Origin of the sequence: Lactobacillus sp. W8093 (assembly GCF_016100925.1) — a bacterium.
GTDB classification, from domain to species: domain Bacteria; phylum Bacillota; class Bacilli; order Lactobacillales; family Lactobacillaceae; genus Lactobacillus; species Lactobacillus helsingborgensis.
The window spans coordinates 60261-117858 of the sequence record NZ_JACFRL010000008.1 but is presented as its reverse complement, the minus strand read 5'-3'; the positions used below and the strand labels follow the sequence as shown (position 1 = coordinate 117858).

The 57598-nt window shown below is 36.2% G+C and carries 53 protein-coding genes, 1 tRNA gene, 1 pseudogene and 1 other annotated feature (1 of these 56 running past the window's edge); of the genes and pseudogenes, 49 read left to right on the top strand and 6 right to left on the bottom strand.

Annotation, left to right across the window (positions count from 1 at the left end; genetic code table 11):
• Positions 1–99: 99 nt before the first annotated feature.
• Positions 100–492, bottom strand: coding sequence for a type II toxin-antitoxin system HicB family antitoxin (locus H3T47_RS07025; protein ID WP_046327284.1), 393 nt, complete (start codon positions 490–492; stop codon positions 100–102).
• Positions 493–539: 47 nt separating this feature from the next.
• Entirely contained in the window at positions 540–719 is a 180-nt protein-coding gene (locus H3T47_RS07020) for a type II toxin-antitoxin system HicA family toxin (protein ID WP_046327283.1), read from the bottom strand.
• Positions 720–1276: 557 nt separating this feature from the next.
• Between H3T47_RS07020 and H3T47_RS07015 the strand changes: the two genes are divergently transcribed.
• Entirely contained in the window at positions 1277–1432 is a 156-nt protein-coding gene (locus tag H3T47_RS07015) for a hypothetical protein (protein ID WP_233335871.1), read from the top strand.
• Positions 1433–1535: 103 nt separating this feature from the next.
• Here the strand turns inward: H3T47_RS07015 and H3T47_RS07010 are convergent.
• A tRNA-Arg gene (locus H3T47_RS07010) sits at positions 1536–1609 on the bottom strand.
• 203 nt (positions 1610–1812) lie between these two features.
• On the opposite strand from H3T47_RS07010, the gene H3T47_RS07005 reads away from it, so the two are divergent.
• From H3T47_RS07005 to H3T47_RS06930, 16 genes are all read left to right on the top strand, one after another.
• Positions 1813–3576, top strand: coding sequence for a DUF2207 domain-containing protein (locus H3T47_RS07005; RefSeq protein WP_199282994.1), 1764 nt, complete (start codon positions 1813–1815; stop codon positions 3574–3576).
• A gap of 89 nt (positions 3577–3665) precedes the next feature.
• Positions 3666–4994 (top strand): DUF2325 domain-containing protein, encoded by a 1329-nt coding sequence (locus H3T47_RS07000; protein WP_199282993.1) that lies wholly within the window; start codon positions 3666–3668, stop codon positions 4992–4994.
• A gap of 169 nt (positions 4995–5163) precedes the next feature.
• Entirely contained in the window at positions 5164–6003 is an 840-nt protein-coding gene (locus H3T47_RS06995; RefSeq protein ID WP_199282992.1) for a YitT family protein, read from the top strand.
• An 88-nt stretch (positions 6004–6091) separates the two neighbouring features.
• Positions 6092–6164, top strand: a sequence feature (ribosomal protein L21 leader region).
• Positions 6165–6177: 13 nt separating this feature from the next.
• A complete protein-coding gene (gene rplU / locus H3T47_RS06990) occupies positions 6178–6492 on the top strand; it encodes a 50S ribosomal protein L21 (RefSeq protein ID WP_038523174.1) in 315 nt (104 codons plus the stop codon).
• Positions 6493–6499: 7 nt separating this feature from the next.
• Positions 6500–6799: a 50S ribosomal protein L27 gene (gene rpmA, locus H3T47_RS06985; RefSeq protein ID WP_276308982.1), complete on the top strand. Its 300-nt coding sequence runs from the start codon at positions 6500–6502 to the stop codon at positions 6797–6799.
• Positions 6800–6947: 148 nt separating this feature from the next.
• Entirely contained in the window at positions 6948–8057 is a 1110-nt protein-coding gene (locus H3T47_RS06980) for a Xaa-Pro peptidase family protein (RefSeq protein ID WP_199282991.1), read from the top strand.
• A gap of 72 nt (positions 8058–8129) precedes the next feature.
• A complete protein-coding gene (gene efp, locus H3T47_RS06975) occupies positions 8130–8699 on the top strand; it encodes an elongation factor P (RefSeq protein WP_038523166.1) in 570 nt (189 codons plus the stop codon).
• Positions 8700–8718: 19 nt separating this feature from the next.
• Positions 8719–9177 (top strand): Asp23/Gls24 family envelope stress response protein, encoded by a 459-nt coding sequence (locus H3T47_RS06970; RefSeq protein ID WP_199282990.1) that lies wholly within the window; start codon positions 8719–8721, stop codon positions 9175–9177.
• Positions 9155–9553 (top strand): transcription antitermination factor NusB, encoded by a 399-nt coding sequence (gene nusB, locus H3T47_RS06965; protein ID WP_038523160.1) that lies wholly within the window; start codon positions 9155–9157, stop codon positions 9551–9553. Before H3T47_RS06970 ends, nusB begins: the two co-directional genes overlap by 23 nt.
• Before the next feature lie 50 nt (positions 9554–9603).
• The gene (locus H3T47_RS06960; RefSeq protein ID WP_199282989.1) at positions 9604–10452 is read left to right on the top strand and encodes a tetrahydrofolate dehydrogenase/cyclohydrolase catalytic domain-containing protein; all 849 of its coding nucleotides are present in this window, start codon (positions 9604–9606) and stop codon (positions 10450–10452) included.
• On the top strand, positions 10442–11809 hold the full coding sequence (xseA, locus tag H3T47_RS06955) for an exodeoxyribonuclease VII large subunit (RefSeq protein WP_199282988.1): 1368 nt from the start codon (positions 10442–10444) through the stop codon (positions 11807–11809). The genes H3T47_RS06960 and xseA overlap by 11 nt, the downstream gene beginning before the upstream one ends.
• Complete coding sequence (locus H3T47_RS06950) at positions 11790–12032, top strand: exodeoxyribonuclease VII small subunit (protein ID WP_038523150.1); 243 nt, start codon at positions 11790–11792, stop codon at positions 12030–12032. The genes xseA and H3T47_RS06950 overlap by 20 nt, the downstream gene beginning before the upstream one ends.
• Before the next feature lie 12 nt (positions 12033–12044).
• Positions 12045–12911 (top strand): polyprenyl synthetase family protein, encoded by an 867-nt coding sequence (locus tag H3T47_RS06945; protein WP_199282987.1) that lies wholly within the window; start codon positions 12045–12047, stop codon positions 12909–12911.
• Complete coding sequence (locus H3T47_RS06940; protein ID WP_199282986.1) at positions 12911–13723, top strand: TlyA family RNA methyltransferase; 813 nt, start codon at positions 12911–12913, stop codon at positions 13721–13723. Before H3T47_RS06945 ends, H3T47_RS06940 begins: the two co-directional genes overlap by 1 nt.
• A gap of 9 nt (positions 13724–13732) precedes the next feature.
• Positions 13733–15421, top strand: a complete 1689-nt coding sequence (recN, locus tag H3T47_RS06935) for a DNA repair protein RecN (protein ID WP_199282985.1) — start codon at positions 13733–13735, stop codon at positions 15419–15421.
• Positions 15422–15441: 20 nt separating this feature from the next.
• Positions 15442–16326: a GNAT family N-acetyltransferase gene (locus H3T47_RS06930; protein WP_199282984.1), complete on the top strand. Its 885-nt coding sequence runs from the start codon at positions 15442–15444 to the stop codon at positions 16324–16326.
• 37 nt (positions 16327–16363) lie between these two features.
• On the opposite strand, the gene H3T47_RS06925 is transcribed toward H3T47_RS06930, so the two are convergent.
• On the bottom strand, positions 16364–16639 hold the full coding sequence (locus tag H3T47_RS06925) for a hypothetical protein (protein ID WP_038523135.1): 276 nt from the start codon (positions 16637–16639) through the stop codon (positions 16364–16366).
• 204 nt (positions 16640–16843) lie between these two features.
• Between H3T47_RS06925 and gmk the strand changes: the two genes are divergently transcribed.
• From gmk to H3T47_RS06875, 10 genes are all read left to right on the top strand, one after another.
• The gene (gmk, locus tag H3T47_RS06920) at positions 16844–17458 is read left to right on the top strand and encodes a guanylate kinase (RefSeq protein ID WP_038523133.1); all 615 of its coding nucleotides are present in this window, start codon (positions 16844–16846) and stop codon (positions 17456–17458) included.
• 1 nt (position 17459) lies between these two features.
• Complete coding sequence (gene rpoZ, locus H3T47_RS06915) at positions 17460–17678, top strand: DNA-directed RNA polymerase subunit omega (protein ID WP_038523130.1); 219 nt, start codon at positions 17460–17462, stop codon at positions 17676–17678.
• Positions 17679–17740: 62 nt separating this feature from the next.
• Entirely contained in the window at positions 17741–20140 is a 2400-nt protein-coding gene (gene priA / locus H3T47_RS06910; RefSeq protein ID WP_199282983.1) for a primosomal protein N', read from the top strand.
• A 14-nt stretch (positions 20141–20154) separates the two neighbouring features.
• Positions 20155–21099, top strand: a complete 945-nt coding sequence (gene fmt, locus H3T47_RS06905; protein WP_199282982.1) for a methionyl-tRNA formyltransferase — start codon at positions 20155–20157, stop codon at positions 21097–21099.
• Positions 21086–22411 (top strand): 16S rRNA (cytosine(967)-C(5))-methyltransferase RsmB, encoded by a 1326-nt coding sequence (rsmB, locus tag H3T47_RS06900; protein WP_199282981.1) that lies wholly within the window; start codon positions 21086–21088, stop codon positions 22409–22411. The genes fmt and rsmB overlap by 14 nt, the downstream gene beginning before the upstream one ends.
• A gap of 4 nt (positions 22412–22415) precedes the next feature.
• Entirely contained in the window at positions 22416–23165 is a 750-nt protein-coding gene (locus tag H3T47_RS06895) for a Stp1/IreP family PP2C-type Ser/Thr phosphatase (RefSeq protein ID WP_199282980.1), read from the top strand.
• Positions 23162–25147, top strand: coding sequence for a Stk1 family PASTA domain-containing Ser/Thr kinase (gene pknB, locus H3T47_RS06890; RefSeq protein WP_046327265.1), 1986 nt, complete (start codon positions 23162–23164; stop codon positions 25145–25147). Before H3T47_RS06895 ends, pknB begins: the two co-directional genes overlap by 4 nt.
• Positions 25140–26033, top strand: coding sequence for a ribosome small subunit-dependent GTPase A (rsgA, locus tag H3T47_RS06885; RefSeq protein ID WP_199282979.1), 894 nt, complete (start codon positions 25140–25142; stop codon positions 26031–26033). Before pknB ends, rsgA begins: the two co-directional genes overlap by 8 nt.
• 11 nt (positions 26034–26044) lie before the next feature.
• The gene (gene rpe, locus H3T47_RS06880; protein WP_046327263.1) at positions 26045–26692 is read left to right on the top strand and encodes a ribulose-phosphate 3-epimerase; all 648 of its coding nucleotides are present in this window, start codon (positions 26045–26047) and stop codon (positions 26690–26692) included.
• Entirely contained in the window at positions 26689–27375 is a 687-nt protein-coding gene (locus H3T47_RS06875) for a thiamine diphosphokinase (protein ID WP_199282978.1), read from the top strand. The genes rpe and H3T47_RS06875 overlap by 4 nt, the downstream gene beginning before the upstream one ends.
• Positions 27376–27423: 48 nt before the next feature.
• On the opposite strand, the gene rpmB is transcribed toward H3T47_RS06875, so the two are convergent.
• Entirely contained in the window at positions 27424–27609 is a 186-nt protein-coding gene (rpmB, locus tag H3T47_RS06870; protein ID WP_038523104.1) for a 50S ribosomal protein L28, read from the bottom strand.
• Positions 27610–27773: 164 nt separating this feature from the next.
• Between rpmB and H3T47_RS06865 the strand changes: the two genes are divergently transcribed.
• The 20 genes and pseudogenes from H3T47_RS06865 to H3T47_RS06770 all read left to right on the top strand — a co-directional run bounded on the left by H3T47_RS06865 (position 27774) and on the right by H3T47_RS06770 (position 54901).
• The gene (locus H3T47_RS06865; RefSeq protein ID WP_034981534.1) at positions 27774–28136 is read left to right on the top strand and encodes an Asp23/Gls24 family envelope stress response protein; all 363 of its coding nucleotides are present in this window, start codon (positions 27774–27776) and stop codon (positions 28134–28136) included.
• Positions 28137–28157: 21 nt separating this feature from the next.
• On the top strand, positions 28158–29816 hold the full coding sequence (locus tag H3T47_RS06860) for a DAK2 domain-containing protein (RefSeq protein WP_199282977.1): 1659 nt from the start codon (positions 28158–28160) through the stop codon (positions 29814–29816).
• Positions 29817–29818: 2 nt separating this feature from the next.
• On the top strand, positions 29819–31855 hold the full coding sequence (recG, locus tag H3T47_RS06855) for an ATP-dependent DNA helicase RecG (RefSeq protein WP_199282976.1): 2037 nt from the start codon (positions 29819–29821) through the stop codon (positions 31853–31855).
• A gap of 17 nt (positions 31856–31872) precedes the next feature.
• Positions 31873–32871: a phosphate acyltransferase PlsX gene (plsX, locus tag H3T47_RS06850; RefSeq protein WP_199282975.1), complete on the top strand. Its 999-nt coding sequence runs from the start codon at positions 31873–31875 to the stop codon at positions 32869–32871.
• Positions 32872–32891: 20 nt separating this feature from the next.
• Positions 32892–33134 (top strand): acyl carrier protein, encoded by a 243-nt coding sequence (gene acpP, locus H3T47_RS06845; protein WP_038523089.1) that lies wholly within the window; start codon positions 32892–32894, stop codon positions 33132–33134.
• Positions 33135–33252: 118 nt separating this feature from the next.
• Positions 33253–34263: an ABC transporter ATP-binding protein gene (locus H3T47_RS06840; protein WP_038523088.1), complete on the top strand. Its 1011-nt coding sequence runs from the start codon at positions 33253–33255 to the stop codon at positions 34261–34263.
• A 2-nt stretch (positions 34264–34265) separates the two neighbouring features.
• Positions 34266–35243 carry an ATP-binding cassette domain-containing protein gene (locus H3T47_RS06835; protein WP_199282974.1) on the top strand — a complete coding sequence of 326 codons (978 nt, stop codon included), beginning with the start codon at positions 34266–34268 and terminating at the stop codon, positions 35241–35243.
• 2 nt (positions 35244–35245) lie between these two features.
• Positions 35246–36205 carry an oligopeptide ABC transporter permease gene (opp4B, locus tag H3T47_RS06830; RefSeq protein ID WP_187158875.1) on the top strand — a complete coding sequence of 320 codons (960 nt, stop codon included), beginning with the start codon at positions 35246–35248 and terminating at the stop codon, positions 36203–36205.
• Positions 36206–36219: 14 nt separating this feature from the next.
• Positions 36220–37137 carry an ABC transporter permease gene (locus H3T47_RS06825; protein WP_046327256.1) on the top strand — a complete coding sequence of 306 codons (918 nt, stop codon included), beginning with the start codon at positions 36220–36222 and terminating at the stop codon, positions 37135–37137.
• Positions 37138–37253: 116 nt separating this feature from the next.
• Positions 37254–37418 (top strand): hypothetical protein, encoded by a 165-nt coding sequence (locus tag H3T47_RS06820; RefSeq protein ID WP_199282973.1) that lies wholly within the window; start codon positions 37254–37256, stop codon positions 37416–37418.
• 315 nt (positions 37419–37733) lie between these two features.
• Positions 37734–39494 (top strand): annotated as a pseudogene (locus tag H3T47_RS06815) (oligopeptide ABC transporter substrate-binding protein).
• A gap of 193 nt (positions 39495–39687) precedes the next feature.
• Complete coding sequence (locus H3T47_RS06810; RefSeq protein ID WP_046327255.1) at positions 39688–41454, top strand: oligopeptide ABC transporter substrate-binding protein; 1767 nt, start codon at positions 39688–39690, stop codon at positions 41452–41454.
• A 269-nt stretch (positions 41455–41723) separates the two neighbouring features.
• A complete protein-coding gene (locus tag H3T47_RS06805; protein WP_199282972.1) occupies positions 41724–43493 on the top strand; it encodes an oligopeptide ABC transporter substrate-binding protein in 1770 nt (589 codons plus the stop codon).
• 107 nt (positions 43494–43600) lie between these two features.
• Entirely contained in the window at positions 43601–44287 is a 687-nt protein-coding gene (gene rnc / locus H3T47_RS06800) for a ribonuclease III (protein ID WP_199282971.1), read from the top strand.
• Between the two features lie 12 nt (positions 44288–44299).
• Positions 44300–47863, top strand: coding sequence for a chromosome segregation protein SMC (gene smc / locus H3T47_RS06795; RefSeq protein WP_199282970.1), 3564 nt, complete (start codon positions 44300–44302; stop codon positions 47861–47863).
• A 2-nt stretch (positions 47864–47865) separates the two neighbouring features.
• Positions 47866–49080, top strand: a complete 1215-nt coding sequence (gene ftsY / locus H3T47_RS06790) for a signal recognition particle-docking protein FtsY (RefSeq protein WP_038523060.1) — start codon at positions 47866–47868, stop codon at positions 49078–49080.
• A 28-nt stretch (positions 49081–49108) separates the two neighbouring features.
• Entirely contained in the window at positions 49109–50533 is a 1425-nt protein-coding gene (locus H3T47_RS06785) for a C69 family dipeptidase (RefSeq protein WP_199282969.1), read from the top strand.
• 144 nt (positions 50534–50677) lie between these two features.
• Complete coding sequence (locus H3T47_RS06780) at positions 50678–51550, top strand: PRD domain-containing protein (protein WP_199282968.1); 873 nt, start codon at positions 50678–50680, stop codon at positions 51548–51550.
• Positions 51528–53411, top strand: a complete 1884-nt coding sequence (locus tag H3T47_RS06775; protein WP_199282967.1) for a beta-glucoside-specific PTS transporter subunit IIABC — start codon at positions 51528–51530, stop codon at positions 53409–53411. The genes H3T47_RS06780 and H3T47_RS06775 overlap by 23 nt, the downstream gene beginning before the upstream one ends.
• 8 nt (positions 53412–53419) lie before the next feature.
• Positions 53420–54901, top strand: coding sequence for a glycoside hydrolase family 1 protein (locus tag H3T47_RS06770; protein WP_199282966.1), 1482 nt, complete (start codon positions 53420–53422; stop codon positions 54899–54901).
• Positions 54902–54947: 46 nt separating this feature from the next.
• Here H3T47_RS06770 and H3T47_RS06765 read toward each other — a convergent pair whose 3' ends face one another.
• Positions 54948–56381, bottom strand: coding sequence for an amino acid permease (locus tag H3T47_RS06765; RefSeq protein ID WP_199282965.1), 1434 nt, complete (start codon positions 56379–56381; stop codon positions 54948–54950).
• A 378-nt stretch (positions 56382–56759) separates the two neighbouring features.
• On the opposite strand from H3T47_RS06765, the gene ylxM reads away from it, so the two are divergent.
• Together ylxM and ffh are read left to right on the top strand one after the other, a co-directional pair.
• The gene (ylxM, locus tag H3T47_RS06760; protein ID WP_199282964.1) at positions 56760–57101 is read left to right on the top strand and encodes a YlxM family DNA-binding protein; all 342 of its coding nucleotides are present in this window, start codon (positions 56760–56762) and stop codon (positions 57099–57101) included.
• A 4-nt stretch (positions 57102–57105) separates the two neighbouring features.
• A protein-coding gene (gene ffh, locus H3T47_RS06755; RefSeq protein ID WP_199282963.1) for a signal recognition particle protein crosses the window boundary here: on the top strand, positions 57106–57598 show its 5' portion. It continues 935 nt past the right edge of the window; the window shows 493 of its 1428 coding nt (coding positions 1–493); it begins with the start codon at positions 57106–57108; its stop codon lies off the right edge, out of view.

The window sequence follows — 57598 nt, the reverse complement described above, 5'->3', positions numbered from 1 at the left end:
GTCAATAAAACGTTGATTTGTCGGTCTTTTTAAATTGTAAATTTTTTAATTTAACTTCAAAGAGCACTTTTTTCCCAGACACTACTTGGACTTTTCAAATTATTCAATACCTATTTTTGCTTTGATACCCTCAGAAAGAATAGCTGAAAAATTAAGACCAGCAGCTTTTCCCTCTTCATTTAAGTAATTTGGAATAGTTACAGTCTTTTTAACTACACGTTCATCGTTTTTCCGTTTATATGCTGAAATATTGACGGTAACTAAAGTAGCAATTTCATCATCTTTAGTTTTAGGAATTTTAGTATTTGATTTTGGCAAATCTTCTACTAATGACATAGTACCAATTAAGTCTTTTCCCATATCAATAGCTTCTACAATTGATTTTCCTTGAGTATCACGGTCAAGGTCTGGGACATTTACAGTGTACTTAATTTTAGAATCATTAGTTGGTTTTATAATAATTGGGAAAACAACAATTTTATCTTTTTTCATAATAGTAATTTAAGATGGTACACGAATAAAGGGTAGCCCCCTTAATTTTATCCTTTAAGATTATTTCGTTTCATAATCTTTTGCCATGTAATTTTGTTTAAATCACCGTGACGAGGAATTGGCTCTGACTGGTAACCATTGGTATAAACATCATGATTAGTTCCATGACGATTAAGCCACCAGCCATTTTTCTTTAAAATTTTAAGGGCGTCTCGTCTTTTAACCATCTAATTCTCCTTTCAGATATTATTTTACACGTGTATAGCACGTGTGTAAATAAAAATGATAAAAATCTTATTACGCTTGTAGTTTTTATGAAAATAAATACAAGAGTTATTTAAATATTATAGAATTTAATATAAACAAAAGTTAAGCATAAATAGCTTATATTGAGCATATAAACTATGGAGAATAAGATTGTGAATAATACTTCTAGGCGTATGGCTAACAAGTTTGATAAAAGCTTTTAAGCTTGGATGTTAGTGACACAGTTAGTGGTTGCAGTTTGAGCATACCTAGTTTCAACAGGTTTCTTTATAACTTTACCATTTTAAATTAAGCATAAGTAGATCATACATAACATATGAGTGCAGTATAATTAAAGGAGAGGAAGAAATGAAGATTATCACTTTTACAGTTATCAAGAATGGGTTTGATAGAGCTCCATCTGCATAAAATTATTGTGAATGGCTGGCAAACCAAGGATCAAGAGTCTTATTTATTGATTTAGACCACCAAGCTAAATTACCTTAAACATATTAAATTTATGATAATAAATATATAAATGGAAATTACATTAGAAAAACGAGGTTATTCCCAAGGTTTCAGACTTTCTAAATCATTATTCAGAGATCTTGGAATTACTACTGAAAATGCCACGTTTGAGGTAAAAGTAAAGGATAAAGAATTAATTTTGAGAGAAAAAAAGAAAGCAAAATAGCACAACGCTTTGAAAGCTTTGGTTATGAAGCATATTGGATGTCTTTTATATACTTAGAAAATGCAAAAAGCCTGTAAGACCAATTCTTACAGGCTTGATTTTATGATCCGGGTGAGATTCGAACTCACGACCCACGGTTTAGAAGACCGTTGCTCTATCCAGCTGAGCTACCAGACCGTTAGTTTTGCGTATTCCCGCGCAAGAACATTAACTATTATAGAGAAAAGTTTTTGCAATTGCAACCGGAAATTTCTTTTTTGTTCAACTTATTTTTAAAGCTAATATTGATGATAAAAAAGAAAGGAGGAAAATTGATTTGTTAATTGTGATTTATAATCTGTATAATAAAGAAAAGTGAAGAGAGAAAGATAGGAAAAAGCATGAAACATAAAATTCTAAAACTGATATCTCTTATAGGAATTCTTTTATTTTGTTTTGTTTCTGGACAAGAAGTAAAAGCAGATGTTGATTATGATATTGCTAAAAACATTACTACTGCAAAAGTGAATTCTGATGGTTCATTGTCGATGAAAAGGGCAATCACCTATAAATTTAACAGCTCTGCCAATGGTGTTTATTATCGTCAGAATCTGCAATCAAATCAGAAGATTGACGATATCAAAGTGATAGTCAAGGACGGTCAAAAGAAGGCACACAAAACTGATAATTATGACCTGATAAATAGTAAAAAGGGCTACCGTTTTAAGGTATTTCATAAAATAAAAAGTAACCGCCTTTTCACCGTTACTTATTTTTATCGCATCACTAACGCTATTACCAATTATCGTGATGTTGCTGAACTTAACTTTAAGATTATCGGCAATGGCTGGGATAGGGATTTGGACTATGTCAGAGCCAGTGTTATTTTTCCAGGGCCTGTAAAAGGTCTAAAAGCATGGGCCCACGGACCACTCGATGGTCATCTGCAAGTTAATCCTCAAAAAGGAAAAATTGTCATGACAGCTGAAAATCTCGCTGGTGACATGGGTATTGAAGTTCATACTATTTTCCCTCCTAAAATTACTGCCAACAATAAAAATGTCAAAGATAAGAATCACCGGCAAGCAGTGATAAAGCAGGAGAAAGAGTTAGCACGAAATACGGAATTAAAGCAAAAAAGAGGGGTAAGAAGAAGTCTCTGGCTAATTGCTGTGAGTCTAATTGCAGGACTTTTAGGTATCATTAAGGGTTTTAGGACCAAAAAGATTGGTTTTATGCCCCGCAAAATTCGCGAACTAGCCCATAACTATGAAATACCTGATGTAAATCCAATATTAGCGCAAATTTTGGATACTGCAAAGCAGCCGGATAATCGCGCGTTTACCGCTTATTTGATGGAACTGGCAGCACAGAAAAAAATTAGGATTGAAGATTATAAAGCCCATCTTAAAACTTATTATCGGATAACCGCGATAGACGAAAGTATTGTCGAAGAAAGCAGGTTAATGAAAACACTCTTTAACAAGATTGGGGATGGAACTAGTTTTACCACTCAAGCCTTGAAAAAATATCATGGTAAGAGATTAGGCAATGATTTTGACTTTTGGGCAGGAGATTATTTTGATAGTAAAGAAAAGCAAATATATTTGCCCGATTCATTAATAAATCGTAAAAATAAAAATATAGCTATCATAATTTTAATGATGGTCATCAGTTTCGCTGCTTCGGTAGTAGCTCTCATGAGCTCACTTAAATTTATCTTAGTGATAGTTTTTGGCGAGGCTTTGATTCTGATTTTGAGTTTGCTGGCGCTGATTTTCAATATCAGGCAGACTGGTATTTATTCAGAAAAAGGAAAAATTGAAACAGAAAAGATACGTGGTTTCAAGAAGATGCTAAAAGATATCGGTAAGTTTAAGATGAGGGATGTTGGTGATCTCATTTTGTGGGAGGATATCATGCCTTATGCCGTTGCTTTTGGCTTAGCCAATAAAGTAATGAAAGAACTGAAAATAGAATTCACTCAAGAAGAACTGGCACGTAGTGATTACTTTTACTATGGTTTTGTTTCTAATACCGGCAAAGATAGCTTTTCTGCTAACTTTGATTCTTGCTTTAACGATAGTATATCTACCGGGTCAAGCAGCTTTTCCAGTGGTACGTCCGGTGGCTTCGGTGGAGGTTCCGGTGGTGGAGCTTTCTAGTAAAAATTTTTGACTTTAAGCCTAGCACCACGCTAGGCTTTTTTGCATTTGCTATACTAAAGTAAATTACAAAAGAGATAGGTATAAACATGTTCGATTATCGTAATAATTTAAAAAGAATTCTTAATCAGACGGCTGGAGATGAGAAAAGCTTAAAAAACGGACTGGCTGCAATTAAACTAATCTTGGGTATGACTGCTGACACAGCTACAAATAATAGCCCAGAAAGTGCTAAAAACAACGTGGAGGTCGATTTCCAACAACTTAATTTGCTGTTAAAAAGTCTGACGCGTTTTATCAGCAATACTGCAGATCTTTCTGCCAAAAATTCAGCCCTTTCCGCTATTCAGCAACTAACTCTTGCTCCCAGCATTAATAAAGAGTATAGACAAAATTTAATTGATTTAAAAAAAGCTCTCAACTCAGCCCCGGCTACGAAAGACCTGATTGATAAAAAAGTTTTTGAGCAAGCACTAGCGCCCATAAAAAAGCCTCAAAGGGACTACCGTAAAGGCAAGAGATATACAGTAATTCGTTTACTAACGGGTTGTGACTTAATTAATGATAGTAACCGTACGGTTTTTACTTTAACAGAATCACAAATACATTCCTTGAATTTAAAAAGCGGCGACATTGTCGAAGCGATTCCAGAAGATAAAAATTCGCACTATGATGCGACTATTTTACGAGTTGTTGGGTTTCGTGATCTACCCAGTATGGAAGTCGATGTCATTTCTACTTTTAAATACGCTGTGGTGCAGGGAAGGTCTGGACACTTGGCAATTACTCGCAATGCACAAGGTAAAAAATTGCGGGTTCACGGTAAGCAAATTCTTTTACCCGTTGATTCAAGTAAGTATTGGGATGAAAATATTCGCCTAACTGATGGCTCTATCGTAGATTTAGCTTGGTATGATGGTGATGTGCGCTTGAAGAAAAATCCTGCAGAAGCAATTCAGATACGCTGGGTGTATCAACTTGAACAGCCCAAAGATCCGCAAATTAGAAAGAAAAAAACTAAGAAAGAAGCAAAAGATACTAAAATACCGCGACTTGAAATGGACCTTCATTATCAACGTGTTGGAATTGCTGTTGGTGATAATCAAAACGAGGCCATACTTGAAAGTGTAGTTAATCGCTATCATGGTATACCAATTCCAATTGATGCTTTTCAGGGTAAGAAAAAAGTAATTGAAAACCAAATAAAAGATTTAGATATTGTCATATTGGTAACTGCTTTTGCGGCACATGACAGTACCTGGAATATCAGTGAATTTGCCAATAAATATCATATTAAGTTTGCAGTTAGTTCAAGTAAAGGTTACCAAGCATTTGAACGTGCGTTATATCGAGCTGAAAATGGTCTTCCCGCTTATGAAGGTAACCAGACAATTAATTATCGCTTAGCAGATAAGTAGAAAAAAATTTTCTTTATAATTTCTTAATAATTTAAGAAAATGTTTTAACTATTATGTTTTTGACAGATAACAAGTATAGCCTTAACCAATCAAAAAGCCCACATTTCTTGCATAATTTGGCGTTTTTCCTGTACAATATTAAATAACAATTTTATGGAAGGAAGATGAGATGAAAGCTAAAAAACAGGCACACACATGGCAATACTGGTTATTCTTTCTAGCTGGATTAGAAATAATTACAATATCAGTTAACTTTTTTTATGCGCCAATTAATGTTGCTGCAGGTGGTTCTACAGGTATTTCAATCTTAATTGAAGCTGTTTGGGGAATTAACCGTTCCGTTTCGGTTTTTGTTGTTAACTTAATAATGCTGATACTTGCTGCTGTGTTTTTAGGTAAGGAAACTTTAAAGAAGGTAGCATTAGGAAGCTTTTTGATTCCGATTTTAATGGCGATTACACCTAGTTTTAAATTAACTTCAAATAATATGATGGCTGTAATTTATGGTGGCGTTTTAATGGGCGTTGGTGTTTCAATGCTTTACCGGATTAATGCCTCATCGGGAGGGACAACAATTCCACCATTAATCATCAAAAAATATTTCTTTGTTGATCCCGCATTGTCCTTAATGGTTATTGATATGTCAGTCATTTTCTTGAATATTTTCGTAGATGGTGTTGAAGCTTTTCTATTGGCAGCCTTTTCTCAAATAATTACGACTATTACTATGCGCTACACTGAAACTGGTTTTGATAAAAAATATCAAGTGCGCATTATGAGTAATAGTAAGTTGGAAGAAATTCGCCAAATGTTACAGCACGATTATGATGGACTGACCGTATATAACGTAGTTGGCGGCTATAGCGACCAGGATAAACAGCAATTGGTTATTGTGGTTGACACTAATGAATATGGGCAACTGGTGGCTAAAGCACGAGCGATTGATAGTGAAGCATTTATTGTTACGGAAAATATTGCTAAAGTGCATGGCGGTAAATGGCAAATATAATTGTAATTTTATTTAACAATGAAGGTATTTTTTATTGCCAACAATTAGTCAGAGTAGTATTATAAAGTAGTTGTATTTGTGGTTTCCTCCACATCTGCAACCGCACATTTCGGGGCAATAAGTCTTTTTAAGCACCTCGATTGGCGAGTCTAAGTAATTTTTGGAGGGTAGTAAATGTACGCAATTATTAAAACCGGTGGTAAGCAATATAAAGTTGCTGAAGGCGATAGTGTTTTTGTTGAAAAGCTAGAAGCTGCTGAAGGTAATGAAGTAACTTTTGACGAAGTAGTTCTTACTTCTGATGGCAAAGACGTTAAAGTTGGTACACCTTTAGTTAAAGGTGCTAAAGTTGTTGCTAAAGTTGAAAAGCAGGGCAAGGAAAAGAAAGTAGTTACTTTTAAGTACAAGCCAAAGAAGCACTCACATTCAAAATATGGTCACCGTCAACCTTATACTAAGGTTACAGTTGAAAAAATTGAATTAAACTAGAGGTGAAATAATGATGAATATTTTAAATCTTAAATTATTTGCCCACCACAAAGGTGGAGGTTCTACTGCTAACGGCCGTAATTCAGCTGGTCGTCGTTTAGGCGCCAAAGCTGCAGATGGTCAAACTATTCACGCCGGCTCAATCATCTATCGTCAACGTGGTACTAAGATTCACCCAGGTAAAAATGTTGGCCAAGGTGGAGACGATACTTTATTTGCATTGGTTAACGGTGTAGTTAAGTTTGAACGGAAAGATAAATACAGAAAGCAAGTTTCTGTTATTCCCGTTGAAGAAGAAGCTAAGTAATTTAGTTCTTAAATAAGAAGACGAAAAGCATATGCTTCTCGTCTTTTTTCTGCTTTATTTTACAAAAGAATGGATAGTAATCTGAATATCTTTAGGGTTAAAATTTAGATAAAACCGAAACACGAGAGATTAACAGGAGAATATAATTATGGCTGAAGAAGATAAATTATTAACTTTAATTAATAGGCGAATAAGCAAAGTAATTGATTTGATAAAAGAGCAAAATGCTGATGGCTTACTAATTTTTAATCAGGCTAATTATCGTTATCTTACGAACTTTACTGGTGAAGAAGCTCAGTTAATTTTAACCACTCAAGGAGATCGTATTCTTCTTTCTGATTCACGCTTTGATGATCAGATTAAGGCGCAGGCTCCGGGCGAAATTAGTGTAATAATGAAAAAAGAAGACCAAGACGTTGAGATTGCAAAGCAGTTGCAGAAAGCAAAACTCAAAAAGGTCTTGGTTGAAGGTGAATTTGTTTCAGCAGTTGAATTTAACAAGTTGCAAAAGTTAAATCCGCAGGTTGACTTTGAGATTTGTGAAGAATTAGTCGAAAAAGTACGCAACGTTAAAGATTCGCTTGAGTTAGAAACTTTACGCAAAGCAATTGATATTTCAATGGATAGCTTTAACGAAATATTGCCGCTAATCAAACCGGGAGCGGTAGAACGGAAAATCGGAGCTAAATTAGATTACTATTTTAAAATTAACGGCGGAGATGGGCCTAGTTTTGACACCATTATTGCTTCAGGAGTTAGATCTGCTTGGGCCCATGGAGTTGCAAGTGACAAAGTGATTGAAGATGGTGATATGGTAGTGATCGACTTTGGTGCCTTCTACCATGGTTATGCTGCTGATATTACCAGAACAGTGGCCGTTGGCAAAGTCGATCAGGAAATGCATAAAATATATCAGATTGTTCACGAAGCTCAGCGTCGTGGCATTGCCGCTGCGGTTAAAGGTAATCATGGTAGTGATGTTGACCAGGCTGCAAGAAGTTATATCACTGAACAAGGATACGGACAATATTTTGGGCACGGTATCGGTCATGGCATCGGCTTAGAAATTCACGAATTATGCCAACCAGCTCTACCATTTGGCAAACAAGAATTGCTTAACAATATGGTGCATACAGTTGAACCAGGAATATATCTGCCTAATAAAGGTGGCGTAAGGATTGAGGACGATATTTTGGTTCATGATCAAACTCCTGAAACACTGTCAACCTTGCCTAAAGACAACTTAATTTCTTTGTAAAAGTTAAATAATAATTATAGTAAAATCGCTTACTAATTGGTAAGATAATATTATGGAGATGAGGTACTCAATATGACAATGATATCAGTTAACGAATTTAAGAATGGCTTGACCATTAAGTATAACAATGACTTATGGCGTATAGTTGAATTTCAACACGTTAAGCCTGGTAAGGGTAGTGCATTTGTGCGTTCAAAGCTGAAGAGCTTAAATACAGGTGCTGTGCAGGAATATACTTTCCGTTCTACCGCTAAGGTTGAGACTGCTGAAATTGAAACAAAAACTATGCAGTATCTATATAATGATGGTTCAAGTTATGTCTTTATGGATAATAAAACTTATGACCAGCTAGCAATTCCGAATGAACAAATAAAAGATGAAGCTAAGTTTTTAAAGGAAAACATGGAAATTAGCGTTATTATGCATGAAGGCCAGACTTTAGGAATTCAGTTGCCTAATACTGTTGAATTGACGGTTGCCAAAACAGAGCCTAATATTAAAGGTGACACGTCTTCTGGTGGTGGTAAGCCTGCAACTATGGAAACTGGTTTAGTCGTTAACGTACCTTTCTTTATTAATGAAGGCGATGTTTTAGTAATTAATACAGTCGATGGTACTTATGTATCTCGTGCGAACAAATAATTAATCGAGGTAAACAAAAATGGCAGATAGTTCAAAAATTGTCTTAGATGATAAAAATAACGGTGAAGAAATTGAAATAGATCCAAGTGTTCTTGAAGTTATTATGGGCATTGCTGCCGAAAAAGTTGACGGAGTTGCTGGAATGCACGGCAATGTCAAGTCTGGGATCAATCGCGTTTTAGGAAGAGAAGATCGCGGTAAAGGTGTATCCGTAAATATTGACGATGAACACAATTTGATTGCTGATGTTTACGTCTCTATTGAGGCGGGTAGAAATGTACCTAAGATTGCAATGGATCTGCAAAAATCTTTAAAGCAACAAGTATTGCAGATGACAGACTTAACTCTTAATGAAATTAATGTTCATGTTACCGGCTTAGAATTTCCAGACGATGACGATGAAAATGGCAGCGGAACTTCTCAGCTATTTTCTGACATAGATGAAAAGAGTAAAAATGAATCAACACCAAAGTCGTAGAGTTGCAATGCAGGCTGTGTATTTGGCTAATCAGGATGTTAAGTATTCAGCTGCTGAAGTTGAAGCTAAAACTGTTGCAATGCTTGATTTGAAAGAACTTTCTGCTTATGCCAAAGAAATAATTGAAGGCGTAATTGAAAAGAGAGATGAATTAAAAGGTGAGTTGGCTAGTTTTTTGAAAAAAAACTGGCGTATCAATCGGATTAATCAGATCTCGTTAGCAATTTTGGAAGTTGCTTTATATGAAATAAAGTACAGTAAAGAAATTGAGCCCAAAGCTGCAGTAAATGAAGCTTTAAACTTGTGTGATGAATTTGCTGATCCTAAAAGTAAACCATTTATTAATGGTATGTTGGCAAATTTTATTCAAAAATAACTAATAGTCGGCTTTAAGCCGGCTATTTTTTTAGAAAAGGAATAGACTTAATGGCACAACTTTTGGACGGCAAGCACTTAGCTGACTTACGAGCTACTAAACTTAAGCAAAAGGTAACATATTTAAAAAGTGAGGGCATACAACCCTTATTCTGCGTAATTAATATTGGTAATGATCCCAGTAGTAAAATTTATTTAAGAACTAAAAAAAGACGAGCAAAAGAGATCGGCATCAAACAAAAATTGTTTCAATTATCATCTTCTGTGACACAAAAAGAGCTGCTAAGTTTGATAAATTGTCTGAATGAAGAAGAAAAAGTCAATGGTATCATGATTCAATTGCCTGTACCCGGGCAGATTGACTTAAATGAAGCTCTGGCTGCGATTGACCCTGAAAAAGATGTAGATTGCTTAACTCCCGCAAATGTTGGCCGCTTGTGGCGCGGTGACCATTTTGTTGAACCTGCAACTGCGCATGGCATTTTAACACTATTAGATTATTATCATATTGAGTTGAAGGGTAAGAATGTGGTTATTATTGGTCGCAGTAGTATAGTGGGCAAGCCCCTTGCGGCACTGATGCTTGAGCGGGATGCAACTGTATCAATTCTGCACTTAAAAACTAAAAAATTATCCGACTATACTAAGAGGGCAGATGTGTTGGTTGCTGCTGCAGGACAACCTAATTTGGTAAAAGCAGATATGGTAAAAAAAGGTGCTGTTATAATAGATGTAGGAATAAATCGCTTTAACGGCAAAATAGTAGGGGATGTTGATTATGCTCATGTAACCAATGTCGCTAGCTATATCACCCCTGTTCCAGGTGGAATAGGTCCATTGACAGTTGAATCTTTAATGGAGCAGGTAGTTCAGTTGACAAGGAGAAAACATGGAAAATAGTAAGTATCTTACGGTTTCAGATTTAAATTACTATATCACACAGAAGTTTAAAAATGACCCGTATTTACATAAAGTTTTTCTTCAAGGAGAATTATCAAACTTTCGCTTTCGCCGCAATTCACACCAGTATTTTTCTCTGAAAGATGAAAAATCTAAGATTAATGTGGTAATGTTTCGCTCCTATTTTGATAAAGTGAAATTTAAACCAGAAGAAGGTATGAAAGTTTATGTGACAGGATATGTAAACGTTTATAGTCCGCAAGGTTCTTATCAATTTTATGCAGAATCGATGGAACCGGCTGGACTGGGCGCGTTATACGATCAGTTACAGCAGTTGCAACAGAAATTAGCAAAAGAAGGCTTATTTGATAAGCAATATAAAAAGCCTTTGCCGCATTATCCCGATTATATCGCTGTTGTAACCAGTGCCTCGGGAGCAGTTATTCATGACATTCTGGTGACAGTGAATAGAAGATTTCCTCATGCTGAAGTTGATTTATTTCCGGCTCAAGTTCAAGGAGATACTGCCGCGGATTCATTAGTAGCTGCTATGAAACAAATAGCTCAGTTCAAAGATAAGTACGACGTCATGATTATTGGTCGTGGTGGTGGTTCTCTTGAAGATCTGTGGCCCTTTAATGAAGAACGAGTCGTTCGTCAGGTTTTTGACATGAAGATGCCAGTCATTTCCTCCGTTGGTCATGAAACTGATACGACCCTATGCGATTTAGTGGCTGATGTGCGTGCAGCTACTCCAACTGCGGCTGCCGAATATGCTACACCAAATTTACCTGATGAATTAATAAGTATTAGGCAATTGCAGAACGCTCTTGTTTCTAGTATACAAAATATTATTAGGGTGCGCCGCGACACTTTAACTCGTATCACTAATTCTGTCATTATGCGCGAACCTGCCAGACTTTATGATGAACAGGCCCAAACGCTCGATATCCTGCGTGACAGGCTTCACAATAATATGGTGCACCAGTTGGAAAATGGGCGCCACGATTATCAGCTTGCAAACCAAAAGTTAATAGCAGTTAGTCCTAATAAAAAAGTAACTTCTTTACTGCAGCAAATTGATTTTTGTCAGCAAAAGCTAATTACGAGCATCAAACATTTTTTACAAGCAAAAAGCAATATTTTGGGACAAACTGCTCAGCAACTAGATGATTATAGTCCGCTTAAGACTTTAAATAGGGGTTACACCTATGTCACTGATAGAGCAGATAAAACGATCAGTTCAATTAGCCAGACCAAAGTTAAAGATGAAGTCAATATCCATTTCAAAGACGGACAAGCCAAAGCTATAATTAGTTCAACTAGGAGAAATAAAAATGACAACGAAGAAAAATAATTTTGAAGAGGAATTAGCAGAATTGCAAACAATTGTTAATAATTTGGAAAAAGGTGATGTACCGCTTGAAGATGCCCTTGAACAGTTTCAAGCCGGTGTAAAACTAAGTCGTGATTTAAATAAAAAATTAACTGCAGCTGAAGAAACTGTGGCTAAATTAATTGATAGTGACGGTACTGAACATAAACTTGATCCAAATGACGCTGCGGCACCGGAAAAATAGAAAAGAATTATTATGACTTTTAAAAAATTTAAAGCAACCTGGACACCAATTATTGACAGCTATTTAGCAGATCATTTAAAAAGTGAAGTTAATGATACTAAGATTAGTCAGATTATGTCTTATTCCGTAATGGCTGGAGGAAAAAGGCTTCGTCCTTTACTGTTTTTGGCAACTTTAGATGCCATTAATTTTCAAATAAACGCTGAAGAAATTAGGATTGCCTGCGGGATTGAACTTATTCATACTTATTCATTAATTCATGATGACTTGCCCGCTATGGATAATGATGATTACCGCAGAGGTAAGTTAACCAGCCATAAAAAATGGGGTGAAGCCGAAGCGATTCTTGCTGGGGATGCCTTGCTGCCAATGGGCATAAAATGGATAGCACAAGGAAGCGATTCAGCTAAATTAGTGGCAATAATCACTGAAGCAGTTGGTCCCAACGGTATGGTTGGTGGTCAATATTTAGATATTGATTCTACCAATAACAAAAGTGTGGCTGATAACTCTGATTTTATTAACAAGATGGAATGGTTAAAAACAGGCTGTTTAATTAAGGCCTGCGTTGAAATGGCTGTTGAACATGGCAATGCCAGTCCTTCTCAAAAAGAGTTGCTACTGCAGTTTGCTCAAGATTTTGGCCGCTCTTATCAAATTTATGATGATTTAGTCGATGTAGTCGAAACCAGTGCAGAAGCGGGTAAAAAGACACATAAAGATTTGGAAAGCGGTAAAAATAACACGTTGACCTTGCTTGGAATTACCAAAAGCCGAGTAGAATTGAATAAATTAATAGCACATGCTCAAAACTGCTTAAAAGACATTAATTCAGACATTTTGACCGGCTTTCTTGATTTATATAAAAAGGTACTGTAATGACAAAACAAAGAGCAGACGTTTTATTAGTTAAGCAGGGAATATTTAATTCTCGAACTCAGGCTCAACGAGCTATTATGGCAGGATTAGTTTCTGATCATAATCATCAGAGAATCGATAAAAGTGGTACTAATTTTCCAATAGATGAAACTTTTTTTGTCAAACAATCAGGTAAAAAGTATGTTTCTCGTGGTGGGTTTAAGCTTGCGAAAGCTTTAAAATCTTTTCAAATTGATTTAACAAACAAAATTTGTCTAGACATAGGTGCATCTACTGGTGGTTTTACAGATGTTGCCTTACAAAATAATGCCAAAATGGTCTATGCGTTAGATGTTGGTTATAACCAACTGGCATGGCAATTACGTGATGACCCGCGTGTGATAGTGATGGAAAAGCAAAATTTTCGCTATAGCAAGCCTGCTGACTTTACTCATGGTTTGCCTGATTTTGCCATGACAGATGTTTCATTTATTTCACTAGATTTAATTATGCCGCCGATGTATCAGATCTTAAAAGACCAGTGTGATGCTGTTTGCCTAATTAAGCCCCAATTTGAAGCGGGTCCTGATCAAGTAGGCAAACATGGTATAGTTCATGATCATGCCGTCCATTGCAGCGTAATTGAGCATACCATAGAAAAAGCATGCGAAATTGGTTTTAACGTTCTTGATCTTGATTATTCGCCGATAAAAGGTGGTAAAGGTAATATTGAATTTTTAATTCATTTACAAAAAGACGAAAAAGATGGCGGCAAATTGCTCTGGGCTAAGAGACCAGAAGATATTGTTGCACAGGCCGTTGCCAATCTTTAGGAGAGGAATATGTTAGTTGAACTGGATATTAAAAATTTTGCCATTATTAAAGCATTGAAGGTTCGCTTTCAAGAAAATATGACTGTATTAATTGGTGAAACTGGTGCTGGTAAATCAATTATTATTGATGCAGTTTCACTATTGATGGGCGGTCGCGGCCAAAAGGAAATGATCCGTAGTGGTGAAAAAAAGGCTGTGGTCACTGGTCTGTTTGAACTGGACCATGAAACTAAAAAGATTACCGAACTTTGTGAACAATATGGTATACCAGATTCAGAAGAACAATTGATTATTAGCCGTGAATTAGCTGCTAAAGGAAGAAATGTCGTGCGCATCAACGGTCAACTGACTACGATTAATGTTTTACGCGAACTGGGTAATTATTTAGTTGATATTCACGGTCAAAATGATCAACAAATTTTAATGGATCAGGATAGGCAAATTGATCTGGTGGATAATTACGCTTCTTCCAAATTTAAGCAGGAGCTTGCCCAATATCAAACCGATTTTAGTAATTGGCAAAAATTAACTGCTCAAATTAATCATTTACATCAAGACGCACAGGAATTGGCACAAAAGCAGGATATTTTATCTTTTCAAAATGAGGAATTATCTAAAGCTGATTTAAAGGATCCTCATGAAGATGATGAGCTTGAAGACGAATATGATGAGTTAAATAATTATCAGAAAATTGTTGATACAGCCAACTATTTAATGCAAATGTACGATGATGAAGATCATGGCATTGAAACTTTACTTGGAAAAGCGCAAAATGCTGCAAATGAATTGGTTGAGTATGGGTCTAAGTTTAAAGATATAGCTAAGACAATTGATGACGGAGTTTTCGCTATCAGCGATGCCCGTAGTGAATTGTCAAATGTCTTAGATGATATGGATTTTGATGAAGAAAGATTTCAGTATGTTTCAAATAGGCTGGATCTGCTTAACGGTTTAAAGAAAAAATACGGTCCTTCATTAGAGGATGTTTTTGCATTTTATGCCAAAGTACAAAAGGAATTGGGACAATATGAAACTGGCGGACTTGACGAAGAAAAATTGCAAAAACAGCTGGGAGAACTAGAAAAGAAATTAAAAGTTGAAGCACAGAATTTGCATGAAATTAGGAAAAATGTCGCAGCCACTTTGGAAAAGAAAATAAAACAGGAATTGGCGGATCTCTATATGGCTAAGGCCCGTTTTAGTATTGATTTTTCCGCAACTAAGACTTTTACCAAGAAGGGCACCGATAATATTGTCTTCTTAATAGCGCCAAATCCCGGTGAAGAATTAATGCCGCTGGTCAAGATCGTCTCTGGCGGAGAGCAATCACGGTTAATTCTGGCTTTGAAGGCAATTTTTAGTAAAGTTGAACCAGTGGGGACAATGATTTTTGATGAAATTGATACTGGCGTTTCCGGTCGCGTTTCGGCAGCAATAGGGCAAAAACTGCATTCAATTGGCGAAAATAAACAAGTAATTGCGATTACACATTCACCGCAAGTAGCAGCTGCAGGTGACCAGAAATATTTGGTTGCCAAAAAAGTTAAAGATGGTGCGACTTATACTCAAATCGGGCCTTTAACTCAGGAAGAAACAATAACTGCAATTGCAGAAATGATGGCTGGTAGTGACGTGACGCAGGCAGCTAAACAAAATGCCAAGGATCTCATGAGGAGCTTTAAAAGAAAAAAGAAATAATAATATTGAAAGGCAAAAGAATGAAAGTTATTGAAAGAATTACTTTAAATAACGAGGAGAGTAAGCAGGCTATTGGTTTAAATAAAAAAATAAATAAAGCTGATAACACCTATTCAAAAATTTGTTTAAGCAACAAGTACAACTATTTTAGTGATATGCCAACATTTGTCTTAGCTTATGAGAAACAAAAGTTAATCGGTTTAACAATGCTATATGCTGATGACGGTCCTAATGAAGAAGTAGAAGTTCACTTGGTAGTTGATTCTGAGTTTCGCAGGCACCATGTTGCTACAAAAATGTGGGCGCATGCCAAACAAATTATATTGCAATATGGTTATCATAAATGGGAATTTGTGTCAGAAAAAGTTTTTTTAGCAAAAAATCCAAACTTTTTAGCAAATTGTAACTTAACAGTGGTCAAAGAAGATTCTGATTATTACATGCAAACCTCAGAGCCAGTATCAATTGAAAAGACTGACAAATTAAATCAGGTTTTAGCCGTTAAGCCTTTAACAACGAACTACGTTGCTCAAGTTGCCACGGCACACAGTAACGCTTTTGGAGATGCCATTGCCACTTCTACTAAATACATCAAAAATTCCTTGTTGGATAAAGATACTAAAAGTTTTATTTTATTAAAAGATAATGAAGTTGCTGGCTATTGTGCCGTTGATCATGGTGATAATGAAGATTACTTTTTCGGATTGTTTATTGATAAGCCATTTCGGGGACAAGGGTTTGGTACTTTTTTTATCAAAAAAATGATTGCAATTTTGCAAAAAGAAGGTAGCAGAGTTTTTGCTTTAAATGCTGACGTTACCAATAAAGCGGCTATTCATATTTATGAAAAAGCTGGTTTTAAAATATTAAGCGAAACATTGTATTTAAAAAGCCATGAATCATAAAGATCCTTGACTAAATTTTTTATTAAGTCCAGTTGTTTTAGGCAAAGTCAATGCGAAAGATTGAATCAAGATCAATTATTTTGATTATTTTTTTATTGGCTGAGCGCAAAACATACCTTCCCGCAGATACTCGTCCTGTAATTTGACCAATCTCACTTAGACCATCTTGATAAGAAATCAAGACAAAAGAGTGTTGCATTAATGCTTTGTTGAGGGCAGCCAAAACTTCATAATTGTACTGACTGTATATGCTTAATCTATCTTCATCATAATCAAAAAAATAATGATATATTTTTCTTAGTGAATTTTTCATTATAAATGCCTCAATTTAGACCGAACATTCGTTTGACAATCAATATTATAAGAACATTTGTTCAAAAACACAAGTATTAAATCAAATTTTTTTAGTAAAATCCAATATACTGCTTGCTAGTTAATTACATAAATTGTCAAAACTTGAAAATATTTTCATTTTAGTGCAAACTAGACGTAATAGCTTTTGATAGGGGAGTATGGCATGGCAGAAAAAGGTTTGTTACTTGTCCTTTCGGGACCTTCGGGAGTTGGAAAAGGTACCGTTAAAAGTGCAATTGTGGAAAATAAAGTCTTTCCGTTTGAGTATTCAGTGTCAATGACCACTAGAAAGCCTCGACCTGGTGAAGTTAACGGCAAAGATTATTATTTTGTCACTCAAGAGCGATTTGAGCAGGCTATCAACCAAGGTGAACTTTTGGAGTATAATCAATATGTAAATAATTTTTACGGTACTCCATTGGCACCTGTAAAGAAGATGCTTAATGAAGGTAAAGATGTTTTACTAGAAATTGACGTCAACGGTGCGCAAAAAGTGCGTGAGAAGATGCCTGATGGTGTTTTTATATTTTTGACACCGCCTGACTTGCATACATTACATTTGCGGTTGGAAAATCGGGGCACTGAATCCGAAGATGTGATCATGGGCAGAATTAAGCAGGCTCGGCATGAGATTCTAGTTATGCAGGATTATGATTATGCTGTGGTAAATGATACCGTGGCTAATGCTGTTGATCACATTAAAGCTATCGTCGATGCGGAACATGTAAGTGTTAAACGCGTAATTGATACATATCGTAAAATGGTTAGGGAGGATTAAATTGAGAGTTACATATCCATCTATAGATAAATTGTTGGCTCAAGTTGATTCAAGATATTCATTATCAGTTTTAGCTGCTAAGAGGGCGCATGAGTTGGAAGACGGTGAGCCTGAGGCTTTAAAAAATTATAAATCGCAAAAGCCTGTTGGCAAAGCTTTAGAAGAAATAGAAGCTGGCAAAGTTACCGTTGATCCCAATCATCGCGAGGTTAATCAGTAATTAATAAAATTTTATGACCTCCATCCTAAAAGAGATGGAGGTCATTTTTTCAAGGTGATTTAATGATTGCGCAAGTTATTGTTGATGTTGCTGCTAAGCAAACAGATCGAGTTTTTGAGTATCATATCCCTGATGAACTGGGCGAAGTAGAGGTTGGTTCGCGCGTTTTTGTGCCTTTTGGTCCACGGAAAGTACAAGGATTTGTAATTGGTCTAAGCACAAAAAGTAAATATCAAGGTGAATTAAAAGACCTACTTTTGGTGGTGGATGAGATGCCGCCTTTAACCAAAGAATTAATTACGCTTTCCCAAGCTTTAGCCAATCACGTTTATTCATATCGCATTTCAATTTTAAAAACTATGCTGCCTAGAGTTATGCGGGCAAATTATCGCAAAATTCTGGTTCCAGTGTCTGCTAAAGCCAAAAAATTACGTCTGTTTCAAGGAGAACCACTTGATTTAAATAGAGTGACTAACAACAAGCAAATTGCTGAAATTCGCCATCTTTTACGCTCAAATGATGCTAAAGTCGAATACCTGGTGGAAAATCGCGCTAAAGTTAAAACTGAAAGCCAATATTTATTAACAAAAACAAAAGAAGATTACGTAAATATATATGAAGCGATACGCTCAAACGCCACCAAACAGAAAAAGCTGGTCATGTTTTTAATTGAAAATTATGCCAAGTTTCCTCTTTTACAAAACGAGATTGAGCAAGATGCCAAAATTAATACTGTTTCGTTAACTAATGCTGTCAAAAAAGGTTGGCTTAATAAAAAACAGGTGGAAATATATCGTAATCCGCTAGATGACTATGATGAAGACGAAAATCAAAATAAAAAGTTTATTTTGAATCCTGATCAGAAAAACGCATTAAGAAAAATTATACCGATCATTAATGAAAAACAAGCGCAGACTTTTCTGCTGGAAGGTGTGACCGGTAGTGGCAAAACCGAAGTATACTTAAATGCTATTAGTGCAACTTTAAAAATCGGCAAAAATGCACTCATGCTGGTACCCGAGATTTCTTTAACACCACAAATGGTAGAACAGGTCAAAAGTCATTTCGGTGAACAAGTTGCTGTTTTGCATAGTGGCTTGTCTGAAGGAGAATTATATGACGAATGGCGCCGAATAAGACGTGGTGAAGTACGTGTTGTTGTGGGAGCCCGTAGTGCTGTATTTGCACCATTAACAAATATCGGGTTAATCGTGATTGATGAAGAACACGAATCTTCCTATAAACAGGAAGATAATCCCCGTTATCATGCGCGCGATGTTGCTATTTGGCGCAGCGAGTATAATTCATGCCCTTTACTATTAGGTAGTGCAACGCCGGCACTTGGGAGCAGAGCCCGTGCACAAAAGGGAGTCTATCAATTACTGCGGCTGCCACAACGTGCAAATAAACAAAGTTTGCCTGCAGTAAACTTAATTGACTTAAAAAAAGCCAACTTTACTGGTGGTCAATTTGACTTGTCTGTTGAACTCGTCACGGCAATAAAAAATAGAATGGCAAATAAAGAACAAGTTATTCTAATGCTAAATCGACGTGGTTTTGCCAACTTTATGCTCTGTAGAGAATGCGGCTACGTAATGAAATGTCCTAATTGCGATCTATCGTTAACAATGCATAAAGATACTCAAAAAATGCAGTGTCATTATTGTGGCTATACTGCTGCTATTCCAAGAGAGTGTCCTAATTGTCATAGTAAAAATATTCGTTTTTTGGGTACCGGTACGCAAAAGGTCATGGCAGAACTCAATAAGTTAATACCGGAGGCGCGTATTTTACGTATGGACGTTGATACCACCAGACGAAAAGGTTCTTTTAAAAAAATATTGGATGCTTTTGGTGATCATGAAGCAGATATTTTACTGGGTACACAAATGATTGCCAAAGGGTTAGACTTTCCTAACGTTACTCTTGTAGGAGTGATTAATGCTGATACTGGTCTGTGGGTGCCTGATTACAATGCCTCTGAGAGAACATTTGAGCTTTTGACTCAAGTAGCAGGTAGAGCAGGCCGAGCCGAAAAAAAGGGTGAAGTTATCATTCAAACTTATAATCCTGATCACTATGCCATCAAACTGGCGCAATCGCAGGATTATGAACGGTTCTATCAATATGAAATGCGTGTGCGCCACGCAGGCAATTATCCACCTTATTTTTACACGGTTTTAATTTCAGTTGCTGCTAAAAAAGAACAAAATGCTGCTCGCGAAGCATATAAAATAAAAAATTGGTTGCAGCCACAATTAAACCGTCAAACGATTGTTTTAGGACCAACTCCCAGCGCAATTTCTCGCTTAAAAAATCAATATTATTATCAAATACTGGTAAAATATAAAAAAGAGGATCAACTCAACCAATTATTACACCAAATTCAAGATTCTGCGCAAAAGGTTAAAAAGTATGGTTTATCTGTTTATATTGATAATGAACCAGAGCGCATTATGTAAAGGGGATATGTTTAATGACATCAATAATTTTTCTGGGAACGCCGAATTTTGCTGTTCCTATTTTACAGGCACTTTCCGACAGTAATTACGAAATTAAGGCTGTAGTAACTCAACCTGACAAAAAAGTGGGCAGAAAACAAAAACTAACGCAGTCACCAGTAAAAGAACTGGCTGAAAAGTTAAATCTGCCTGTTTTTCAACCTGCAAAATTAAGTAAATCAGACGAACTTAATCAATTAGTTGAAATGCATGCTGATTTGGTAATTACCGCTGCTTATGGGCAATTTTTACCAACTAAACTTTTGCAATCAGCTAAAATTGCCGCTGTTAATGTTCATGGTTCACTTTTGCCTAAATATCGTGGAGGAGCACCAATTCAATATGCTCTTATTAACGGTGACCAAAAAACCGGCGTAACTATTATGGAAATGGTTAAGCAAATGGATGCCGGGGATATTTATACGCAAGAAGCAATTGCTATTGATGAGAATGATACTGCCGGTACGTTATTTGAAAAACTGTCATTACTGGGGCGTGACTTATTACTGAAAACATTGCCTCAAATAATTGCTAATCCGAAAAATAAAAAGGCGCAAGATACCAGTAAAGTAGTTTTTTCTCCTAATATTAGCAAAAAGCAGGAACAGATCACTTTAAATATGACAGCAGCTGCTGCCAATAATTTAATTAGAGGACTAAATCCTGATCCAGGTGCATATCTACTAGTTGATAACAAAAGGTTTAAAATATGGCAAGCTCAAGTTGCCCAAGATAAAACTGCTTTGCCAGCAGGCTGTGTAGTGGCTAATAAGGACCGCTTTGCTATCAGTTTTGCAGACAACACTGTTTTAAATTTAATTGAAGTTCAACCTGCTGGTAAGAATAAAATGGCGATTAAAAGCTTTTTGAATGGTCAGGGCCAGAAGTTTAAGATAGGTGAAAAAATTGTCGACTCTTAAAAGTGCCCGAGCGGTGGCTTTGCAGACGCTTATCCGTGTCTTAGATGATAATTCCTATTCCAATATCAGTTTGAATAATAACTTAATAAAAAGTAACCTTTCACAGGCTGACCAGAATTTTGCCGCTAGAATAGTTTACGGTACTATTCAAGAGAAAATATATTTAGAGTATCAACTGCGGCGTTTAATCAAAACTAAGCTAAAGGAGAATTACCTTTACCCCTTGCTTTTGCTGTCTGCATACCAGATTTTTTTCATGGATAATGTTCCTAACAGGGCAGTTTTGAATGAAGCCAACAAATTAGCCAAAGAATTCGGCAAGAAACATTCTGTGGGCTATAAAATTGTGAATGGTATTTTGCATTCTTTAATCAGACAGGGCTCAGTTCTACCAAGTGCAAAAGATAAAATTGATTATCTTAGTGTAAAAGAAAGTACTCCGAAATGGTTGGTAAGTTATTTAATTAGTCACTGGGGTGAACATAGAGCTGCTAAAATTTTAGCCAGCATTAATAAAAGCGCTAAAAATACAGTGAGAGTATCTCATTTAGCAGAGCAAAAATTAGTTAAGGAAAATTTAACTAATTTAGGTTTTGCCCCTGTAGATTCTGAAATAGCTAATGATGAATTGATTTTAGCCCATGGTGGAGTTTTTAAGACGCAATTATTTCATGAAGGAAAATTGACAATTCAAGATGAAGCTGCTAGTTTGGCAGTAAGTGCTTTCAATTTTTCTGGAAATGAAAAAGTACTTGATGCTTGCAGTGCTCCCGGCGGAAAGACGGTACAAATCGCTGAAAACTTACCTCAGGGGCAAGTTACTGCTTTAGATATCCATGAGAAAAAACTAAATTTAGTATTGGCAAACAGCAGGCGCATGAATGTCGCTTCTAAGGTGCTGGTTAAGCCACTTGATGCCAGAAAGGCTGATACAGTTTTTGACAAAGGTGAATTTGCTAAAATTTTAGTTGATGCACCATGTTCTGGTCTAGGTCTTATCAGGCGCAAACCTGAAATACGTTATACTAAAACAAAGTCTGATCTTATTAATTTACAAAGAATACAACTTGAAATTTTGGATCATATTAGTTCCTTAATATCTGCTGGTGGTGAATTAGTCTATTCAACATGTACAATTACAAAAGAAGAAGACGAAGATGTAGTAAAATCTTTTTTAGAAACACATTCTCAGTTTGAGCTGCAACCTTTTACAGCAGGTAAATTATCGGCTCCTAGCGGCATGTTAAAGATTTTACCTGATAGTTATGATAGTGATGGCTTTTTTATTGCAAAGTTTATAGTGCGAGGTTAAAGTTTTGATTAAAACAGCATTTGCTTCTAGTATTGGACGAATACGCAAAAGTAACCAAGATTCCGTACAGGTTTTTAAGAATAAAAACAATGCTTTAATGGCAATAGTTTGTGATGGTATGGGAGGTCACCAGGGTGGCGATGTTGCTTCTACAATGGCTGTCAGCCATTTAGGTCATAATTTTGTTGATACCGATTTTTATGACTGTGATAGAGCACAAAAATGGCTTAACGTGCAGCTAAGTAGTGAAAATGAAACTATTTTGAAAACTGCTGACCGTTTTCCAGATCTCAATGGCATGGGAACTACTATTGTTTTGGCAATCGTTTTTGCAAATGAAGCTTTGATTGCACATTTAGGCGATTCACGTGCTTACGGCTATTCAGCTGGTGAATTTACCCAATTAATGGAAGATCACTCTCTTGTTAATGAGCTGGTAAAGTTGCACCAAATATCTAAGCAGCAGGCCAGAAACCACCCTCAAAAAAATATCATTACTCAATCTCTAGGAGTTTCAAGTACGATTGATCCTGAATATAGACAAGTATCGCTGGGTGAAAATGATATTATTTTGCTATGTACAGACGGTTTAACCAACTCTTTAAGTGACCCTCAAATTCAGCAAATTTTAGCTACAAAAGACCTATCACTAAAAGAACGCTGCCAAAAATTAATTGATGAAGCCAACCGCGTTGGCGGTGAGGATAATATCACTGCTTGCCTAATTTTGAATGAAGGCGGTGATGAGCAGTGATTAATAAAGGCTATCTACTGGGAGATCGTTACCGGATTATTGATACGTTGGGCGAAGGTGGGATGGCTAATGTTTATCTCGCTGAAGATATCATCCTGCAACGCAAAGTTGCGGTAAAAATATTACGCTTAGATTTACAAAAAGAACCGCAAACATTAGCACGTTTTCAAAGAGAAGCTTTAGCGACCAGTGAATTAAGTCATCCGAATATTGTTATGGTGCTTGATGTTGGAGCAGATCATGGCCTGCCTTACATGGTTATGGAATACGTCGATGGTCCAGATCTAAAGGACTATATTAGGACAAATTCGCCCTTAAATTTAAGACTTGTAATTAAAATTATGGATCAAATTTTAAGTGCAATGTCTTTAGCGCACAAACATAATGTTATTCACCGCGATCTTAAGCCGCAAAACATTCTAATGGATAAGCATGGCAATATTAAAATTGCTGATTTTGGTATTGCTGTTGCCTTAAATCAAAATTCAGTTACTCAAACTAACTCTGCTATTGGTTCAGTGCACTACATGTCTCCTGAACAAACACGCGGGGGGCTGGTTACCAAGCAGTCAGACATTTATTCTTTAGGAATAATTTTATATGAATTAATTACTGGACATGTACCATTTAATGGCGATTCAGCCGTTTCAATAGCTTTAAAACACGCTCAGGAGCCAATTCCTTCAATTAGAAAGCAGGATCCTGAGGTCCCTCAAGCGCTGGAAAATGTTGTTTTAAAAGCAACTGCCAAAGATCCAAGAGATCGCTATCATTCTGCTAAACAAATGCAGGATGATTTAGATACTAGCCTTAATCCCAGCCGCGCTAACGAACCGCTTTTTAATCCGACACATGGTAATAATAATGATGAAACAATTATTTTACCTAATTTTAAGCCTAATTCTAAGCAAAAAGAGGAAATAAAAGAGGACCAGACCAACACTGAGAACATGACAGAAAATTCTCGCCCCAAAAAAGCTAGTTTTACGCAGGCAATGCGCAAGCATAAATGGTGGTGGCTGTTTATCGGGTTTGCTGCCGTTTTAATTGCTGGGTTAATGATTTTTGTTCTGACCAATAATAGTCGTAAGGATGTGCGCATACCTGATGTAACAAATTTAAGCGAGAAAAAAGCCCGGAATGAGCTTGAAAATGTAGGCTTAAAAGTTGGTCGAATAAAGCATAAAAGTTCTGATAGTATTGATCAGGGCAAAGTCATTAAGACTACGCCTCCAGCAGGTTCACAAATAAAGCGGGGCAGATTTATCGATCTTTATGTTTCTGACGGTGCCGGCATGGTTAAAGTACCGGATGTGACTGGGGATGAATATGAAATTGCAGTTGAAAAACTAGAAAAGATGGGTTTTGAAGTAATTCGCGAAAATCAGTTTTCTGCTAGCGTGCCACCTAATCATGTTATTGGGCAGAGTATTGCAGCAGATGTTGAAGTCAAACCTACACAAACTACTATTACTTTAACCGTTTCAAAAGGTAAAAACGATCGTGCCAAGCACCATATGATTAAATTGCCGGACTTAAAAGACTATTCCTTAAAAGATGCCCAAGAATATGCCCACAAGCATGGACTTACTTTGCAGGTAAGTTCGGCATACTCGTCTAAGGTAAAAAAGGGTATGATAATTTCAATGAGTCCAGCTGCAGGAACAGAAGTACCACGTGGAAGTACAATTTCTATCAGTGTTTCCGAAGGGCAGAAAAAGGAGCGCAATCTTACTGCAATTAAAAACTTCACAGTCAGCTATGAAAATAATGATGAAGATGATTCTGATAACAATCGTGGCAATCATATCCAAATTTACATTGCAGATGACAATCATTCAATTGACGACATATATCGCGATTTATACATTAAACGAGATATGAACTTTTCAATCCCGTTCCAGCTTAAAGATGGGCCGGGCGCACTTAAGGTTGTTCGCGACGGTCAAACTATTTTAAGTGAGAAGGTCAAAAATGGCTAAAGATACTCAAGGAATTATTACTGGTCTAATCGCCGGTTTTTATGATGTGCAGACTAAAAGCCGGGTTGTGAGAACTAGGGCTAGAGGAGTTTTTCGCAAAAATAAATTTAAACCTACTGTAGGAGACCACGTTGAAATACAAATAGATGATCAAGGTACCAGTTATTTAGTGAAAGTTTTGCCACGTAAAAACTTGATTGGTCGCCCTGCATTAGCGAATGTTGACCATGTCCTGCTGGTAATTTCAGCAGTAGAACCAGATTTCTCCTTGCCACTTTTAGACAGGTTTTTAACTTTCTTTTCGTGGCAAAATGTGGCAGTAAGCATCTATTTATCTAAAAGCGACTTGACCAAGTCAGAAGAACTTGAGGTTATTAACGAAAATCTTGCATATTACCAAAAAATCGGTTATGAAATTTACTTAAGCCAAGAAGCAGTAAATAAAGCACTACCGGTTAATATCGGTTTTGAGCAAATTTGGACTTTAGCTGGTCAATCTGGTGCCGGTAAATCGACTTTGATCAATTCTCTCAAGGAAGATTTAGCGCAAAAAACTGCTGCTATCTCTACAAGTTTAAATCGTGGTAAACACACTACCAGGACGGTACAACTTTTTAAATTAGGTAACGGCTACCTGGCTGATACGCCTGGATTTTCTGCTATTGATCTGACTCCGATAAAATTAAACCAACTGTGTGATTATTTTATTGAGTTCAAAAAGGCCAGTCAAAACTGTAAGTTTAGAGGATGCCAGCATATAAATGAGCCTAAGTGTGAAGTAAAGCAGTTAGTGGCAGAAGGGCAAATAAAAAAATCCCGGTATGAAAATTACTTATTAATGCGCAAAGAAATTGAAAATGGCAGATTACCCGAATATTTAAAATAAGGAGGAAAAAATTGATTGCACCATCAATCTTAAATATTAATAATCTTGATCTTAAAGATGATATTAAAATAGCAGCCAAGGCTGGTATAACACGTTTTCATATTGATATTATGGACGGACATTTTGTACCAAATTTGTCCTTTGGACCGCAGCTTGTTTCAGATTTTAAAAAAGAGTTTCCTCATTTAGAGGCCGAAATTCATTTAATGAGCAATAACCCAGACGTGTTAGTGCCTGCTTTTGTTAAAGCCGGTGCACAAATAATGCTGCTGCATTATGAGGCAATGAATGAAGCAAAGCTAAATTACTGGTTGGACTATCTTAAGCAAAATCACGTTAAGGCTGGTGTTGTTCTTAACCCTGATACCCCGATTTCTGTCCTAAACAAGTTTATCCCTAAACTTGATCAAATATTATTGATGACAGTTTACCCTGGATTTGGTGGACAAAAATTTATTCCTGAATCTGTCAAAAGAATTAGTCAGGTTAAAGAATTAGTTAAAGCTGATTTTCCGCTTGAAGTCGACGGCGGTATTAATGCCCAAACTGCAAAACAGGCAAAAATGGCTGGCGCTAATGTTTTTGTGGCAGGTTCTTATCTTTTCTGTGAGGGAGATATTAATAAGCAAGTTGATGAGCTGGCGGAGATTTTAAAATGAAAGCATGGGCTCTTTTAGGTGCACCTAAGAATCAGTGGCCTAGCAATATTAAGGCCAAACTTTTAGCAGCTAAGAAAAGTAAAGATTTAATTATTGGCGTCGATCGGGGCGCGCTTCTGTTGGAAGAACTGGGTTTAACTGCTGATTTAGCTGTCGGAGATTTTGATTCTCTACAAAAAGATGAGTTAGAGCGAATTGAGAGTAAAGTTAGTGATATTAGGTATTCACTTCCAGAAAAAGACTTAACGGATAGCGAGCTTATTATGCGGTGTGCTTTTTGTGATTATCAGGTATCGCATTTAGCTATTTTGGGAGCAACAGGGGGCAGATTAGATCATTTTATGTCTAACTTGCTGATGGTATTAAAACCTGAATTTAATCCTTTTGCTGAAAAAATAGAACTTATTGACCAGCAAAACTCAATTAAATTTTATAATGCCGGCAAACACACGATATATCAAGAACCTGAATACAATTATTTTGGCGTTGTCACTTTAACTGCAGTACAGCACTTAAATATTGCCGGTGCCAAATACTCTCTAGCTGACTTTAACGGGGATTATCCGATTTCTTTCAGTTCAAATGAATTTCTATCAGAAAAAAAGCCGCTTGAACTATCTTTAAAAAAAGGCACTGTTGCTGTTATTCAATCAAAAGATATTGATCGTTTTCAAAATATTTAAGAAACAAAAAACTAGCAGAATTGATTCTGCTAGTTTTTTTAAAACTTATTATGCACGGGTAACTTTACCAGATTTTAATGTCTTAGTTGAAACCCATACTCGCTTAGGCTTGCCATCAACAAGAATACGAACTTTTTGAAGGTTTGGCTTCCACGCACGACGTGATGAATTCAGTGAGTGTGAACGTGTATTACCAAAAGTTGTCTTTTTGCCAGTAATATAATCTTTTGCCATTTGCTAAACCTCCTTTGTTGTGTTTTCATACTAAGTTAAGATAGCATAACTTTAAGATCATTGCAACTGCAAAAGTATTTTTTAAGAAGGGATTTTTGTATTTAAACTTGATTACTATGATAAAATAGATACATAATATTGAGAACAATGATACGGAGGTAAACATGGCTGTAAAAATCAAAACAAAAAATGGTTTGATTGATATTTCAAACGGAGTGATTGCAACTGTTGTTGGTAGCGCAGCTACATCCAATTATGGCGTTGTCGGCATGGCTTCAAAAAATGCTATCCGTGATGGTTTCGATGGAATATTAAATCGTGCAAATTATAAACGCGGAGTTGTTGTTAAATCTGAGGATAATAAGATTACGGTTGATGTTTATATAATTGTCGGCTATGGTCTTAAAATTTCCGAGGTCAGCCGCAACGTTCAAGATAGTGTAAAGTTTAATTTGAAAAATCAACTTGGAATTGAAACTAAAGCTGTCAATGTCATCGTTCAAAGTGTCAAAGTGCTTGACGAATAACTCAAGCGGAGGTTAGAAATATTGGTTTTAAAGGAAATAGATAGTAAGAAATTTAGAGATATGGTTCGCGTTGCTACACATAGACTTGGTCGCAACGCAGAGTTTATTAACTCTTTGAACGTTTTCCCAGTTCCTGATGGAGACACAGGAACTAATATGAACTTAACTATTGAAAGTGGTGCTAAAGCGGTTGCTCAAAACACAAGTAATAGTGTCGGTGATTTAACTGAAAGTCTTGCTAAAGGGATGTTGATGGGAGCACGCGGCAATAGTGGGGTTATTTCTTCCCAACTTTTCAGAGGCGTTTATAAAGCAACTCAGGGTATGAAAACTCTTAATGCACAGGAGTTGGCAAATGCTTTTTCTAATGGTGTTGCAACAGCTTATAAAGCCGTGATGAAACCAGTTGAAGGTACTATTTTGACCGTTGCTAGAGTTGGTGCGCAAGAAGGTGCCAATAAGGCCAATGAAACCGATGATGTTGAAGAAGTTATGAAAGCAATCGTTGAAGGTGCAAAAAAGGCGCTGAAGACTACACCAGACTTATTGCCAGTTTTAAAGCAAGTTGGCGTAGTTGATTCAGGTGGTCAAGGACTGCTCTTTATTTATGAAGGCTTTCTAGAAGGTCTTCTTGGTGAGGAATTTGCTGATCGCTACCAGCCTGATGAAGGTGAAATGGATGAAATGATTAATGCAATGCACCACCAGTCAGTTCAATCTCAACTTTCAACTCAAGATATTGCTAATGGCTACTGTACTGAAATTATGGTTGACTTGACTGCCGATGTTCCTAATAAAAAGACATTCAATTTAGATGAATTTCGAGATCACTTATCTAAACTAGGAGATTCGCTTTTAGCTGTTTCTGATGACGAAGTAGCTAAGGTTCATGTTCATACTGAGCATCCTGCTGCCATTTTTGCTTATGGAAGTCAATTCGGACAGCTGGGAAAAATCAAAATTGATAATATGCGGATCCAGCATGAAACAATAGTTAATAACAGTGAAGAAAATCAGGAAAGCGTTGATTTTGCAGTAATTGCTGTTGCTTCCGGAAATGGTATTAGAAAATTATTTGAGAGTGAAGGAGTAAACCGCATTATCTCTGGTGGTCAAACAATGAACCCTTCAACTCAAGACATTATTGACTCCATCAAAAAATCAGGTGCCAAGAAAGCTATTGTAATGCCTAATAACGGTAATATTATCATGGCAGCCAAACAAGCAGCAGAAGTTAGCGATATACCAGTTGGCATAGTTCCTACAAAAACTATTTCACAAGGTTTGACGGCAATGCTGTCATTTGATCCTGATGATTCTCTAGATGATAACGTAGCAAACATGACTGATGCACTTGATACAGTTGTTTCAGGAGAAGTTACCAAAGCTAATCGTGACACTACTATTAATGATATTGAAATTCATCAAAATGACTTCTTGGGCATCGTAGACGGTGATATTAAAGTTGCAAATACAGATTTAATCACTGCTACCTCAACAATGATTGAGAAAATGCTTGATGAAGATGCGGAAATTATTACTGTGATGTACGGGCGCGATTCTAATAAAAAAGAAGCTCAAGAGCTTGTAGATGCTGTTAAGAAAAAGCACGACGACCTTGAATTTGAAATTCATGATGGTGGTCAACCCGTATACAACTTTTTAATTTCTGTTGAATAATTATGATTGCAAAAGAACTATTTGCTCCTGTGACTGACTTGAAGGGTGTCGGTACTAAAACTGCCGCCGCACTGGGTAGTCTGGGAATTTATAGTATTTATGATTTGTTATATTATTTTCCATTTCGCTATGATGAACTGCAGACAATTCCACTTGACCAGATCATGGATGGGCAAAAGGTAATGTTGAAAGGAATTGTAGCGACTGAAGCTTTTGTGAGCCGATTTGGATATAAAAAAAGCAAATTAAGCTTTAAGTTACGAATTGACCATGATGTTGTCATGGTCAATTTTTTTAATCAACCGTGGTTAAAAGAAAAGGTCATTGTTGGTAAAGAAGTAGCAATTTACGGCAAATATAACGTGGCGCGCCAAAGTCTGGCAGCGTTTAAATTTATCGCTGCTAAAGAAAATGACAGTGGTATGGCGCCAATTTATTCGGTAAATCGCCACATTAAGCAGAAAAAATTAGTCGACATAATAAATATTGCTTTAACCGCATTTTCTGACAATGTGGCGGACATTGTTCCGTTATCAATTAGGCAAAGGTATCGGCTGTTACCTGAGCAAAAAATTGTGCAGCAGATGCATCATCCGCAAAATTTGACAGAAGCCAAATTAGCTAAAAGAAGTGCCATTTTTCGAGAGTTTTTTATTTTTCAAACCGAACTGGCAGAATTAACAGAACTTAATCCGCGTAATCAGGGATATGCCAAAAAGTATGACTTAGAAGAAATTGCCAAGCTTACCAAAGCATTGCCCTTTGAATTATCGCCAGATCAAAAAAAAGTGATTAATGAAATATTTGCTGATCTTTTTTCTCCAATTCAAATGCAGCGGCTGTTGCAGGGTGATGTGGGTTCCGGTAAAACAATTGTGGCTGTCTATGCAATTTTTGCCGCAATTACAGCTGGTTACCAAGTGGCGCTTATGGTGCCTACCGAAATCCTAGCCGTGCAGCATTTTAAAAAAATTGATGAATTACTAAAGCCTTTAGGTGTGCGCTGTGCATTATTAACGGGTACTACAAAAACTTTGGAACGAAGAGAAATCTATCATGAGTTAACTGAGGGCATAATTAATGTAGTAATTGGTACCCATGCTTTAATACAGCCAAATGTGATTTTTAAAAAATTAGGATTGGTTATTATTGATGAACAGCATCGCTTTGGTGTCAATCAAAGACAAGCTTTAATTAATAAAGGCAATCTCCCAGACATTTTGGCTATGACTGCGACGCCAATTCCGAGAACCCTTGCTTTAACTGTCTATGGTAATATGACCATTTCAGAAATACATCATCTACCTGCTGGTCGTAAAAAAATAATTTCATCATGGAAAACAAGTACACAAATGGATCAAGTGTATCAGTTGATGCGAGAACAGTTAAAGCAGGGCTTTCAAATTTATGCCGTCACACCGTTAATTTCAGAATCTGAAGTTCTTGATTTAAAAAATGCTGAACAGCTTTTTACTAAATTAAGACATGATTTTCCGCAAGAACAAGTTGAATTGTTGCATGGACAAATGCCTGGAAATAAAAAAGATGAAATTATGAATGATTTTGCGGAGGGCAAAATCAACATCTTAGTGACTACCAGTGTGATTGAAGTTGGAGTTGATGTGGCTAATGCGAATATGATGGTAATTTTTAATGCTGATCGTTTTGGCATTAGTCAATTGCACCAATTAAGGGGGCGAATAGGTAGAGGAAAAACTCAAAGTTATTGTATTTTTTTGGCCGATCCCAATACTCAAGCCGGTAAAAAGCGAATGAAAATCGTGGCATCAACTACAGATGGTTTTAAATTAGCTGAAGAAGATTTGAAGATGCGTGGTGAAGGGGACTTATTTGGCAAAGCGCAGTCTGGCTTACCGGAATTTCAAGTTGGCAGTGTAGTCAATAATTACGAAACGATGGTCGTTGCGCAAAAAGAAGCTAAAAAATTAATTAGAACTGATCCTTCATTAAAGAATCCAGCAAATGAAAATTTAAAACAAGTGTTAGAATATAAACAATTACAACAAAAAAGAACTTAGAAAAGATTGTGGTAACTATGAAAACTATTGCAATTGATGCAATGGGTGGAGAAAAAGCACCTGAAGCTGTTATAAAAGCAGTATTACGAGTCAAGAAAGAATTGCCCCATACTCAATTCGTTTTATTTGGCGATCAAACTAAAATAAAAAGTTTATTAGGTAATGATATAAGTCAAATAGAAATTGTGAATACTACTGAAGTTATTAAGGATGAGGACGAACCCGTAAAAGCCATTCGCCAAAAAAAGGATTCCTCACTTGTCGTTGCAGCGCAATTTGTGAAGCAAGGCAAGGCTGATGCACTTTTTTCAATGGGCAACACTGGTGCTATTTTAGCTTCCGGAATATTTATCATTGGCCGTATTAAGGGTGTAGCTCGTCCTGGTTTAATGCCGACTTTACCTGTTAAAAATTCTGATGATGGTTTTAATATGATAGATGTTGGAGCAAATGCTAAGAGCAAGCCGGAATATCTGCTTGATTGGGCCAAAATGGCTTCATACTATGCCGAAAAGGTGAGGGGCATAAACAATCCCCGAGTTGGTTTACTCAATAATGGAGCAGAAAATGATAAAGGCGATGATGTTCATCAAAAAGCTTATCAGCTACTGCTCGACAGTAAATTAAACTTTATTGGCAATATTGAAGGAAATGAACTCCTTGATGGTAAAGCTGATGTTATTGCAACTGATGGTTTTACTGGCAACGCTGTCTTAAAAAATATTGAGGGAACTTCGGGAGTTTTAATCCACCTCTTAAAAAACAGTTTGCTAAATAATGGTCTTTTTGTTAAATTAGGAGCATTAATGATCAAAAGGGCATTAAAAGGACTAGTGTCAAAATTTGATGTTGATAAATACGGTGGAGCGGTTCTGCTTGGTGTTAATGCACCAGTAGTAAAAACGCATGGACGCTCAGGTGAACGTGCTGTTTATTTCACTCTTAAACAAGTTGATAAAATACTACAAGAAAAAATTATTGATGAGTTTAAAGCTGAATTTGCAAATAAAGAATAATATTAACAAGGAGTACTAAAATGACTGAAGAAGAGATTTTTACAAAAATACGTGATATGTTGGCAGATAACTTTGAAGTAGATAAGGATAAAATTACCAAGGATACAAACTTTACAAGTGATTTGGACGCTGATTCCATTGACTTGGTAGAATTCATTCTGCAATTAGAAGATGAATTCGGCGCCGAGATTTCTGATGAAGATGCAGAAAAAATAAAAACAGTTGGAGATGCTGTTAATTACATTGTTGCACATAAAAAATAAACAAAAAATTTAATTATAAATTTGCATACGACAAGTTTCATGGTTATAATTAGAAATTAAATAAATTTATTAAATATCTTTAATAAATTGTTTGAAAATTTGAGAGGGGAAATGACCTTTGGAAAAACAAAGTGATCTCTTACTGGATATCCAGCATTTGCATACTGCATATCGTTTAAATGGAAAGTTTTATGATGCTGCGGATGATATCAATTTAACATTGAAGCGAAATGAAATTCTATCTATTGTAGGCGAATCTGGATGTGGTAAGAGTACAATTGCATCTAGTATTATTGGCTTGTATGACCACAAAAACACGAAAGTCACTGGTGATATTCTTTATAATGAATTGAATTTAGTAGGCTTAAATGAATCACTCTTTGATAAAATACGTGGTAATAAGATTGGCATGATTTTTCAGGATCCTTTAGCTAGTTTGAACCCGTTGATGCGTGTCGGTGATCAGGTCGCAGAAACTCTATATTATCATACTAATATGAAGGAAAGGGAACGGCATGATCGTGTAATCGAACTTTTCAATCAAGTTGGAATGCCCAAGCCGCAAGAAACTTATGCAATGTATCCCTTTGAACTTTCTGGGGGATTAAGACAGCGTGTTGTGATCGCTATGGCAGTTGCATGTAAACCGGAGATCATTATTGCGGACGAGCCGACCACTGCCTTAGATGTTACTATTCAAGCTCAAATTCTTGATTTACTTGAAGATATTCAAAAAGAATCTCAATCTGGTATTATTTTAATTACCCACGATTTAGGAGTAGTGGCTGAAACAGCTGATCAAGTTGCTGTTATGTATGGTGGACAAATTGTTGAAAAGGCTGATGTTAAGACAATTTTTGAACATCCTCTGCACCCATATACGCGTTCTCTTCTTAATTCCATGCCTCAGTCTGAGGATGAAGAAGAAGATTTGCACGTTATTCAGGGAACAGTTCCATCATTGCAAAATATGCCTAGAGAAGGAGACAGGTTTGCAGCTAGAATCCCATGGATTCCAGCTAGTGCTCATGAAAAGAATCCGGTAATGCATGAAGTTGAACCTGGTCACTGGGTAAGATGTACTTGTTGGAAGACATTCCACTTTCAAGATGAAGTAAGTGGGGAATAAATATGGCTAAAGAGATTATTCAGGTAAAAAACTTAAAGGTTCATTATCCTATCAGATCAGGCTTTTGGAACAGAATTACTGATTATGTGCGCGCAGTTGATGATGTCAGTATTACCATCAACGAAGGTGAAACATATGGTCTGATTGGAGAATCCGGTTCAGGAAAGTCCACGACTGGTAAAGCAATAGTCGGTGTTGAAAAAGTTACTGGTGGGCACATTTTTTATAAGGGCGTTGACATTACTAAATCAAGAAATCGGCGCAAATTAAACTATAACAAAGATGTGCAGATGATTTTTCAAGATTCTTTGTCAAGTCTTAATCCGAGAAAACGCATTGAAGATATTATCGCTGAACCAATCCGTAATTTTGAAAATCTAACGACAGATCAAGAAAGGGATCGGGTACAAGAATTATTGGATATCGTTGGGATGCCAAGTGATTCAATTTATAAATATCCGCACGAATTTTCTGGGGGACAAAGACAAAGAATTGGTGTAGCTCGTGCTGTTGCCACCAATCCCCGTTTAGTCGTTGCTGATGAACCTACCAGTGCTTTGGACTTATCAGTCCAAGCACAGGTGCTAAATTTCATGAAACATATTCAACAACAATATAATATAGCTTATCTTTTTATTTCCCATGACTTGGGTGTTGTAAAGCACATGTCTGAGAACTTGGCTATCATGCATAGAGGTCGTTTAGTCGAAATAGGGTCTCGTGAAGACATCTATAATCATCCTGTTCATATATACACTAAAAGATTACTTTCAGCTATTCCTCAAGTTGATGTTGAACATCGTGAAGAACATAAAAAGCATCGTGAAAAAGTTGAACAAGAATTTCAAAATGACCAAAGCAAATGGTACGATAAAGTTGGTCGGGTATATCCTTTGCAGCAAGTATCTGGAAGGCATTGGGTAGCTCTTCCCAAAGAAGAGGTTAAACAAGAACAAATGAATGAAAAGGAGGAAGACTAATTATGTGGAAAACAGTTTTAAGAAGAATTTTAGTTATGATTCCGCAAATAATCATTTTAAGTATTTTGGTCTTCTTCTTGGCAAAAATGATGCCAGGTGATCCATTTAGTGGTCAAATAAATCCAAATACTGACCCTAAGCAGATAGAAGCTTTGAAGAGGGCAGCAGGTTTATATGATCCAGCACCAGTACAATATGGTCGCTGGGTAAGCAATTTATTTAGAGGCGACTTGGGGACCAGCTATATTCAGCATGTACCAGTAACATCGTTAATTGCAGATCGGGCAGTTAATACTTTTTGGCTATCTTTATTAACAACAATTATTAGTTATTCTATTTCTATTCCTCTGGGTGTCATTGCTGGACGTCATCAAGATGAATGGCAGGATCAGGCAGTACAAATATTTAATTATGTGACATTTGCTATTCCAGGCTTTGTTTTCTACATTTTAGGAATTTGGCTGTTTGGTTTTACTTTAGGCTGGTTCCCCATTTCAGGGTCTGTTTCTCCTAATGCTTCTGGTTTTTGGGGGACACTAGGCAGTCAACTTTATCATATGATTTTACCTGCTATCTTGAGTGCCTTGATAACAACTACTGGTATTGTCCAGTACTTGAGAACAGGGATTGTTGATAATAAGGTTGAAGATTATGTCCGTACGGCGCATAGTAAGGGTGTTCCAGAAAATGTCGTATTTAATAAACATATTCTGCGCAATTCACTTTTACCTATAGCTTCTTCATTTGGGACTGTGATCACTGGTTTACTAGGTGGGTCCATGATTATTGAAACAGTGTTTAGTTATCCTGGTATGGGTAAACTTTTCTTGGATTCAATAGACCAACGTGATTACACTACACTTACAGCTTTAATTTTGATTTTTGGTATATTAACACTTCTGGGCAACCTACTTTCTGATATTATCATGAGTATAGTTGATCCAAGGATTAGGATAAAATAAGGGAGGAAGAAACAATGTTTAAGAAAGAAAAAGACGCTTCTGCTAAAGAAGAAAAACAGCAAGTTTCTTCTCCTGCTTCAAGTTTTAAAGTAATTGCAAGAGAAGTTGTTAAAGACAAAGTAGCTCTAACTGCATTTATAGTGATTGTCATAATATTTCTATTTACGTTTGGTGGTTCACTATTTTTGCACTCTGATCAAGTAACTGAAACGAAAATCCTTGATGCTTATATCAGCTGGGGTACTAGCGGGCACTTTCTCGGCACTGATGATGGGGGCCGTGACATATTACAACTTCTAATTATGGGTGGTCGTAACTCAATTTTAATTGGATTGGGAGTGACCCTCGTTTGTGAAACTGTGGGTCTGATTGTAGGTCTAGTTTCTGGCTATTATGGTGGTTATATTGATGCTGTCATAATGAGAATTGTAGATTTTGTTCAAGTTTTACCAGCTATGCCTATTGAAATTGTACTGGTTACAGTTATTCCTCACTATAGCTCTGTAACTTTGGTTTGGATAATTTCAATTTTTGGTTGGACTGGAACCGCTAGATATTTTAGGGCCTTTGTCCTTTCTCAAAGAGAAAGGGACTATGTTTTAGCTTCCAAAACTTCTGGATCATCTGATATCAAGATTATGTTTCGGGAAGTTTTACCCAATATTGGTTCGATGTTAATTATTGATGTCGTTTTAACAATTGCTGGAAATATTGGTATTGAAACCACCCTATCATTTATTAATTACGGACTTCCTTCTACTGTTCCGTCTCTTGGTACATTGATCGGTTTTGCCAATGATCCGACTAACGTTGTTAGTCGGCCGTGGCTATGGGTTCCTGCTACGGTTCTGTTGCTGGCAATCTCGCTAAGTATAAATTATGTTGGTCGGGCACTGCAAAGAGCAGGTGACGCAAGACAAAGAGAAAATTAAGAGATATTCATTTTAAAAAGCATTTTTGGTTTAAACAAAAATGCTTTTTTATGTTGACAATTTTAATAAGATAATTATAATTTAATTAAATAAATGTGAAGAAGGGGGGACTCAAAGTGAAAAAAGCAGTAAAAATCGTCCTAAGTATTTCTGTTATTGCTGGGCTTGGTTTTTCTACTGTTCAGGCTGCTTTTAATGCAACCACTACAAATACAAACCAGTTTTCTAAGAAAAAACCTGGAGCTAAACCACTACCTTATATTGCACCAATAAGGTGCTAGATAATCTAAAAACCTGATGTTGTATAAACAATATCAGGTTTTATATTTTTAGTAAAATATATAAAGAGAAGAATTATCACTACTTAGTAACTTTGCTATATCTTAAGAATATGAAAACTAATTATTTAATCCGCAGTATTAATTAAGATTATCCATATTTTTGTCATTTTTCGCTTAAACATTAGCTTAAAAATAATAAATAATTATATAAATAAAAGTATTATATTGAAATTTTAATATTATGTGCTATTATTTAATAAATTTAATAATAAGTTTGTTTTACAACTTCATAAATAAATAAAAGGAGTTATGAAAATGAAAAAATCAAGAATATTTGGTTCTGTAGGATTAATCAGTGCTGCAGCATTGACTTTAGTAGCATGTGGTAAAGATAATAACAAAAGTAATAGTAATGATGCAAAGACTGCCAACAAGTTTTCTCAAACAGTGCCGAAAAAAGCAGTAAAGCAGGGTGGAACTGTAAAAATTGCGATTGAAACCGATTCACCTTTTACTGGGATTTTTAGTGATGAAATTTCCATGACGCAAATTGACGCTAATGTTGCTCGGCCAGCAGATGAATCTCTTTTTGACACAGATGATAATTATAGAATTAACGACTAAGGTCCAGCTACTTTAAGAATTAATCAAAAAGATAAAACGGTTAGGATTACAGTCAAAAAGGGCGTAAAGTGGTCTGATGGTAAGCAAGTCACTGCCAAAGATATGGAATACTCCTATGAAATTATGGCATCAAAAGCGACTAAGACAGAAAGATATACTAGTCAATTTGAATTTATCAAAGGGATGAAAGCTTTTCATGAAGGGAAAGCCAAAACAATTTCTGGAATAGAAATGCCGGATGGTGAATCTGGTAGAAAGATGGTTTTGCATTATTCGGAACTTAAGCCGGGTATGACTAACAGTGGTAATGGCTACTTTTGGGAGGCAGCTGCTCCCTATCATTATTTGAAAGATGTTCCGTTCAGTAAATTACAATCATCTGACAAAATTAGAAAAAAGCCGCTTTATTTTGGTTCTTACAAATTATCCAAATTGGTGCGAGGACAATCAGCAACTTGGACTCCCAATAAATATTATTGGAGAGGAAAACCTAAATTAGATAAGATTGTCTGTCAGGTTGTATCTACTAAGTCAGCCACACAGGCGATAAAGAGCCACAAATTCGATGTGATAGATGTCATTAATATTTACTGGAAGGATATTAAAAATACTAAAAAAGTCAATTTTGTAGCTAAGATTCCGTTAGCATATGATTATTTAGGTATAAAAGTAGGTAAATGGGATGCTAAAACAAATAAAAATGTCATGAACAAGAATTCTAAGATGGCAAACAAGTCTCTAAGACAAGCAATTGGCTATGCAATGAATGTTAAACAAGTTTCAAAGCATTATACCAATGGATTAACTTTCCACGTTCCTACATTAATTCCCGCACAATTTGGTGATTACTATAATAAAGATATTAAGGGTTATAATTATGATCTAAAAAAAGCTAGTCAAATTTTGGATAAAGCCGGTTACAAGAAAAAAGGTAAATGGCGTGTTCAACCAAATGGTAAACCACTTAAAATCAACCTTTTGGCAAAAAGCCGTACTCCTATGGATGAGCCAATTGTTCAAAACTATATTCAACAGTGGCATAAAATTGGCTTAGATGTTGAATTAGTTGGCAATAGGATGACAGAATTTAATGCTTTTTATGACAAAGTTCAACATGATGCTCCTGAAGTCGATATGTTTATTGCTGGCTGGAACTTATCAAGCGAGCCTTCACCTGCTGCATTATATGATGTTGGTGCACCATCCAACTATAGTCGCTTTGCTACACCAGAAAATACTAAACTGATGAATTCATTAGATTCTCAAAAGTCTTTTAATCATAAATATCGTGTGGAGCAATTTCACAAATGGCAACAGTACATGTTTGATGAAGCCTATGTCATACCTTTGAGCAATTCCTATGAAATTACCTCTGTTAATAGTGCATTAACCGGTTATTCTAAGAGACCATCGCAAAGTAACAGTCTCTGGTATCAAGTTGGTTATGCCTAGTAATTTGAAATGTTGTTGTGTTGACAAAAGTAGTTATAATAAAAAGTCATTAAATTATTTTTGATATACACAAATATAAAACTAATTAAAACAAGATTAATATTCAACTTGCAAATTTAATTTAACGTGTTATTATAAAATTATTAACTTGTTCCAGTTCAGAAATAATAATTTAAGAAAGTGAAGAGAATTTATGAAAAAAGGAAAGTTTCTAGGTTCTATAGGGTTATTATCTGCTGCAGCTTTAACTCTAGTAGCCTGTGGTAAGAGTAATAATAACAATAACAGTAATGAAGGAGCTAAGACAGCTAGCAAGTTCCCTGAAGCCGTGCCAAAGAAGGAAGCTAAACAAGGTGGAACAGTCAAAATTGCTTTACTAAGTAATTCCCCATTTACTGGGATTTTTTCAAATGAATTATATACGGTTTCAACAGACTACGAAGTTTCAGGACCAGGAAATGAATCTCTGTTTGATACAGACGATCAATTTCGTTTCAATGATAAAGGTCCTGCCACGATTAAGCTTGACCGTAAAAACAAAACTGTGACTATTGTCGTTAAAAAAGGCGTCAAGTGGTCTGATGGGAAGCAAGTGACAGCTAAAGATGTTGAATACCCATACGAGATTTTAGCTAATAAGGGAACTAAGTCGCAAAGATATTCAAGCCAGCTTGAGAATATTAAGGGAATGAAAGACTACCATGAAGGTAAAGCAAAGACCATTTCAGGAATTGAAATGCCTGATGGTGAAAATGGTAGAAAAGTAATCTTGCACTTTACTCAATTAAAACCTGGTATGACAAATAGCGGTAATGACTACTTCTGGGAAAGTGCAGAGCCGTATCATTACCTGAAAGATGTGCCTTTTAACAAGTTAATGGAGTCTGATAAAGTTAGAAAGAAGCCTTTGTACTTTGGACCTTATAAGTTAACTAAACTTGTTCGTGGTCAAGCGGCAACCTGGACACCAAATAAATATTATTGGCGTGGTAAACCAAAACTAGATAAGATAGTATTTCAGGTAGTATCTTCTAATTCAAGTTCGCAAGCGATTAAAAGTCACAAATTTGATATTTCGAGTGTTGTAAGTTCCCAATGGACACAGGTTAAAAATACCAAAGGCGTTAACTTTGTAGCCAGAATTGGGTTAGGATATTGGTATGTTGGTTTCAAATTGGGTAAATTTGACTCGAAGACCAATAAAGTAGTGATGAACCATAAATCAAAGATGAATAATAAGGCTTTACGTCAAGCCATTGCTTATGCTATGAATGTTGATGAAGTAACTAAGCACTATACTCACGGTATATCATTCCATGTGCCAACTCTTATTCCGGCACAATTTGGTGATTACTTTAATAAGGACATTAAAGGTTACACTTATAATTTAAAAAAGGCCAACCAAATCCTAGATAAAGCTGGATACAAAAAGAAGGGCAAATGGCGTGTTCAACCAAACGGCAAACCTCTTAAAATCAAGTTTTTGGCTATGAGTGGTGGTGCCACCCAAGAGCCAATTATTCAAAACTATCTACAACAATGGCATAAAATTGGTTTAAATGTTAGTTTAGTCGGAGGAAGATTAACTGAGGGTAACTCATTCTACGATAAAGTTCATAACGATGATCCAGCAGTTGATATGTTTGAAGCTGGCTGGAACCTTTCTTCCGAGCCATCACCTCAAGGACTTTATAGCGAAGGTTCACCATTTAATTATGAGAGATTTGCGACACCTGAAAATACGAAACTACTTGAGGAAATGGATTCACAAAAAGCTTTTGACCATAAATATCGTGTGCAAAAGTTCCACGAGTGGCAGAAGTATATGTTTGATCAAGCATTTGTCATTCCAACTACGAATTCATACTCAGTGACTGCTGTTAACAAGAAGCTGACAAATTATTCATTAAAGCCTTCTGACAGCAACACCGTTTACTTTAAGTTGGGTTATGTAAAATAGTATTATTTAATTAAAAATATAGTTTATATACAATAAAAACAGATAAAATTCGCATTAAAGCATTTTATCTGTTTTTTTGTTCTCTAAAAATTTAATTATTGAACAATTAATCAAGATATCATATTACGCAAAATTAAAACTAAAAATTTTAATTTGTTTATGCTTTAGCTTAACATAGTATTGCAAATTTCATGCTAAATGCTAATATTTATATCTGTTAACTTGCTTCCAAAATACCTTTAACTTTATCAATTAAGGAGATTCGTATTATGAAAACAAGAAAAGCTTTGGCTTCTATGGGTGTTATAACAGCAGCAGTTTTGACTTTAGCTGCCTGTGGAAAAAATGAAGGCAGTAAAACCGAAAATAAGAATTCGACTAAAAAATTTGCGGTACAAACGCCTGTTAAAACTGCAAAAAAAGGTGGCACTATTAGGGTTGCTGAAGAAACAGATACGCCTTTTACCGGTATATTTAATGAAGAATTACAAATGAGTCAGACTGATGCAGATGTTTCAAGTCCTGGCCAAGAATCATTGTTTGATACAGATGATCATTATAAGATTAATGATGAAGGTCCTGCGAGGTTGAGATTGGATCGTAAAGCAAGAACCGTGACTATCGTTATCAAAAAAGGGGTTAAATGGTCAGATGGTAAACAGGTATCTGCCAAGGATATTGAGTTTGCTTATGAAATTATTGCTAATAAAGCTACAAAATCACAAAGATATTCATCTCAATTTAATATTATTAATGGTATGAAAGAATATCATGAGGGGAAAACTGATGTTATTTCTGGTATAGAAATGCCGGATGGACCTGAGGGTCGCAAAGTGGTTTTGCATTGTAAAGAGTTGAAGCCGGGAATGTATTATAGCGGTAACGGTTACATTTGGGAAGCTGCTGCCCCATACCACTATTTAAAAAATATCCCTTTTGCTAAACTTGAATCATCTTACCAAATTAGGAAAAAGCCTTTATTTTTTGGTCCATATAAGGTGCAAAAGATTGTTCAGGGCCAATCCGTAACGTGGACACCAAATAAATATTATTGGCGTGGTCAACCCAAATTAGATAAAATTATTTATCAAGTGGTTTCACCTAATTCAGCATCTCAATCAATCAAGAACCATAAATTTGATATTGCAAGAGTTGTAAATAGTCAGTGGAAAGAAGTCAAGGACACAAGTGGGGTTAATTTTGTGGCAGAAATTCCTTTAGCCTATAATTATATGGCATTTAAGGTAGGAAAATGGGATGCTAAGAAATCAAAAAATGTTATGAATCCTAATGCCAAAATGGGCGATAAGGCGCTGCGGCAAGCAATGGCCTATTCTATGAATACAGACACTGTATATAAGCATTATACCGATGGCTTGAGTTTTCAAGTACCGACTTTAGTTCCAGCTGAATTTGGTGATTATTTTAATAAAGATGTAGCTGGCTATTCATATAACCTTAAAAAGGCCAATCAAATATTAGATAAGGCAGGCTATAAGAAGAACGGTAAATGGAGAACAAAACCAAATGGTAAGCCCCTTCAAATCAATCTTTTAGCAAAATCGGGGGATTCGATTCAGCAACCTATTATGCAAAATTATATCCAACAATGGGAAAAAATTGGGTTAAACGTAAAACTTGTTGGCGGTCGTTTGACAGAATTTAATTCATTTTATGATAAAGTTCAGCATGATGCACCAGGTATAGATATTTTTATGGCAGGTTGGTCGCTTTCAAGTGAACCTTCGCAAGCGCAAATGTACAGTGCCGGAACTATGTCAAATTATTCTCGTTTTGTTACTTCTGAAAATACCAAATTGATTAAAGAAATGGATTCACAAAAATCATTTAATCATGATTACAGAGTTGCAAAATTCCATGAATGGCAAAAGTACATGATTGATGAAGCTTATGTTATTCCAACGTACAATTCTTACCAAATAGATGCCATTAATAAGGATTTAACTGGCTATTCTTTACGTCCTAGTGAAATGAACAATGGCCACCCATTATGGTATAAAGTTGTCTATGCGAAATAAACTAAGGCTTAAAAACTAATGTTGAGAAAACTATTGTTATTAGAGACAATAGTTTTCTTTTTTACTAGTAAAAACTGGTATAATCATTGTATTAAGGGGATGACAAAATGGTTAGTACTAAATTTATTAATCGTCTATATGCAAAATATAAAATTAAATTTAATAATCCAAAGTTATTAGAGGAAGCGTTTACCCATTCGTCTTATGCTAACGAACATCCAGAAGAGGGAATTCGTGATTACGAAAAACTAGAGTTTTTGGGAGACGCTGTTCTTGAGTTAGCAATTTCTGATTATCTTTACCGCAACTTCACTAGTTTAAATGAGGGTGAGTTAACCAGAATGCGTTCTAATATTGTAGATACAGAAGGCTTCGCAGAGTTTGCCCAAAAATTCGGTTTTCCAGCGGAAATTAATCTGGGTCATGGTGAGGAAAAAGCAGGTGCGCGCTCACGTAAGACACTTTTAGAAGATGTTTTTGAAGCATTTAACGGTGCGCTTTTTCTTGATCAAGGCATGGAAGCTGTCGAACATTTTTTGAGTTTGACTGTCTATCCGCTAATTGATGCGGGCAAATTTGATGCTTCACGCGATTACAAGACCGATTTACAGGAGTTCTTACAACAGGATGGCCCTGTTAAAATTGAGTATGAGGTTTTAAAAGAGGAACAAATGCCCTCAAGCTTTACGGTTCAATTGGTAGTTAATGGTAAGATAATGTCTCAAGGACAAGGGCATAATAAGAAGGCTGCGGAACAGGAAGCTGCCAAGTTTGCCTTGTCTAAACTCAATTAAGGAGATGAGTGTGTGCCACTTACAGAGTTGATAATTGACGGGTTCAAATCTTTTGCAGAAAAAACAAAGATACAATTTGATACCGGTATTACTGGTATAGTTGGTCCTAACGGTAGTGGCAAAAGTAATATCACTGAGGCAATTCGCTGGGTTATGGGTGAATCCAGCGCTAAATCATTACGGGGTTCAAATATGAAAGACGTGATATTTGCCGGCAGTGAATTTCGTAAACCCGCTAATCATGCAGAAGTTTCCCTAATTTTTGACAATAAAAAGCGTGAGCTGAACTTTAAAGATGATAAAGTAGTCGTGACCCGCCGAATTTTGCGCTCAGGAGATAACGAATACTTAATCAACAAGAGAAACGTCAGACAAAAAGATGTTCGCGCATTGTTTTTAGATTCTGGTATTTCTCAAGACAGTCTTGCTATTATATCTCAAGGTCGAGTGGACCAAATCCTCAATTCCAGACCGGAAGATCGCCGGTCATTATTTGAAGAAGCAGCAGGAGTTTTGCATTTTAAAAAACAAAAAGAAGAAGCAGCGGTTCAACTTAAGCAAACGACTGAAAATTTAATTAGGATAAACGATTTAGTTAAGGAATTGGAGCAACGAATTGAACCACTTCATGAACAAAGTTCTTTAGCTAAGGAATACCAATTTCAGAAAAAAGGTTTAGATGAGAAACTAAAAGCTTTGCTAGCTTTTGAGATACAGGACCTAGATAAGCAAAAACAAGCAGAACAGGAAAAGGCTGATCAAAACCAAGTTCTTTTGTCAAAACTTGACCGTGAAGTAAAAGAGTCTCAAAATGCTGTTACCTCTAAAAGGGAAGAGTATAAAAAATTAAATACTCAACGAGAGCAAATTCAACAAAATTTGCTGGCTTTGACAAAGAAACTTTCTGATATCAATACTAATCTGCAAGTTGTTGAGCAGAGCAAGCAATACAGTGAAGCAACCAAAAAAGAGTATCAGTCTGAACTAGAAGAACTAGAAAAACAAATTACCACTTTAAAAACAGATTGCTTATCTTTAAGAGAACAAGAAGACGATTTGCTTGAAAAGCAAAAAAGGTTGCAAGAAAAGCGAGCTGAACTTGCGCAACAGCTAAAAGATAATCCAGACGAATTAAATGCCCGTCTTGAAAAAATGAGAACTGATTACATTCAACTGTTGCAAGATCAAACTTCAAATAACAATGAAATAGTTTATCTTAAGTCTGAGTTGAAGAAAATATCGGATGGTAGCCAGTATCAAACTACAGATGTCGCCCAACAACTTGCAAATGAGACTGATGAACTAAAACGTTTAAGAGATGAAGGCAAGAGACTGAAGGAAAAATATCAGTCTGAAAAAACAGAATTAGAAGGTCTCACTAAAAAACAAACAGAAAAGCAAAAAAGTCTATCTGCTGTTAAACAAGCTTTAGAAAGTCACAAGCAGCAATACAACCAGTTAAAAGCGCGTAATGATGCTTTAGAAAATATTCGCAAACGTCATGAAGGCTACTATTATGGTGTTAAGAACGTTCTCAATAATTTGGCAGATTATCCAGGGGTAATTGGTGCCGTAGGCGAATTAATTTCTTTTCCAGCTAAGTTTGAAGCAGCTATGGCAACTGCATTAGGTAGCGGTGTGCAAGACCTAGTTACCAAAACAAAAACTGACGCCCGGGATGCAATTAATAAGCTCAAAAAACGGGGAGCAGGACGAGCAACTTTTTTACCATTAGATGGCCTTAGAGAATATACAATACCGCCTTCAACTGTCAAAATTATATCAGCTTTTGAAGGTTATCAAGGTATAGCGAGTGAATTAGTTGCCAGTATTCCAGGAGTAGATATCAACTCTGCCATTAATTATTTGCTAGGTAGTACTATAGTCGTTGATACTATTGAAAGTGCTATGACAATTAGGCAGCGCGTTGTCCGCTACCGCATAGTCACACTTGATGGTGATGTCATTTCACCAGGTGGATCCATGACTGGCGGTACTCGCAATCAAAAAAGCAATTCGCCTCTGCAGACAGTTGCTGAAATTAACAAGTTGCAGGCAGCTATTAAAGAAATATGCAGCAAAATTGCTGGTGAAGAAGAACAATTTAACAAAATAGACGCTCAAGAAAATAACCTGTTAAAAGAAATAGCACAGAAACAGGAAGAAAAACAGCAACTAAGTCGTGACTTGGGAGAAGCCGTTCTTTCTTATCAAAATCAAGAAAAAGAAGTTAACAGACTGAAAGAAGCAAACAAATTATTTGAGCATCAGGAACAAGAAAGAAATAAAGAAATTGCCTCCACCAAAGAGGCATTAGAATCAGCTACTGCCAAAAAAGCAACTTTTGAAAAGGAAATAATCACTCAAAAAGGTTTGATTGCTGATCTGCAAAATAAAATCAAGAACTTCTCCACATTAAATGAGCAAGTGCAAGATAAATTAGGTCAACTTGACCCCCAAATCGCCGTTTATGCCAATAAACTGGAAAACTTCGCTAATCAGGAAGCCGAGAAAAAACGTGAACTAGGGCGGCAGCAAAAGCAAGTTACCGTCTTAACAGAAAAATTACGCGGTCTTGAGCAAAACAGTAATCTTGATCATGAAAACAAGACCAAGTATGAAACTGAAAAAACTAAGAGTGAAACACAAAGGCAAGATTTACAAAAGCAACTGAATACATTAAGCTCAAAATTGGGTCGATTTGATGCCAAGATCAATCAGCTTGATCAGGTAGCAAGCCGTAACTATGACTTACGTAAAGATGCTGCTGCTGAACAAGAAAGATTTTCTGTGGCAATTGCACAATTTAACAGTAAAATTGACCAGCGACTCACTAGACTAAGTGAGGACTACTCGTTAACATATGAAGCTGCACTTGAGCAGGCAAAAACTACCAATAACAAAGAAAATAGGACGCAACTGGAGCGGGATGTCAAATTACATCGTATGTCCTTAGAAGATATTGGTCCAGTTAATTTGAAATCTATTGAAGAATATGAGAATGTTAAAAAACGCTATGATTTTCTCAATGGACAACAAAACGACTTGTTAAAAGGTCGGGATAATTTGGAAAAATCAATGTCAGAGTTGGACCAAGAAGTCTGCAATCGTTTTAGCAAAACATTTAATGCTGTGGCAGAGAGTTTTTCAGATTTATTTCCGGTAGTATTTGGTGGTGGCAATGCCAAACTGGTGTTAACCGCACCTGAAGATTTACTTGCAACCGGAATTGAAATTATTGCCCAACCACCAGGAAAGAAGCTGCAAAAGTTGAGCTTGCTTTCGGGTGGAGAAAGAGCTTTAACTGCCATCACGTTATTGTTTGCTATGCTTAAAGTTAAACCAGTACCATTTTGCGTACTTGATGAAGTCGAAGCAGCACTAGACGATGCCAACGTTACTCGTTTTGCCCAATTTTTGGAAAGATATGATATGCACACGCAATTCATTGTGATAACACATAGACGGGGAACAATGGAAAGAGCAGATCAGTTATACGGCGTGGTGATGCAAGAATCGGGTGTATCACAAGTATTGTCTGTTTCTTTAAAAGAATTAAAAAATGAGGTGAAATAAAATTGGGATTATTTGATAAAATTAAAAAGTCTTTATTTGGCGAAGATGAAGAAAAGAATACTGCAGAAGAAAAAAAGCAGACTGAAAAAGAGGCCTCAAAAGAAGGGCAGGATAGAGATCAAACTCCACTAGACAAAGAGACAAAAAATGGTTCAGAATTAAGTGATGATTCAGCACAAGAAGAAAAGGATGCAACTGCTACCACAAAAAGCGAAGACAGTGAGAGTGAGTCTTCATCTAGTGAATCGCGGGGTGAGAGTGAGTCAGATGCAAAAGAGGTCACGAATGAAACTGAATTATACGAAAAGGGTTTAGAAAAAACAAACCAAGGCTTTGGCGCAAGGCTAAATCGGTTTTTTGCTCAATTTCGTACAGTTGATGAAGATTTTTTTGATGATCTGGAAGAGTTACTGATAGAATCCGATGTCGGTTATGAAACAGCTGAAGAATTAACTGATGAGTTGCGAGATGAGGCAAAATTACAAAAAGCAAAATCTCGTGATGATTTGAAGAAAGTCATAGTAGAAAAATTAGTTAATCTTTATGACGAAAATGGTAATTCTGAAAACGAAAAGCTTAAAGTACATAATGATGGCAAACCTAACATCTATCTTTTTGTAGGTGTCAACGGTGCTGGTAAAACCACCACGATTGGCAAATTGGCGAAACGTTTCAAAGACCAAGGCAAATCTGTTCTCTTAGCAGCAGCTGATACTTTTAGAGCAGGAGCTGTTGAGCAACTCGAACAATGGGGCGAAAAAGTTGGTGTGCCGGTTGTTACGGGACAGCAGCAGGCTGATCCCGCTTCAGTAGTTTACGACGCAACCGATAAAGCCCTAAAAGAAAATTATGATTATTTGTTGGTGGATACTGCAGGACGCCTGCAAAATAAAAAGAATTTAATGAGTGAGCTTGAAAAAATCGAGCGTACTATTAAGAAGCAGGCACCTGCTGAACCGACAGAAACCTTATTAGTTTTGGATGGCTCAACTGGTCAAAATGCGCTTTTACAAGCTAAAGATTTTGATAAAACGACTAAACTTACTGGATTGGTCTTAACCAAGTTGGACGGCTCGTCTAAAGGGGGAGTGGTTTTAGCGATCAGAAACGAAATGAAACTACCGGTTAAATTAGTTGGTTTAGGCGAAAAACCTAGCGATCTAGCCGATTTTGATGCTGCAAACTATGCAGTGGGTCTATTTCATGATTTAATTTAATATAAAACAATTTCAAGGGGAGATATTAATGAAAGAATACAGTGCATGTACTACTATATTAGTTGGCAAAAAAGCTTCGATTGATGGTTCAACCATGATTGCTCGTAATGATGATACTTTTCGTCCCATTACACCGCAAAAGTTTATTATCAGACCTGCTGCTAAAAATGAATCTGGTCGTAAAATTAAGTCTTGGTTGAATAAGTTTGAACTAGACTTACCTGAAAATGCTCAAGCTGTTCCCGCTGTACCAAATGTTGATTACAAAAACCGTGGATATTACGATGAAAGTGGTATTAATAAAGAAAACGTGGCAATGTCATGTACTGAATCAACATACGGTAATGAACGTGCGCTTGCTTTTGATCCACTAGTAAAAGACGGTCTTGATGAGGATTGTATGCAGTCTGTTGTTTTACCTTATATTCACTCCGCCAAAAATGGTGTTGAATATTTAGGTAAGCTAATTGCCAAATATGGCTCACCAGCAGGTAATTCAGTCCTTTTTGGTGATAAGGATGAAATTTGGTACATGGAAATCGTTACCGGTCATCATTGGGTGGCACAGCGTATTCCAGATGATGCTTATGCCATAGCTGCTAACCGTGTATCAATTGAACAAGTGGACTTTGATGATTCAGACAACTTTATGTGGAGTGAAGGCATTCAAGAGTTTGTGGCGCAACATCATTTAAACGTTGATCACCAGGGTTGGAATTTCCGTCATATTTTTGGTACCTATAGTCAGCAAGATCGATTTTATAATACTAACCGCGTGTGGTATGGTCAAAAATATTTTAACCCTGAAATTGAGCAAGATCCTACTGACGGAGACTTGCCATTTATTCGTCGAGCAGCTAAGAAAATTACCAGAGAAGACATTGAATTTGTGCTTGGTAGCCATTACCAAAACACACCTTATGATCCCTTTGGCAAAGGAACAGAAGAAGAAAAACATCGTTTCCGTCCTATAGGATTGAATAGAACGCAAAATTCACATATTTTACAGATAAGAAACGATGTTGAAAGTGATAAGGCTGCAATCATGTGGTTATGTATCGGCGGACCTACATTCACACCTTTTGTGCCATTTTTTGCCAATATGAATGACACTGATCCTTCATACAACAATACTTCTATGGAATATAATCTTGATGATGCTTGGTGGTATTATAAATCTTTGGCTGTTTTAGTAGAAAGTCATTACCCACAATTCGTACAATTAGATACTGACTATTTAAATGAACTTAACCAATATTATCGCAGGCGTGTAGAAGATGTGATTGCTCAAGCTCAAGGCAAAACTGGTGCTGAATTGACTTCATATTTGACTAAGGCTAATCAAGAAACAGTGGTTTATACTCGCAAACGGTCAGAAAAATTGTGGGCACAAATGATGATTGACTCAATCAATATGTCTAAATTAACCTTTAATATGGATGAAAATCTCTAAAAAAGCTTGAACATAATTCATGAAAGCGATATTATTAATATGGCAAGTGAATAAGAGTGGATTTGTTAGCTACAATGTGGCGCAAGACTCACTTATCCTTAATCTGAGGATGAGTGAGTCTTTTTTTGTCAAAAGGGAATGAAAATGATTATTAAAAAAATACTGAATAACGGCGGAGTAGTGACCACTAATAAAAATGGGGCAGAAATTGTTGTCTTGGGAAAAGGAATTGCTTTTGGCAAAAAGGTGGGGGACACCATTCCTAAAGACAAAGTTTATAAAATTTTCTCTCCGGTAAGTGACGAACAAAGAAAAGTTTTATTGCAAACGATTCACGAAACAGATCCCATCTTTTTTCAAATTGCACAAAAAATTGTTGATAGGTTAAAAAAGGAAGAAGGGATAGAGCTCGCAGACAGTGTTTATATTACATTGACTGATCACTTGGCAACCAGCGTAGAAAGGGGAAAGAAGGGACTTTATTTAAGCAATAGTTTTCTGTGGGAAATTCAGAATTATTATCCGAAAGAGTATAGATATGGAATTTGGGCTTTAAAGTTATTAAATAAGCAGTTTAAGTTAAATTTTCCAGAAGATGAAGCCGGTTTTATCGCCGTTCATATTATTAGTGGAGAGTTAGGTAACGATATTAGTGATTTCAAGAAATCAGTTGATTTTATTAAGGAAATTACCAAAATAGTTCGTTATTACTTTAAGATAAATATTGATTATCAATCTTTAAGTTATAACCGGTTCGTAATACATTTAAAATTTTTTTGGAAATATATGGTCTATCAAAAGGATAAAAAATCGTTTGGTGACTTGAGTAGTGAAATTCTTGAAGTCATAAAAAACAGTGATGTTGCCGCTTATAAATGTGCTTTGAAGATCAAAGAATATATCACTAAGACATACAATTATGATCTTAGCAACGAAGAAGTAATGTATTTAGCCATTCACATAAACAAAATAACTTCAGAAACGGAGAAAAAGAATGAAATACGAAGAGATGATTAAAGAAATTTTAGCTGCAATTGGAGGTGCAGATAATATTCAATCTGTGGTCCACTGTTCAACTAGACTGCGGTTTGTTTTAAAAAATGATCAAAAAGCAGATCCCAAACAAGCCGAAAAGATTGACGGTGTCCTGCAAGTAATACAAAAAGGGGGACAATTCCAATTTGTAATAGGAAATAATGTGGGAGAAGTATACGACCAACTTGCAAGTGATATTAAGCTGGAAGACTCTCAATCTAATGCTAAAAATTCAAGTGGTGAGAAGAAAAAAGTAAGTATCTTTGATGCAATTATCAGTGCGATCACTGGTTCAATTGCCCCTGCTATACCTTTATTAGCGGGTGCTGGTATGGGTAAGGTTTTACTCTTGATTTTGACAATTACCCATGTAATGTCTGATAAAAGTCAAACATACCAACTTTTAAATTTAATTTTTGATACGGGATATTATTTCATTCCAGCTTATGTAGGCTTTTCTGCCGCAAAAATATTTAAAACGGATAGTATGCTAGGTGCCTTTATCGGTTTAGTTACCGTCAATCCTAATTGGGTGGGCATCGTAACAGCAAATAAACCATTTAAATTTTTAGGGTTGCAAGTGCCACTAATTCAATATTCTTCGACTTTAATCACTGCAATTCTGTCTGTGTGGATAATGTCGTACATTTATAAGTTTGTTAGGAAAATCACACCAGGTATGGTTAAAGTTTTCATGGAACCAATGCTGACGATGTTAATTACTGCTCCCTTAGTATTTTTATTTATTGGTCCACTTTCAAACTGGATTTCTCAAGGTATTGCGTTTATTTCAATGTGGTTATTTCATAATGCCGGCTTCATAGCAATTCCTATTTTAGCTGCCGCATATCCATGGTTGGTTTCAGTTGGTATTCATAAAGCTTTATCGCCTATTAGTATTCAATTAGTGGCAGAACAGGGTTTTGATCCGATTATTCGTGTCGTTGCGCTTTGTTCTAATATCTCACAAGCGGCAGCCTCTCTTGCAGTTGGCTTAAAAAGCAAAGATAAAAAGTTAAAATCTCTTGCCCTTTCGTCAAGTGCGACGGCTTTTTTAGGTGGTATAACAGAACCGGCATTATTTGGTGTCAACCTTAAGCTAAAAAAGCCTATGTATGGCGCAATGATTGGAGGAGCAATTGCCGGCTTAGTAGCCAGTTTCTTGAAGTTAAAAGCATTCATTTATGTTACTCCCGCTATTTTAAGTTTACCAATGTGGGTTTCTAAGACTGAAAACTTTGTCATTCAGGCAATCATTATTATGATAGTTGCCAGTATTGTCACTTTCATAGCTACCTGGCTAATCGGCTTTGATGACCCGGTTCAGACAGAGCAGGCAGAAAGTAAACAAGATAAGGTTAATTCACAACGTCATCCAAGTTTTAACTTAAAAGCACCTGTTAAAGGAAAACTAGAAGACATTACACAAGTTAGTGATCCGACATTTTCAAGCAACGTAATGGGAAAAGGAATTGCCATAATACCAGAAGAAGGTCGAATTGTTGCACCTGCTGATGGAATAGTTAGCGCCGTTTTTGAAAGTCAACATGCGATTGGATTGCATTTAAAAAATAACGCAGATGTTCTAATTCACATTGGCATAGATACGGTTGAATTAAAAGGTCGCGGCTTTGAGCAATTTGTCAAAAAGGGAGACGAGGTTAAAGAAGGACAAGAGCTGATTAGATTTAATATTGCTGAAATAAAAAAAGCAGGCTATGATCCCACGGTTTTAATGGTTGTAACCAATACTAAGGACTTTTTGCAAGTGTTACCAATAATAGATAAAGAAGCAGCAAAGAAAAATGTATCGGATAACGACAACGTTATGTTACTAGTTTAGGAGAAAATATGGATTATTATAATGTTCCCCCAAATTTCATTTGGGGCTTGGCAACTTCAGCAAATCAAGTTGAAGGAGCCTGGAATGAGGGTGGAAAAGGTTTTTCAATTGCGGATGTTGAAAAGTACGATTCAGCTAAAGACCAAAATGATTATCAAAAAGTAAACCAAATAACGACTAGTGATATTCAAACAGCAATGGCAGATAAAAACATGGCTGCTTACGGTAAAAGACATGGGGTAGATTTTTATCATCGTTATGACAGCGACCTGACTCTTTTAAAACAAACGGGAATCAGTGCTTTGAGAACTTCAATTGCCTGGAGTAGAATTTTTCCTCAAGGTGACGAAAAAGAACCCAATTTAGATGGCTTAAAATTTTACGACCACTTATTTGCTAAGATGCAGGCTTTAAAAATTCAACCTATAATCACTTTGTCCCATTATGAAATGCCACTGCAATTAGTATTAAAATATAATGCTTGGTATGATAAAAAGGTTGCTGATTATTTCGTTAAATTCGCTAAATTAGTCATTGACCGCTATCATGGGTTGGTAAAATACTGGATACCCATCAACGAAATAGATAGTATTTTGCGCCACCCATATTCTTCTGGAGGATTAGTTGAAGATAGGTTTCCGCATAAAAATTTTCAAGAGGTAATTTATCAGGCTCTGCATAATCAAATTACTGCTTCTGCAGCGATTACCAATTACATTCATGAAAATTATCCTGACCTGATGGTTGGCAGTATGATCACTAGTACGATGGTTTATCCTTATAACAGTGATCCGCAAAATATGCTGCAGGCTACCGCGGTGATGCGGGAAAGTTTGAATTTTAGCGACGTGCAGATACGAGGTCAATATCCTTCTGTTTTATTGCAGAAAATAAAGAATTTACAACTTGATGTAAAAATGACAAAGCAGGATTTACAGATCATTGCCAAGGGCACAGCAGATTTTGTTGCCTTTTCATATTATTCTTCTGTTTGTACTGCTTATAATACTGAGGGACTCAAGGTCACGAAGGCTAACAGAACCGCAGGAGTGTTTAATAAATATCTCCCTGTCAGTGAATGGGGCTGGCAAATAGACCCAATCGGTTTAAGATTAACATTGATTAATTTATATGATAGATACCAAAAGCCCTTGTTTATAGTTGAAAATGGACTGGGTGCTAAAGATACTTTGACTAAAGACCAAAGGATTCACGATGAGTATCGCATTGATTATTTGAAAAAACATATTGCACAAATGCTTGAATCAGTTAATAATGATGGTATTGAATTAATGGGTTATTTAATGTGGGGGACAACTGATATGGTTTCAGCTTCAACTACTCAAATGTCTAAACGTTATGGCCTAGTTTACGTTGATCTCGATGATTACGGCAAGGGAACGTATCAGCGATATAAAAAGGATTCTTTTTATTGGTACAAAGATTTATTATCTTATGATCGACAGATACCCAAAAAGTTTTTTGAATAGGACAATTTTTACTTAAATAAAAAGCCTGGGAGGCCCCAGGCTTTTCTTATTTCTTAATGTTATTGTTCATAGTTGAATGGCGCATGCCATAAACCAAATAAATAATAATGCCAATAATTGACCAAATTAACATGTATTTCTTAGCTTGAAGATCTAGGCCCCAAAACACAGCTAATGAACCTAAAAATGCTAAAAGCGGTAAAACAGGGTACCAAGGCATTTTGAATGCTGGATCAACGATGTCTTTTCCTTCTCGCGGTCTTAAACGGTAAATTCCAATTGACACGAACATAAAGGCAATTAAAGTTCCGGCAGAAACTAATTGTGTTAGGAAGGTAAATGGTATAAAAGACGAGATAATGATTGAAACAATGGCGATGGTCCATAGCGAATTGGCTGGGCGATGTTCACAATTTAACTTACCCAGTTTTTTAGGTAACATGCCATCACGTCCAAGTGAGTAAACTAAACGTGAGCTTGCCATACAAAGCCCAATTAAGGCCGTAAACATACCTAAAATTGCGATTGATTGCACAATAGTAGCAATGTGAGTAAAACCGGTTTTTCTCAAAGCATAACCAACTGGCTCAGCCGAGTTTAGGTATTGTTGATAAGGCACCATGCCCACCAGAACTAAGCTTACTGCCACAAACAAAGCCACAGCAATGAGCAATGAGCCAATAATTCCTTTTGGCAGTGTTTTTTGAGGATTAACAGCTTCTGCTGAGTTAGACGCTATGGTATCAAATCCTAAAAATGAAATATAAATCATGGAAACCCCAGCGTAAATACCTTGCCAGCCACCAAACGGTCCCTTTGCAGTTGCGCGGTAATGAGGAATAAATGGAATAAAATTAGCTTTTTTAACAACTGTCAAGCCCACAATAACAAAAAGCAATATTGCTAAAACTTTGACTACTACTAACACATTTTCTACGCGAGAGGCTTTTGAGACCCCGAAACTGACTAAAAATGCGGCCAGTAAAATTGCTATTAATGCCACTAAATCAACTAAACCACCATTGACACCTAATGGATTAGCTAAGGCAGCTGGTAATTTCCAACCAAGCGGTGCAATTAATGCACGCAGATTAGCTGACAAGCCTGAACTAATAAAGGCCATTCCAATTAAATATTCAGCTAATAGGGCCCAGCCGGAAAACCAACCCCAAAATTCTCCAAAAATCACGTTAATCCAAGAATATACGGAACCAGCAAAAGGCATTGCCGCAGCCATTTCTGCATAAGCAAATGCAACTAAACCAGCTACAATTGATGCTATGACACATGAAATAGCCACCGCGGGTCCAGTATGTAAAGCTGCAACTTCACCTGGTAAAGTAAAAATTGAAGTTGAAACTATAGTTCCTACACCAAGCGCCAAAAAATCACGCACTTTAAGTGTTCTAACTAAATGACCGTCTTTTTCCTGATAAATGCCAGGATCTTCTTTACGGTTCATTTTTTCCCATAAATTCACTGTTTATGCTCCTTAAAGTTTAGTGTTTAATTTACAAATTAATTTATCACCGAACCAGCAAAAAGTTCACACAGTAAGTGACTAAGGTGTGAACTTTTTTATATAAATTAAAAGATCAGAACTAACATTTTTTGCAAATTAACAATTTCAATAAAAAAAGTGGTACCTAAATTAATAATTCTCGTACCAACTTTTTGATAAATTTTAAGAATAACTCAATTTATAATCGCTATATAAATATCCAAAAAATTCATTAAAAACCATGATACAAATTTTTATAGTGAAAAGCAAGAACTTGTGTCTTTTGCATACCTAAAATCCGGTTTTCAAGATCGTCAATTACCAACATTTTTGCTATACTGGTTCAAGGTGAGAGTAATGAACGAACTCGAAAAAAATGAAATTTTAGGTGACCTATACGCATACTATGGTCGTCTTTTAACCAGAAGCCAACAAAACTATTTTGAGGATTATTATTATAATGATTTATCTTTAGGAGAAATAGCTGCCAACCATCATGTTTCTCGGCAGGCAGTCTACGATAATTTACGTCGCTGCCGTAAACTATTAAAAAATTACGAAGATAATTTACATATGAAGCGTGATTACAATAAAATAGAGCTTAATTTAGACCAAGTTATATCCGCAATAAAAGAAGACAATCCAAATGAGGCTCTGGAGCTGTCTACTAATCTATTAAAACAACTAAGGGGAGAATAAATATATGGCATTTGAAAATTTAAGTGAGAGGATTCAAAAGGCCTTAAAAAATTTAACCGGTAAAGGAAAAATATCAGAAGACGATATCAACAGTGCCAGTCGTGAAATAAGACTTGCCTTGCTTGAAGCCGACGTCAATTTTAAAGTTGTGAAAGACTTTATTAAGAAAATTAAGCAGGAAGCACTAGGAAAAGAAGTCCAAGAAAGTCTTAATCCCGGTCAACAGGTTATTAAAATTGTCAATGATGAATTGACTAAGATGATGGGTGATAGTGCCGTAACTTTAAATAAGTCTAAGCACATTCCAACCATAATTATGATGGTGGGACTTCAAGGTACTGGTAAAACTACTACCGTCGGCAAGCTGGCCAACCTATTAATGCAAAAAGAAAAAGCCCGCCCCTTATTAATCGCAGGCGATATTTACCGTCCTGCTGCTATTGACCAGCTGCAGCAAATTGGCGACCAATTAAAAGTTCCGGTTTATAGCGAAAAGG

What these genes read in the sequence shown, in the direction of transcription:
- H3T47_RS07000 (WP_199282993.1), top strand. Translation starts at nt 3,666, where the DNA reads ATGTTCGATTATCGTAATAATTTAAAAAGAATTCTTAATCAGACGGCT.
- H3T47_RS07020 (WP_046327283.1), bottom strand. Translation starts at nt 719, where the DNA reads ATGGTTAAAAGACGAGACGCCCTTAAAATTTTAAAGAAAAATGGCTGG.
- fmt (WP_199282982.1), top strand. Translation starts at nt 20,155, where the DNA reads ATGACATCAATAATTTTTCTGGGAACGCCGAATTTTGCTGTTCCTATT.
- H3T47_RS06940 (WP_199282986.1), top strand. Translation starts at nt 12,911, where the DNA reads ATGACAAAACAAAGAGCAGACGTTTTATTAGTTAAGCAGGGAATATTT.
- acpP (WP_038523089.1), top strand. Translation starts at nt 32,892, where the DNA reads ATGACTGAAGAAGAGATTTTTACAAAAATACGTGATATGTTGGCAGAT.
- H3T47_RS06825 (WP_046327256.1), top strand. Translation starts at nt 36,220, where the DNA reads ATGTTTAAGAAAGAAAAAGACGCTTCTGCTAAAGAAGAAAAACAGCAA.
- plsX (WP_199282975.1), top strand. Translation starts at nt 31,873, where the DNA reads ATGAAAACTATTGCAATTGATGCAATGGGTGGAGAAAAAGCACCTGAA.
- H3T47_RS06780 (WP_199282968.1), top strand. Translation starts at nt 50,678, where the DNA reads ATGATTATTAAAAAAATACTGAATAACGGCGGAGTAGTGACCACTAAT.
- opp4B (WP_187158875.1), top strand. Translation starts at nt 35,246, where the DNA reads ATGTGGAAAACAGTTTTAAGAAGAATTTTAGTTATGATTCCGCAAATA.
- H3T47_RS06805 (WP_199282972.1), top strand. Translation starts at nt 41,724, where the DNA reads ATGAAAACAAGAAAAGCTTTGGCTTCTATGGGTGTTATAACAGCAGCA.
- H3T47_RS06785 (WP_199282969.1), top strand. Translation starts at nt 49,109, where the DNA reads ATGAAAGAATACAGTGCATGTACTACTATATTAGTTGGCAAAAAAGCT.
- rplU (WP_038523174.1), top strand. Translation starts at nt 6,178, where the DNA reads ATGTACGCAATTATTAAAACCGGTGGTAAGCAATATAAAGTTGCTGAA.
- H3T47_RS06945 (WP_199282987.1), top strand. Translation starts at nt 12,045, where the DNA reads ATGACTTTTAAAAAATTTAAAGCAACCTGGACACCAATTATTGACAGC.
- recG (WP_199282976.1), top strand. Translation starts at nt 29,819, where the DNA reads ATGATTGCAAAAGAACTATTTGCTCCTGTGACTGACTTGAAGGGTGTC.
- H3T47_RS06835 (WP_199282974.1), top strand. Translation starts at nt 34,266, where the DNA reads ATGGCTAAAGAGATTATTCAGGTAAAAAACTTAAAGGTTCATTATCCT.
- nusB (WP_038523160.1), top strand. Translation starts at nt 9,155, where the DNA reads ATGAATCAACACCAAAGTCGTAGAGTTGCAATGCAGGCTGTGTATTTG.
- ylxM (WP_199282964.1), top strand. Translation starts at nt 56,760, where the DNA reads ATGAACGAACTCGAAAAAAATGAAATTTTAGGTGACCTATACGCATAC.
- H3T47_RS06995 (WP_199282992.1), top strand. Translation starts at nt 5,164, where the DNA reads ATGAAAGCTAAAAAACAGGCACACACATGGCAATACTGGTTATTCTTT.
- rnc (WP_199282971.1), top strand. Translation starts at nt 43,601, where the DNA reads ATGGTTAGTACTAAATTTATTAATCGTCTATATGCAAAATATAAAATT.
- priA (WP_199282983.1), top strand. Translation starts at nt 17,741, where the DNA reads ATGATTGCGCAAGTTATTGTTGATGTTGCTGCTAAGCAAACAGATCGA.
- H3T47_RS06810 (WP_046327255.1), top strand. Translation starts at nt 39,688, where the DNA reads ATGAAAAAAGGAAAGTTTCTAGGTTCTATAGGGTTATTATCTGCTGCA.
- H3T47_RS06875 (WP_199282978.1), top strand. Translation starts at nt 26,689, where the DNA reads ATGAAAGCATGGGCTCTTTTAGGTGCACCTAAGAATCAGTGGCCTAGC.
- H3T47_RS07005 (WP_199282994.1), top strand. Translation starts at nt 1,813, where the DNA reads ATGAAACATAAAATTCTAAAACTGATATCTCTTATAGGAATTCTTTTA.
- H3T47_RS06970 (WP_199282990.1), top strand. Translation starts at nt 8,719, where the DNA reads ATGGCAGATAGTTCAAAAATTGTCTTAGATGATAAAAATAACGGTGAA.
- gmk (WP_038523133.1), top strand. Translation starts at nt 16,844, where the DNA reads ATGGCAGAAAAAGGTTTGTTACTTGTCCTTTCGGGACCTTCGGGAGTT.
- efp (WP_038523166.1), top strand. Translation starts at nt 8,130, where the DNA reads ATGACAATGATATCAGTTAACGAATTTAAGAATGGCTTGACCATTAAG.
- H3T47_RS06980 (WP_199282991.1), top strand. Translation starts at nt 6,948, where the DNA reads ATGGCTGAAGAAGATAAATTATTAACTTTAATTAATAGGCGAATAAGC.
- H3T47_RS06950 (WP_038523150.1), top strand. Translation starts at nt 11,790, where the DNA reads ATGACAACGAAGAAAAATAATTTTGAAGAGGAATTAGCAGAATTGCAA.
- recN (WP_199282985.1), top strand. Translation starts at nt 13,733, where the DNA reads ATGTTAGTTGAACTGGATATTAAAAATTTTGCCATTATTAAAGCATTG.
- H3T47_RS06960 (WP_199282989.1), top strand. Translation starts at nt 9,604, where the DNA reads ATGGCACAACTTTTGGACGGCAAGCACTTAGCTGACTTACGAGCTACT.
- H3T47_RS07015 (WP_233335871.1), top strand. Translation starts at nt 1,277, where the DNA reads ATGGAAATTACATTAGAAAAACGAGGTTATTCCCAAGGTTTCAGACTT.
- H3T47_RS06930 (WP_199282984.1), top strand. Translation starts at nt 15,442, where the DNA reads ATGAAAGTTATTGAAAGAATTACTTTAAATAACGAGGAGAGTAAGCAG.
- H3T47_RS06865 (WP_034981534.1), top strand. Translation starts at nt 27,774, where the DNA reads ATGGCTGTAAAAATCAAAACAAAAAATGGTTTGATTGATATTTCAAAC.
- rpmB (WP_038523104.1), bottom strand. Translation starts at nt 27,609, where the DNA reads ATGGCAAAAGATTATATTACTGGCAAAAAGACAACTTTTGGTAATACA.
- H3T47_RS06925 (WP_038523135.1), bottom strand. Translation starts at nt 16,639, where the DNA reads ATGAAAAATTCACTAAGAAAAATATATCATTATTTTTTTGATTATGAT.
- xseA (WP_199282988.1), top strand. Translation starts at nt 10,442, where the DNA reads ATGGAAAATAGTAAGTATCTTACGGTTTCAGATTTAAATTACTATATC.
- H3T47_RS07025 (WP_046327284.1), bottom strand. Translation starts at nt 492, where the DNA reads ATGAAAAAAGATAAAATTGTTGTTTTCCCAATTATTATAAAACCAACT.
- H3T47_RS06775 (WP_199282967.1), top strand. Translation starts at nt 51,528, where the DNA reads ATGAAATACGAAGAGATGATTAAAGAAATTTTAGCTGCAATTGGAGGT.
- rsgA (WP_199282979.1), top strand. Translation starts at nt 25,140, where the DNA reads ATGGCTAAAGATACTCAAGGAATTATTACTGGTCTAATCGCCGGTTTT.
- H3T47_RS06770 (WP_199282966.1), top strand. Translation starts at nt 53,420, where the DNA reads ATGGATTATTATAATGTTCCCCCAAATTTCATTTGGGGCTTGGCAACT.